Origin of the sequence: Trueperella sp. LYQ143, assembly GCF_046599595.1 — a bacterium.
Lineage (GTDB): Bacteria > Actinomycetota > Actinomycetes > Actinomycetales > Actinomycetaceae > Trueperella.
Window position 1 is genome coordinate 1 of record NZ_JBKIWR010000014.1, and the last position, 57,671, is coordinate 57,671.

The window sequence follows — 57,671 nt, forward strand, 5'->3', positions numbered from 1 at the left end:
TTCTCCCCCCCCCCCCCCCCCCCCCCCCACCACATGTAAAACGTGCCCCGAATAGGATTCGAACCTACGACCTTCTGCTCCGGAGGCAGACGCTCTATCCCCTGAGCTATCGGGGCGGGCGATTCGATAGTCTAACAGCTTATCTTGGCAAACTGCGAATCATGGCGAGTGTTGGGAGAAACAGAGGGCGTCAAGCGCCGTTTCGTTTTGCCGCTAAATCGGCAATTAACGGACCTAAAACCTCAGGTATTTCTCCTGTTGCCCGTGTCAGATTCCTCGCTTTATGGACACGATTGCAAGCTATCGGCATAGCCTAGCTAGACTATGGGCATGACTCCAGAAGAACTTTCCGATTTTATTCTTTCATGTCTGCGTGCTGCCTGCGAGGCAGGGGAAATTGCCTTGGATCCGGCGCAACTCCCGTCGGTGAAAGTGGAACGCCCCCGCAATCGCGAGCATGGCGATTGGGCGACGAATATCGCCATGCAGTTGGGAAAGAAAGCCGGTATGAGCCCCCGTTCCTTCGCTGAGGTTCTTGCCGAGCGCATTGGTCAATCCTCAGCGATTGCTGCCGTTGATATTGCTGGTCCAGGCTTTATGAATATCACGTTAAATGCTGCGGCTGCAGGGGAACTGGCTCGAACGATTTGCAATGCTGGTGCGCAATACGGCCGATCGCACGCATTAGCGGGGTCAACAATTAACTTGGAGTATGTTTCGGCTAACCCGACGGGTCCGATTCATATTGGCGGTGCGCGTTGGGCAGCGGTAGGGGATTCCCTGGCTCGTATTTTGGCGGCAGCGGGCGCCAACGTGGTCCGGGAATATTACTTCAACGATCACGGTTCGCAGATTGACCGCTTTGCCGTTTCACTTCTGGCGCGGGCACGCAATGAAGAGCCTCCGGCTGATTCCTACGGCGGTCAGTACATCGCTGATATTGCTCAGACGGTGATTGACCAAGCGATCGCTGCGGGGGAGGAAGATCCACGGCAACTGCCACGCGAGGAGGCTCGCGAGGTGTTCCGTCGTCGGGGCGTGGAGCTAATGTTTGCCGCCATTAAAGAGGAACTGCAGAAATTCCGAGTGGAATTCGATGTGTTTTTCCATGAGGATACTTTGCATGAATCAGGTGCGGTAGATGCTGCTATCCAGCGTCTAGATAAGGCTGGCGTTATTTTCCGTTCGGAGGGCGCGCTGTGGCTTCGTAGCACTGATTTTGGTGACGATAAGGATCGCGTCATCATCAAGTCCGATGGGAACGCCGCGTACTTCTCTGGAGATATTGCTTACTACCTAGATAAGCGCAGCCGCGGTGCCGATCACGTCGTCATTATTTTAGGGGCCGATCACCACGGCTATATCGGGCGTATGTATGCGATGGCGAATGCCTTTGGGGATACTGCGGGAGTTGGAAAGAATCTGGAGATCATTATTGGCCAGTTGGTCAATTTGGTACGCAACGGTGAGCCGGTGAAGATGTCCAAGCGGGCAGGCACAATCGTTGTGCTTACTGATCTGCTTGAGGCTGCTGGCGTAGACGCGGCGCGGTATTCTCTGGCTCGCACTGCGATGGATACCCCGCTGGAGATTGATTTGGATGTCATCACGTCACGGACGAATGACAATCCCGTCTACTACGTCCAATATGCCCATGCGCGTACCTGTTCTGTTGCTCGCAATGCGCAAGAACACGGTGTGGTGCGAACCGCAGATAATTTTGATCCGAGCCAGTTGGATACGCCAGCAGATGCAGCATTGCTGGGAGTGTTGGCGCAATATCCTGAAGTGGTTGCGACCAGCGCGAAACTGCGTGAGACGCATCGAATCGCTCGTTACCTTGAGCAGATGGCTGCTGCATACCACTCCTGGTATGGGGTTTCTCGGGTCACTCCGCGAGCTGACGAAGAGATCACCAGCCGCCACGTCGCCCGTCTATGGCTAAATGATGCCGTCGGTCAGGTGCTCGCCAACGGGCTTGATTTGCTCGGTGTCACTGCTCCAGAACGGATGTGATATGGCCTCAGTATTACCCGCTTCGTTACCTGCTCCCGAGCCGAACGGGCAAGGCGATGGGATATGGCCGGTTACTGCTCGGCGCAATGCGCGTGGTGAATTGGAAATTGGTGGTGTGCCAGTTTCGGAGCTAGTCGCTACCTATGGGACGCCGACGTTCATACTTGACGAGGCGGATATGCGCCAGCGGGCGCGCGCATGGCAGGAGGCGATGCGAGACGCATTCGCGGATGGTCCACAGCCCCAGGTGTATTACGCCGGTAAAGCGTTTTTGTGTGGGGCGGTTGCGCAGATTGTGGCACAAGAGGGATTAAACATTGATAGTGCCTCCTACGGGGAATTGGTGACGGCCTTGGCATCTGGCGTTCCGGGTGCGCGTATTGGATTGCACGGTAACGCAAAAACGGACGCGGAGATTGAGCTGGCACTTAAGGCAGGCATTGCTCATATCGTTATTGATTCCTTGGGGGAGATTGAACAGGTAGCGCGTATCGCGCAAGCGCGCGGGCAGGTTGCTCCGGTATATATCCGAGTAACGACGGGGATTCATGCGGGTGGGCATACGTTCATTGCTACCGCGCATGAGGATCAGAAATTCGGCCTATCTTTGGCCTCTGGTGCGGCACAGGAAGCCATTGAACGTATCTCGCGTTGTGCACACGTGCGTCTCATTGGCTTACATTCCCATATTGGCTCGCAAATTACCGGAGTCGATGGCTTTATTGAGGCAGCAAAGAAGATCTTAGAGTTGCGTGCCTGGGCGGCAGAACGTGGCTGGCTTATTCCGGAAATTGATCTTGGGGGCGGATATGCGGTTCGCTATTGGGAGCCAGATGAGGCGCCCTGCCCACGCACTGATTTTGCTCGTGCTTTAGCACAGGTCGTTGCGCAACATTGCGCGCATACGGGGCTAACAGCGCCAAAGATCGCAATCGAGCCCGGTCGATCTATCGTCGGTCCGGCGATGGTAACCCTCTATCGAGTATTAGCGGTAAAAGACGTCCAGACGGACGAAGGTGTGCGCCGTTACGTATCAGTTGACGGCGGAATGTCTGATAATATCCGCCCGGCGTTATATGGTGCGAACTATACGGCCACCCTGGCGCAGCGGATTAGCTCTGCGCAGTTAGTGCAGGCACGTGTGGTCGGCAAGCACTGTGAATCGGGTGATATCGTCGTCCATAATGTTGCCTTGCCAGAAGATGTGCGCATCGGTGATGTATTAGCCGTGCCGGTGACGGGCGCTTACGGTCGCTCAATGGCGTCCAATTACAATATGATCGCCCGCCCAGGGGTGGTAAGCGTGTATGACGGGCAGAGTCGAGAGATTGTGCGGCGAGAATCAGTGGCTGATCTGCTGGCCTTAGATTGCGCAGTAGCTGATGCGCCGGCTGGTTTGGAGCTATTAAGCGCCAACGAACTGCTAACTGTGCTGACTGGGTGCGATGGCAGAGATACTGCGGAGAAAGCAAAAGGAGAATCCCAATGAGCGTTGCGATCGCGCTATTAGGATGCGGTACCGTCGGTACGGAAGTAGCACGGCTGTTGACCCAACAGCGCGATATTCTTTCAGCGCGGGCAGGGGCAGAGCTAGATCTGGTTGGCATTGCGGTATCTCGATTAGACGCGCCGCGACATCCGGCTATTGATCGTTCACTGTTAACCACGGATGTAGATTCACTAATATCGCGGGCTGATATCGTCATTGAACTCATCGGCGGTATTGAACCACCGCGCACCTGGGTGACGCAGGCGCTGCGCCAAGGTGCCTCCGTCGTGACGGGAAACAAAGCATTACTGGCGGCGCATGGTCCAGAGATCTATGAATTAGCTAAAGCACATGATGTTGATGTCTACTATGAGGCAGCAGTTGCCGGGGCAGTGCCCGTGGTATATGGTCTGCGGGAATCACTGGCGGGGGATACCGTCACTCGGATTCAAGGGATTCTCAACGGCACCACGAATTATATTCTCGACGAGATGACCCGCAAGGCCCTTCCCTTCGATCAGGCTCTTGCACAGGCACAATCCCTTGGCTACGCGGAGGCTGATCCGAGCGCGGATGTAGACGGCGATGATGCGGCAGCGAAAATCGCTATTTTGGCTTCACTTGCGTTCCATCAGCGGATATTACGCAAAGATGTGACAGTCCAGGGGATCCGCAGTATTACCTCCGACGATATTGCTGCTGCCAAAGAGCTGGGATACGTCATTAAGTTATTGGCCACCGCTGACCGTGATCCCCGTACTCAGGCCATTGACGTGCGGGTATGCCCGACGCTCGTCGCACACGATCATCCGCTAGCTGGAGTACACGGCTCGTACAATACGGTGATTATTGATTCACTTGCGGCTGGTCGCCTCATGTTTTCCGGTTTGGGGGCAGGAGGTGCGCCTACCGCCTCTGCAGTGCTATCTGATGTGGTTGCGGCCGCTGCGAAAAAGGTTCACGGCGGGCGAGCTCCCCAGGAGATTATTTACGGCGAATCTGACCTTATTTCCCCGCAGGAATCCCGCTCTGCATTCTGTGTGCGAATTTGCGTGACGGATACGCCCGGCGCGCTCGCTGAGATCGCTCGCGCCTTCGCAGATGCCGGTGTCTCAATTTCGTCGGTTCGTCACGATCCAGATACGAGGGACGGTATCGTCTATATCACGGTTATGACGCATGTCGCCCGCGTCTGTGATCTCCAGAGTGCCTTAGCCCATCTGGACGTAGACGAGCGGATTCAACGAGTGCTGCAGGTAATGAGAGTAGAGGAAGAATAATGGCGCATCAATGGCGGGGAATTATTGAGGAATACCGACAGAGATTGCCTTTTGCCAATGACGATCCAGTCGTTACCTTGGGCGAGGGCGGCACGCCGCTTGTTGCTGCTCGGGCACTCAGTGATCGAGTTGGCGCTGAGGTCTACGTCAAAGTAGAAGGTGCCAATCCGACGGGATCTTTTAAAGATCGCGGCATGACGAGTGCGATCTCTCGCGTCAAGCAGACGGATACTCAGATTGTGGCGTGTGCGTCTACCGGGAATACCTCTGCTTCGGCGGCCGCCTATGCGGTGGCGGCCGGTTTGCGCTGTGCGGTGGTGTTGCCAGCAGGAAAAATTGCGGCGGGCAAGATCGCCCAGGCAATCGTTCATGGCGCAGATTTGGTTGCGGTGGATGGCAACTTTGATGACTGTTTACGTATCGTTCGCGAATTAACTGAAAAATATCCGGTGGCGCTCGTTAATTCTGTGAATCCATATCGTTTGCAGGGGCAGAAAACCGCAGCCTTTGAAGTCGTTGATGCGTTAGGGGAAGCCCCCGATATTCACGTTTTGCCAGTGGGAAATGCTGGAAATATTTCGGCGTATTGGATGGGGTATAACGAGTACGCCGGTCGCACTACGAGCGCCTCAATGGAAGATAGTGCGCACCGCTGCGCGCCGGTATCCCAGCGTGTTCCCCAAATGTGGGGGATCCAGGCATGGGAGGCTGCGCCTTTGGTTCTCGGGCACGTCGTTGCTGAACCGGAGACGATTGCCACGGCGATTCGCATCGGGAATCCAGCGTCCTGGGATTATGCCGTGCAGGCGCGCGACGATTCACACGGTTGGATCGATCGGGTACATGACGAGGAGATCCTCGAAGCACAACGTCTACTGGCAGGTGAAGTGGGGATTTTTGTTGAACCGGCATCGGCTGCCTCGATTGCTGGATTACTCCACGCAGCCCAAGAGGGCAAAGTTCCTGAGGGAGCACGAATCGTCTGCACAGTTACCGGGAACGGGTTGAAGGATACGGCCACCGCCTTGGGAGAACAGCCGCTTGAAGTTACCCCTATTGCCCCGACGTTAACCGCTGCGGTTGCCGCATTGGGGCTGTCGTGAGATTCGTTCGTGATAACGCACAGGTGCGGGTGCCGGCCTCCTCGGGGAATCTGGGTCCGGGTTTTGACTCGATGGGAATGGCCCATGACGTGTGGGATGAAGTCTCAGTAACGTTGACGACGGGCACCTCTCGCGCTGTTATTCTCGGGGAGGGAAGCCAGAGTCTGCCTCGCGATGAATCCCATCTCATTATTCGGGTGATCCAGGAGACCTGTGCATTGTTGGGTTTGCCGCAGGCAGGCATTGATTTAGTCTGCCGTAACGCAATTCCGCACGGAAAAGGTCTGGGTTCCTCGGCTGCTGCTGTGGTGGCTGGGCTCATGTTGGTCCGGGAACTCGTCGGTAAACCAAAAGAGTTTTCACGAGATGAAGTCTTGCGACTAGCAACCCAATACGAAGGGCATCCAGATAATGCTGCCCCGGCAATTTTCGGCGGAACGACCCTCTCCTGGCAGCATGGTCAGACCTATCGCACGGTCAATATTCCGGTTGACCCGCAGCTTCGTACGACGGTTGTGGTGCCGCAAGAGGTACTGCCAACTGCTCATGCTCGTTCGGTATTACCGGATCAGGTACCGCACAGCGACGCGGCCTTTAATGCTGGGCGCGCAGGATTATTAGTTCATGCTCTGACAAATGCGCCACATTTATTATTTGATGCGACCGAAGATCGGCTCCACCAAGACTATCGAGCTGGAGCGATGGAACATAGCGCTCGCGTCCTACGCGCTCTGCGATCTGCCGGTTGGCCAGTGGTTGTTTCTGGGGCGGGACCAGCGCTTTTAGTATTTGCGTCAGTGGATTCTCAAATGGAAAAGGCCTTGGCAGCTCAGGGGATGTCCGTTATCCGCTCCACCCAGGTACGCGGCGCCCACGCCGTGCACGGCTAGCTACATTCAGTTCTTTTCTGTTTACAGTTTGCCTATTGCGGGGTGAAATGTAGTATGCTGGCACGCGAGAGTGATCGTCAGTATCACTTGTGTTGTAGATTAGCTACACGTGTTTTGCCGAGTTCTGATTATCAGATCCATTGTTTTCCGCTTTGTGCGTGAAGCCGGCCAATTCCCGTTCAATATTTGTTTGAGGAAGGATCCTCGTGAGCGAAAATTCATCGCTACCTACTGGCCCAATTTCAACAATGCGCCTCGCCGATTTGAAGACGATTGCAGCGTCAATGGGCTTATCCCTGCCCGATCAGGCGCGTCGTCCGGCCTATATTACAGCTATTCGTGAGGCCCGCATCGCTGGTGGAATGACTGTGCAGCGCGGTCCGAAGCCTAAGTCGATGCGCACGCCAACGCCAGAAACTCCAGAAGTGAAGAATACTCAGGCTACCAATGAGGAGCGCCCGCGTGCTGGGCGTCGGGGGCGGCCAGCACAGACGACGAATCAGCATGGCAATCCTCGGCAGAAGCTCGAACTGCCGGCTACGACTCGGGCTGCAGGCAAGCCGGCGATGAGCCAAGAAGAAAAAGAAGCTGCTTTAGCCGCTTTAGGAGATGCCGCTGAGCGTCGGGCAGAAGATTCGCGTGCCGATGAGGATTCACGGGATCGCCGTTCGCGCAACCGGCAGCGCAATCGTCGTAACCGCAAAGGAAATGACGGTGATATGCGGCGCAATCAGGTTGGGCAATCCGCCGGCGCTCGCGAGGGTCGAGATAACACCCGCGATGAGGCGCGCTCAGCCCAGTTTGACCGTTCGGAAACAGCGGAGATTCGTGAATCAGGGCCGGAAGATTCCCTGGATACCGGCGATATGCTCATCCCAGTGGCCGGTATTCTCGATACTGACGGCAATAATAACTACCTGCGCACGGGTGGGTACCTGCCAGGCAAGAATGACGCCTACGTTTCCAGCCAAATCATTCGTCGCTACGGTTTACGTCGTGGTGATGCGATCCAGGGCGCGGTGCGCGATGTTTCGGATATGACGAACCGGCGCGGTCGCCAGCATAAGTACAATCCGTTGGTAGAAGTGACGGCAATTAACGGATTGCCGCCGGAAGAGTCAATCCAGCGTCCGGAGTTTAATAAGCTCACCCCGTTGTACCCCAACGAGATGTTGCGCCTGGAGACGACGCAGAAGGCCCTGACGACTCGCATTATTGATCTTGTGGCCCCAATCGGTAAAGGTCAGCGCGGTCTGATTGTTTCGCCGCCTAAGGCCGGTAAGACGATCGTCATGCAGCAGATTGCTATGGCAATCGCGAAGAACAATCCGGACGTGCATCTGATGGTTGTGCTGGTTGATGAGCGCCCAGAAGAAGTCACGGATATGCAACGCCTGGTGAAGGGTGAAGTCATTGCTTCGACCTTTGATCGGCCAGCCTCCGACCACACGATTGTTGCTGAGCTAGCGGTTGAGCGGGCGAAGCGTCTGGTGGAATTGGGCCAGGACGTGGTGATCTTGTTGGATTCACTGACCCGTCTGTCGCGGGCATACAATTTGGCGGCGCCGGCCTCGGGTCGAATCCTCTCTGGTGGTGTGGATGCTGCGGCTCTGTATCCGCCAAAGAAGTTCTTTGGTGCGGCACGCAGCATCGAAAATGGGGGATCGCTGACGATCATCGCCTCTGCGCTAGTGGAGACGGGATCAAAGATGGACGAGGTGATCTTCGAAGAGTTCAAGGGTACTGGCAATATGGAGCTGCGCCTTTCCCGGCAGTTGGCAGATCGCCGTATTTTCCCGGCAGTGGATATCAATGCGTCGGGCACGCGGCGTGAAGAGCTGTTGTTCTCCCCAGAAGAGCTCAAGATTGTGTGGCATCTGCGTCGCGCCCTGGGTGTGCTGGATGTGCAAGAAGCTTCGGATTACGTTTTGGGGCGGATGCGCAAGACGGAATCAAATGGCGAGTTTTTAATGTCTATCGTGCGCTCTGTGCGTAGCGCTGAGTAACGCTAACTGCCGGTGAATATCGGCGGTGTGATGTATTGACCATCCCCGCCGGTATCGCCGGAGTGGGTAAATGTGGTTAAATTGACCGGCGGCTTCTGGTTCACCACAGCATCGTGGACCCAGAGCATCAAACGATCCAAGGAGACATCATGAAGCAGGGAATTCATCCCGATTACCACGACCTCAAGGTCACTTGTACGTGCGGCAACGAGTTTGAAACTCGTTCCACCTATCCTGCAGAATCGCTGCGTGTTGACGTGTGCAACGCATGCCACCCGTTCTACATCGGTAAGCAGCGTATTTTGGATACCGGCGGTCGCGTCGCTCGCTTCGAGGCACGTTACGGTAAGCGCAAGAAGTAACTGAGCTTGAAAACGCCGGTGCAGAGTACTGTACCGGCGTTTCCCATATCACCGTGTTAATCCCCTGATGAATGGAGCATCATGAGCCAATTTCCGGCGGCTGTTGCAGCAGCGGAAGAGTACGCCTCGATTGAGGCACAGATGGCGTCCCCCGAGGTATTGGCAAAGCCAGATAAGTTGCGCTCACTGGGGCGGCGTTATGCCCAGTTGCGACGGGTGGTTTCCCGTTATGAACGTTGGTGTGTTGCCCAGCAGGATCTTGCTGAAGTGGAGGAGATTGTCGCCGGCGGTGGGGAAGATGGCGAGCTATTTGCCGAAGAGCTGCCGCGCTTAAAGCAGGAAGTGCTTGAGGCTGAAGAGGCGCTGCGCGATGCGCTTCTTCCTCGCGATCCAGATGACGTCCGAGATGTCATTTTGGAAGTAAAAGCTGGTGAAGGTGGTGAAGAGTCAGCGCTCTTTGCTTCGGATCTTCTGCGAATGTATCAGCGTTATGCAGAATCTAAGGGATGGACGACCCAGATTCTCTCGCACACGGATACGGAATTGGGTGGCTATAAGGATGTTCAGGTCGCCATTAAAGCCAAATCCGTCCCGGAGGATCCGGCTGAAGGGGTATGGGCGCATCTGAAATATGAAGCAGGCGTTCATCGAGTCCAGCGCGTGCCGGTGACGGAATCTCAAGGGCGAGTGCATACCTCAGCGGCAGGCGTGCTCGTCTTTGCGGAAGTTGATGAGCCAGAAGAGGTTGAAATCAACGATAATGATTTGCGCATTGACGTCTACCGCTCCTCAGGCCCGGGCGGGCAGTCAGTGAATACGACGGATTCTGCCGTGCGTATTACCCACTTGCCGACGGGTATTACTGTCTCGATGCAGGATGAGAAATCCCAGATTAAGAATCGTGAATCGGCCATGCGTATTCTGCGCGCACGGTTGCGTCAGGCACAGTTGGAAGAACAAGCGGCTAAAGAAGCTGATCAGCGTCGTTCGCAAGTGCGTACAGTTGATCGTTCGGAGCGCGTGCGTACCTACAATTTCCCAGAGAACCGTATTGCGGATCATCGCACGGGCTTCAAAGCCCATAATCTCGACGCAGTGCTCAACGGTGATCTGCAGGCAGTGATTGACTCTCTGCGTGAAATGGATGAGGCAGAGCGCTTAAAGGCAGCGACGGAGGAAGCTGAGGCGCGCTGATGTGGGCGCGTCAGATCGCGCAGGCTAGCCAGGTTTTAGCTGATGCTGGCGTGGATAGCCCCGCACACGACGCACGAATTTTAGCCGAACACTGCTGGCAGTTATCACGTCCGGCACAACGCGGTGCGATATTCGATATTCGCACTGTACCTACTGAGGACGAATTGGCCCGTTATGCCGAGTTGGTCCGTCGGCGCGCTGCCCGAGAGCCACTCCAACATATCTGCGGGGTCATGTGGTTTCGCTATGTGGAGCTGGAAGCTCGCCCAGGGGTTTTTATCGTGCGGCCGGAGACGGAAATCGTGGTGGACGCCGCGTTGGCAGCCTTGTCAGATTTAGCGGCAGAGAACATCACCATGACCTCAGATAACCTCAGCCGTTGGGGGCAGCGCGAGGATATGCGCTCTGTGCAAACGCAAACAGCAGATCACCCCGTATATCATCACGGGCAACAGCCAGTTAGCCTATCGGCGGCGGAACGGGCAACTGATAGCACAAAGGTGGTAGCCCAAAAGACGCCCCAAAACGTGTTCCAAAACCCGCCCCCGAATCAGCCACAGAACGCGGATCAACATGCCGATGCTGGTGTTCCGGCTGCGGCTCAGCGCCCGTTATGCGTTGTCGATTTGTGTACGGGTTCGGGGGCTATTGCGCTTTCTTTAGCCACTGAAAGTCCGGTGCCAGTACACGTTCACGGTGTTGAATACGATCAGGTGGCATGGGAGAGCGCACAGCGCAATAATCAGCGCTACGGCGCCCTCGTACAGCTACACCATGCAGATGCGCGCACCTGCTTACCAGAGCTCGCAGGGCAGGTGGATCTGGTGGTTTCTAATCCGCCGTATGTTCCACCGAGCCACGAACTGAGTCCGGAGGTTCGGCAAGATCCGCAGTTGGCCCTGTTCGGTGGGGGTGCAGACGGTTTAGACATTCCACGGCAGATTATGCGTCATGCACACACCTTGTTGCGTTCGGGCGGTATTCTCATCATGGAGCATGCTCATGAACAAGCCAGCGCAATGCGTGATTACGCTGCACATTTGGCGATGACGCAGATCCGAACCGGAAAGGATCTGACGGGGGAGTACCGATACGTGTATGCGCAGAAAGGACGCCAATGAAGATCGCGGTGAATGATCCGCTGGCCTGCGCTCAGGCGCGTCGCGTCATTGAGGCGGGGCAGGTGTTGTGTTTACCGACGGATACCGTCTACGGTATTGGCGCTGATCCGCGTAATCCTCAGGCAATTACGGCGTTATTGGCAGCGAAATCTCGCACTCGGCAGATGCCTCCTCCGGTGCTGGTGGCAAGTATTGACCAAGCGCGTGAGCTCTGTGCGGAGATTAATGTCGCTGCCCAAACCCTGATGGAGCATTACTGGCCGGGGGCGTTGACGATTATCTTGCCGGCCCGCCCCAATTTGGGATGGGATCTAGGTCAGACGAATGGGACGATGGCACTGCGGATGCCCGATAGCCCAGATACGTTGGCTCTATTAGCTGAGATTGGCCCGCTGGCTGTGACAAGCGCGAATCTGCATGGTCGTACTCCGGCGCGTGATGTCGATGAGGCATACGAGCAGCTCGGTGAATCTATCGCCCTATATCTCGCTGGTCCGGTCTGCGCTTCGGTGACGCCATCAACCATTATTGATCTATCTAGTTCGCCGCGTATTGTTCGAGTAGGGGCAATTGCTCCGCAGCTACTGTCTGAGCTATTGGGAGTGGCCTTGTGAGAGTCTATGTACTCGTTATGGTGCTGGCGATGGTGCTGACGTTTTTGTTAGTACCTGTTGTTTTGCGAGCTGCCTTGGCGACGGGGGCGATGACGCAAATTCGGCAGCGTGACGTTCACTCAACGCCGGTGGCTCGGCTGGGTGGTTTAGCGATCTACACCGGATTTCTCGTGGCTCTCCTGATCGCCTGGCAAATCCCGTATTTACACCCGATTTTTTCGAATACTTCAGGTATATGGGCGATCGTCTTGGGCGGCGGGATCATGTGCGCAGTAGGCACGATTGACGATATCTGGGAATTGACGTGGTACACGAAACTCGCTGGGGAGTTGATTGCTGCTGGAGTGATGGCCTGGCAAGGTGTGCAGCTAGTGACTGTGCCACTTTTTGGTTTGACGGTTGGCTCGGCACGCCTGACGTTATTTACCACGGTGATCCTAGTGGTAATGATCGCCAATGCGGTGAATTTTGTTGACGGCCTGGACGGATTGGCTGCTGGCACAATTGCAATCGCCGCCTTTGCTTTCTTCATCTATTCGTATTATCTGACGCGGGAGGTCTCCCCTGGGGATTACACCTCGGTGGCGGTTGTCGTATTGGCGGCGCTCGTCGGATCATGTGTTGGATTTTTGCCGCATAATTTCCATCCGGCAAAAATCTTCATGGGGGATTCTGGCGCTTTGATGCTGGGCACGATCATTGCTGGGGCAGCCATTTTAGTTACTGGTCAGATAGATCCGGCTACGGTGCATACTCGGCAGGCGATTCCCGCTTTCATGCCGTTGATTATTCCGGCACTCGTCTTGGCGATTCCGTTGATTGATCTCATGTGGGCGGTGGTGCGCCGTGTGCGTCAAGGGCGCTCGCCATTTTCAGCAGATGCAGGGCATTTACATCACAGGTTATTGCGTCGTGGGCATTCGCATACAACGGCCGTCCTGATCTTATATATGTGGACGGCGGTTGCGTCATTCGTTGCGGTGGCATACACGATCTATCCGCGTCTTTCTGTGTTGGTCATTGGTCTAGTGGCCACCGCTTTAGGCATCGTCATTACATGGAGACGTTTTGGGTGGTTTTCTGCACGTGATTCGGAATCGCAGTGAGTAGGCGGAATCCAGGGCGGCGTCCGAGTGCTTCCGAGGTGATTTGTCGGGCAACGCTGGCAGCTAGCGGTGTGGCGATGATTCTCGCCGCTATCGGTATATGTGTATGCGGGCAATGGTGGCGGGAGATTCTTATCGCGGCGGGGATTATCGTCGGAATCAATTTGCTTAATGCGGTTTTCATGGCGCTACTTGTTCGTTACTTTACGCGCTTTACCAGCGCTTTTTCGGTCCTGTCATACCTGGTCAAAATTGGTGTCATGGCGCTGGCCATAGTACTAATTCGGCACAATGCTGCATTAAACGTCAGAGTGGTATTCGGCGTTGTGGTGCTGTTCTTTGCGGTGTCTTTGGTGATGTACGGCTGGGTAGTGACGAAGAGCTCGGCGCTATATATCGCGGATTATACGGAGCCTAATTCGTCCTGCTGAAGCCGGAGCATGTGGGGTAGGCGAGGCCGGATAGCCGGCTGTGGCGAATATCTAGTTGGCGTCTTTGGTTCTTCTTTGAAAAGCAGAAAAATCTTCAGGTAAAGTTAATCCTGGTTAAGGCTCTTAACAGTTCGAAGTGGAACTGGGGCACGGCATCGAGATGGGGATATTGCACACTGTGAATCTGTTGCTCAAGCTTGCATCATTGCCCGTCTTTACTGAGGCAGGCGGAGGATCCTTCGAGCCTCCTGCGATTGATCACGAATTCAGCCCACCAGCGCTACTCTTTGCAGGTACTCCGTTTGAGCTGAATCGTATCTTGCTCATTCGCCTCATTTCCGCTTTCGTCATTTTGATCTTGATGATGTGGTATGCCAAGCGGGCCAAACTTGTTCCCGGGCGAGGGCAAGCGATCATCGAATCCATTATGGATATTTCGCGCGTCCAGATTGCTGACGAAGTTATCGGCAAGGAAGCGGCAAAAGCCTACCAGCCGATGCTCATGACTATCTTCATGGGCGTATTCTTCATGAATATTACGGGCATTATCCCAGGCCTGCAGATCGCCGGTACCTCACTGATTGGTATGCCGCTGATCTACGCGATCTTTGCCTATATTGGCTTTATCGTCGCCGGAATCAAAGCCCGAGGTTTGCACTTCTTCATCGAACAGCTAGCGCCCAAGGGAGTTCCGTGGTGGCTGTACATCATCATGGTGCCCATTGAGTTCTTATCGAACTTTATTCTGCGTCCGGTTACCCTGACTTTCCGTCTGTTCATGAACATGATTGCCGGTCATTTGATCCTGGTCTTATGTTTCGTCGGAACGCATTTCTTGTACTTCACGCTCTCGGGCGTTTTAGGCGGTGTATTCGGCACGTTAACTTTCGTGGCCGGTGTCGCCTTCGTGTGCTTCGAGATCATGGTGGGGGCGTTGCAAGCCTACATCTTCGCCATGCTCTCGGCTGCATATATCTCTTTGTCCATCTCAGAACACTGATAACCAACAATACAAAAGGAACCCCACATGATCGGTAACATCGCAACTATTGGTTATGGTCTTGCTACCCTCGGCCCCGGTATTGGTATCGGTTTAATCGGCTCGAAGAACCAGGAAGCCACCGCTCGTCAGCCAGAGATGGCCGGCGCATTGCGTGTGAACATGTTTATCTCTATGGCATTCGCTGAGGCCTTGGCGCTGATCGGCTTCGGTGCCGGCCTGGTATTCGGAGTGTGATGATGCAGTCTGCGACGTTAGCCAGCGGTGGGGGATTCTCAATCATCCCCGCGATACCCGATTTGATTTGGGGGTCGTTGGCCTTCGTCATCGTTGCCATTGCCATCTATAAGTTCGGCTGGCCGTCTTTCTCCGCGATGCTAGATGAGCGTTCGGAGAAGATTGATGAAGGTTTGCGGGCCGCACAGGAGGCGCGCGCTGAAGTTGCTGACCAGCAAGCTCAACTGACCGAAAAGATCCGGCAAGCCCAGCGGGAGGCGGCTGGTATTCGGGAACACGCCCAGGATAACGCCAAGGCGATTGTTCACGACGCCCAGACGAAAGCGCGCGACGAAGCAGAGGGCATTATTGCCAATGCACAGCGTCGCATTGACGCTGATACGGCGGCCGCTATGAGCGCCTTGGAAGGTGACGTCGGCAAACTCGCTACGGAACTTGCCGGGCGGATCGTCGGTGAGGCGATTACCGACGAGGCGATGGCACGCCGAGTCATTGACCGCTTCCTTGACGAGCTTGAAGCAACAGCCCCGACGACTCTTGCACACAAGTCGGAGGACTAAACGATGCGTTCAGGGAGCAAAGCAGCATTAAACCGAGCCTGTGAGCGCTGGGAAGGGTACCTTCTCACGCGCGCCGGTGATGAGATGGCGCTGGCACGCGAAGTGTTCACCGTAATGGATGTGCTGCGTAACTCGGCGGTGCTGAGCAATGCGCTAGAAGACGGGGCACGCAGCCCTGATGATCGCGCTGCCTTGGCCCACGACGTTCTCAGCGGTCGAGTAAATGACGAAGTGACGGAACTGGTCATGGGCTTGGCTCGCGATCAGTGGTCACAGAACGGCGATTTGCGTCTTGCCCTGGAGCATCTTGGCGTTCACGCCATACTCGTCGGTGCTCGACGCGAGGGAATGCTGGGAACGGTTGAGGAAGAACTGTACCAAAGCTCTCGGCTGCTCAAGGATCAGCGGGAATTGCGTTTGGCATTTACCTCGGTAAATCAGCCCCTGGAGTTGCGGCAGAATCTGGCTGCGCAGATTTTTGCGTCGGCCAGCCCATATACCGTTGAACTGATTAAACGGGCTATTGCACACGGGGAAAAGACGATCGCCTCGGCATTGCGGTCCTATTTGCGGGCAACCGCACAGATGGCAGATCATCTTGTTGCGTCTGTGACCAGTGCAATCCCGTTAACCACCGAACAAGAAGCGCGCCTAGGGCGCATCTTGAGCGCAAAATATGGCAAAGACGTGCATATCCACGTCACGATCGATACCTCTGTTATCGGCGGGGTACGAGTACACGTGGACGATGACGTTATTGACGGCACCATCGCTAGCCGCCTCAAGGCTGTACGCGAGGTTTTTACCCATTGATGTACCGCGGCTGGGTGCCGCGTTCGAACGAAGGAAGATGAATGGCTGAACTGATTAAGCCGGAGGAGATTCGGGCCGCGCTGGACAGCTTTGTCAACTCCTACGAACCCGCAAAAGCGGTGAGCGAGGAAGTGGGCCACGTAAACCTTACCGCCGACGGTATTGCCCGTGTGGAGGGATTGCCGGGCGCGATGGCGAACGAACTGTTGAAGTTCGAGGATGGCACGCTGGGTCTAGCGATGAATCTGGAAGAACGCGAGATCGGTGTTGTGGTGCTTGGCGATTTCGCCCATATCCAAGAGGGGATGGAGGTACGTCGCACAGGCGAGGTGCTCTCTGTTCCCGTCGGAGAGGGATACCTGGGGCGGGTCGTTGATCCCCTGGGTCGCCCCCTGGATGGGCTGGGCGAGATCAGTGACCTTGATGGGCGGCGCGCTCTCGAACTGCAAGCCCCTGGCGTCATGATGCGTAAATCAGTGCATGAACCGCTGCAAACGGGCATCAAAGCAATTGACGCCATGATTCCGATTGGGCGTGGCCAACGTCAGCTAATTATTGGTGATCGCAAGACCGGCAAGACTGCTCTGGCGATTGATACCGTCTTGAACCAGAAAGAAAATTGGGAATCCGGCGATCCGAATAAGCAGGTGCGCTGCATTTACGTGGCAATCGGTCAAAAGGGGTCCACGATTGCTTCCGTGCGGGCCACTTTGGAGCGCAACGGTGCGCTAGAGTACACCACGATCGTCGCTGCTCCCGCTTCTGATTCGGCTGGCTTCAAATACCTGGCGCCTTATACCGGATCGGCAATCGGTCAGCACTGGATGTACCAGGGCAAGCACGTCCTGATTATCTTCGATGATTTGTCCAAGCAAGCAGAGGCATATCGTTCGGTGTCCTTGCTGCTGCGTCGCCCACCAGGGCGCGAGGCATACCCCGGTGACGTCTTCTACCTGCACTCTCGGTTATTGGAGCGTTGTGCCAAGCTCTCTGATGAGTACGGCGCGGGTTCGATGACGGGTCTGCCGATTATCGAAACGAAAGCGAATGACGTCTCGGCGTATATTCCCACTAACGTCATCTCCATTACTGACGGTCAGATCTTCTTGCAGTCCGATCTGTTCAACGCCAATCAGCGTCCGGCTGTGGACGTCGGTATCTCCGTCTCGCGAGTTGGTGGCGACGCTCAGATCAAAGCCATGAAGAAGGTCGCCGGTACGCTGAAGATCACCTTAGCTCAATACCGAGCACAGGCAGCCTTCGCGATGTTCGCCTCAGATTTGGATGCCACAACTCGTCGTCAGCTCACTCGTGGTGAGCGCATCATGGAGTTGCTCAAGCAGCCGCAGTACACCCCGTATGCAGTTGCTGAGCAGGTCGCTTCGGTGTGGGCCGGAACGAATGGGTATCTCGATACGATTGAGACGAAGGATGTCGCTCGGTTTGAGGCCGGTTTGCTCGATTATCTGCGCCACAATACGGATGTTCTCGACGTCATTACGAACACGGGCCTGTTGGAGCAGGAAACCGAGGATACATTGCGGGAGGCAACGCAGAAATTCCTGGATTCCTTCACCTCTGCTCATGACTCGGTTGATCTGCCCTCTGACGAGGTAGATCCTGCGCAAAGATCGCAAGAGAAGATCGTCCGGGCTAAGAGGAGCTAACAGTGGCGGGCGAGCAGCGTATCTACAAACAGAAGATCCGAGCGACGCAAACGCTCGAAAAGGTCTTCTCTGCGATGGAGCTCATTGCAGCTTCTCGGGTGGGTAAAGCGCGTGAGAATGCGTTAGGGCAAGATCCATATACTCGTGCCTTGACGGATTCGATCGCCGCTGTTGCCTCCCACGCTGATGAAGAACACCCGCTATTGAACGAACGTACCGATACGAAGCGCGTTATCGTCTTTGTGGTGACCTCTGATCGTGGCATGGCAGGCGCGTATTCAGCGTCTGTGCTGCGGGAAGCCGATCGACTGCGTGCCGAGTTAACCGCTCAAGGCAAAGAGCCAGTTCTTTATGTGTACGGGCGGCGCGGGGTATCGCACTATGGTTTCCGCGGCGTTGAGGTGGCTAATTCCTGGATCGGGGAATCAGATAAGCCTTCGGTGGAGACCTCCCATGAGATCGCTACCGAGTTCCTCAATCGGTTCCTTGCCGCTGATGAAGATGGCGGGATCGGCGAGTTGCATGTGGTTTATACCCGTTTTGAATCCATGATTACGCAGCGCGTTGAAGTGCGGCGCATGCTGCCCGTGCAAATGGTTGATGCGGATGACGCTGATACTGAGCAGCGGGCATTGTTCGAATTTGAGCCTTCGGGTCGCGCCCTGTTCGACGCCTTGCTACCGATGTACATTTCACAGCGTATTCATTCCGTCTTGCTAATGGCGGCGGCATCGGAGTTGGCTTCCCGCCAGCAAGCAATGCATTCCGCTACTGAAAATGCGCAAGAACTCATTCAGGATTACACCCGTTTGGCGAATAACGCCCGCCAGGCGGAGATCACGACAGAAATCACCGAAATCATCTCCGGCGCCGACAGTCTCGGAAAGTAAGCGCCCGCTGGAAAAGGAAGAAAATATGTCAGTCGAAACGACACAGAAACTTGCAACTGGACGCATCGTTCAGGTGGTCGGCGCGGTCGTAGACGTCGAGTTCCCGCCGGACGCGCTTCCGGAGATTAACTATGCGCTGCAAACCGAAGTGACTTTGCCTGCCGAAGACTCCGATGGCGCACCGAACAAGGTGGCAATGACCTTGGAAGTCGCCCAGCACTTGGGTGATAACATCGTGCGCACCATCGCGATGAAACCGACCGACGGTTTGGTTCGCGGGGCAAAAGTTACCAACACTGGGGCTCCGATTTCTGTTCCGGTCGGTGACGTGACGAAGGGCCGCGTGTTCAACGTGGTCGGTGAGTGCCTGAACTTGGCCGACGGTGAGACGCTGGAGGTCAAGGAACGCTGGCCGATTCACCGCAACGCGCCAACCTTCGATCAGCTAGAACCAGAAACCAAGATGTTCGAGACGGGCATTAAGGTTATTGACCTGTTAACACCGTATGTTCAGGGCGGCAAGATCGGCTTGTTCGGTGGCGCTGGTGTGGGTAAGACGGTGCTGATTCAGGAGATGATTCAGCGCGTGGCCCAGGATCACGGTGGTGTGTCAGTCTTTGCTGGAGTGGGGGAACGTACCCGTGAGGGCAACGACCTCATCATGGAGATGAAAGAGGCTGAAGTTCTGGATAAGACGGCGCTCGTCTTTGGCCAGATGGATGAACCGCCGGGGGTGCGTCTGCGTATCGCGCTGTCTGGCCTGACGATGGCGGAATACTTCCGTGATGTGCAAAACCAAGACGTCCTGCTCTTCATTGATAACATTTTCCGTTTTACCCAGGCAGGCTCGGAGGTTTCCACGCTGTTGGGTCGTATGCCCTCTGCAGTGGGATACCAACCGACCTTGGCAGATGAGATGGGCGCGCTCCAAGAGCGTATTACCTCTACTCGCGGTCATTCGATTACCTCGCTGCAGGCGATTTACGTGCCGGCCGATGATTACACCGATCCGGCTCCGGCCACAACCTTCGCGCATTTGGATGCGACGACGGAACTTTCCCGAGAAATTGCTTCGCGAGGCTTGTATCCGGCGGTGGATCCTTTGGCTTCGTCTTCGCGTATCTTGGATGCGCAGTATGTTGGGCAGGCACACTACGACGTGGCAACCCGCGTGAAAGCAATCTTGCAAAAGAACAAAGAACTGCAAGATATCATCTCTATTCTGGGTGTCGATGAGCTTTCTGAAGAAGATAAGATCACCGTGGCGCGTGCTCGCCGGATTGAGCAGTATCTATCGCAGAATACATACACGGCTGTGAAGTTCACGGGCGTGGAGGGCTCAACGGTTCCGATCGCTGAAACTGTGGAAGCCTTCCGTCGTATCGTTGATGGCGAATACGATCATGTGCCGGAACAGGCATTCTTCAATATCGGCGGTATCGAGGATATCGAGCGCGCCTGGCACAAGCTCCAGAAGGAATCATGAAACTCGACGTGGTAGCCCGATCCGGAGTCCTCTTTTCAGGTGAGGTCTCCTCGGTAGTCGTGCCCGCATACAACGGTGAGATGGGAATCTTGCCTGGGCGCGAGCCGATTATGGCGGTTGTGCATAAGGGTACGGTGCGTTTTGTGCGCTCGGATGGTGTTGCGCAGAGCATCAACATTGGTGCCGGGTTCGTGACGGTAGACGAGGATCATATCTCGGTCGTGGTGGAGAACTACGACGATGAGACGGCCACAGAAATCGCAGGGATACAGTCGTGACTGTGTCGGACGGCATCGTAGCGGCCTTATGCGTGTTCTTGGGCTTAGTATGTGTCGTCCTGGCTGGTTATGTGATTCGGTTGCGCTCGCTGTTGCGCCGCCCGGGAGCTATCCAAGTGGCGGTGCGCTGTGCGGGTGAACGGTGGCGCTACGGGATTGGCGTGATGGGCGGGCGGCATCTGGTGATTTTTCCGCGCGCGTTGCGCTGGAGTCCGCTGGCGCGCTGGGATCGGCGCGGTATGTCGGCGGATCGTATCGGCGGCGAAGCAAGTATCCGGTTCCTGAGTGTTCATGTTGATGGTCAGGAATACGAGTTAGCGTGCGAACAGCTGGCGGTGGAGGCGATATTGTCGTGGTTGGAGTCAGCCGCGCCAGAATCGGAGCCCCAATTCGGCTGACCTCGTGTAGTAAGCTAAGCTGGCTGCTGAGAGGAAGGACGTCTTGTGCGTATTGTGGTTGCCACCTGTGCTGTTGACTATTCGGGTCGCTTAGATGCTCATTTAGAACAGGCAGTTCGCGTTCTAATGCTGAAAGCAGATGGCGCAGTTTTAATCCATGCAGATGGAGGCTCTTATAAACCGCTGAATTGGATGTCACCGCCGTGTACCTTGCGCGAGCTTGATCCAGAAGAAGCCGATCGTCAAGCTGGAGTCCAACAGGTGTGGCGGGTTGAGAACGACAAGACGAATGACGTCCTCGTCATCCGGATTTTCGAGATCCATCATGAGTATTCCCAAATTTTGGGCGATGAACCGGGGCTTCGTAAAGATGGAGTGGAGGCTCATCTGCAAAAACTGTTGGCAGAGCAGACCGAACTTCTTGGTCCTGGTGTACAGCTAATTCGTCGTGAGTATCCGACGGCAATCGGGCCAGTGGATCTCATGGTTGTTGATAGCGATGGTGGCCATATTGCAGTAGAGGTTAAACGTCGCGGTGAGATTGACGGGGTAGAGCAATTAACTCGTTATTTAACCCTGTTGGAGCGTGATTCGACGTTGCGGCCTATTCGGGGTATTTTTGCTGCGCAGGAGATCAAAGCTCAAGCACGCGTATTAGCAGAAGATCGCGGTATCGAGTGCGTGGTTTTGGATTACGATGCGATGCGCGGTTTAGATAATCCAGAAGACCGGCTGTTCTAATGGCGAAACGACGACGCAAACCACCTGTTAGTGCCCCGCTGAATATTGAGCGCCTGATGGGTTACACCCGTTATGAGATGGCTGATAACGGCATGGAATTCACGGTTCGCCATATCCGTGCAGCACGTAAAGAGTATGTGTGCCCCGGATGTCAGGGGCGAATTATGGTAGGCGAAGCTCATGTGGTGGCATGGACGGAGGACTCGTGGTTTGGCCCGACGGCGGGGCAAGAGGCACGCCGACATTGGCATACGAGTTGTTGGAAAGCGCGAGGTCATCAAGCTACAGCGTGGTAGTCTGAAAGCATGCTGTCATATATACGTACTGGTCCGACGACGGACCTTCCATTAGTTTTACTGCACGCTCTTCCACTCGATTCAACGATGTGGGATCAGGTTCGGGAATTATTGCCCGATCGGGACATCATCACGGTTGACGCACCAGGTTTTGGGAAATCTCCGCGTGGTGAGGAATTCGCTGAAGGAGATCCGGCAATCTCGACGTATGTGGAGGCGTTAAAGGCTCGTCTGGATGATTTAGGCGTAACCCGTATGGGGTTGGCTGGTTTATCAATGGGCGGTTCTGTGGCCGCGCAGTTCACGGCGGCGTATCCGCAGATGGTTGCGGGATTGGCGCTGATTGACACGAATATCACGGCTGACGATCCTGACCGGCAGGCTTTCCGTCGCAATATGGCCGAGCGCGCCGATGCGGGTGAGGGCTATTCGGCTGTGGAGAACTGGACGACGATTATGGTCGGCAGTGAATGTACCGACGAGGTGCGGGCGAGCCTGGATGCGCGTTTTAAGGTTTTGCGTAATGATGGCTTGGCATGGATTCAGCGTGCCTTAGCGGATCGCCCTGATTCGTCTGCTGCGGTGGGCATGATTGATGGTCCGGTATTTTTCGTGCGTGGTATGGATGATCCTACTGCGTCGTTGGAGTCCTATCAGGAGCTGGGTGCCCGATGCCGTAATCCGTATTATGTTGAGATTCCGGGGGCGGGGCATTTCACTGCTGATGAGAAGCCGGTAGAGTTGGCACGAGCATTGGATGTATTCGCTCATGCGACCGCGCTGTATGCTCGGGGCTGATTTGATCTATTGTCTCAGAGGAGAAAACCCCTAAGCAGCCGCAGATAGCGGCTGCTTGAATGAGGTGAGGCACGATGGCTGCTAGTGCCTGCTCAGGATGTTCGGGAAGCGAGCGGGAATGAGATGGCGGGCTGCCTCTGTGGTGGTTTTCGCGGGATAGGCCCGTGGTTGTGGCATAACAACTGAATAGGTTTGTGGGGGTGGATACAATCAATGATATCCACCCCCACAAACCTATGTACTCTTTGCGAGCCCTACCTTTATGGTTGCTCAGGATTACGGCGAGGAGGTTCCGTTGGCGGTGTGCCAGGCTGAGGAATTATCTTGTTGAGCCAGCGATATGCCCCTCAGTCAGCGATATGCCCCTCCGAGAGGCGTGCCCGCACCCGCTATGAATCCGCTATCATGCAGCGCACTGCGTCATCGTTATTCCTTAGCGTGATGGTGTTCGGCAGAGTCCACGATCTCGGTTAATGCAATCGACGTGGATGTGGAGCTTAGAAGCGTGCGAACGTCAGATAGATATGATTCCAGATTGGTGCGTTGTTCGCGCAAGGATTCTATATGTGCTTCGGCGTTGGAACGCTGTTCGTCGGCGCTATGGCGGGCTTCATCAAGAATGCGTTGAGCTTCATTGTGGGCGTCGTTGAGTAAACGTGTGGCTTCTTCGCGGGCCTGGGCCAAGATGTCTTGGGCGGATTGATGTGCGTCTTGCGTTACGGTTTGGGCATGTTCGGTGGCCTGCGCTGCTCGCAGTTCTGCCTCTTTGGCATGTTCTTCGCTCACTCGGACGAGTTCTTCGCTGCGTTCACGCAGGGCTGCTTCCCGCTCTTGGCATTCGGTGGCGGATTGGGTATGGCGCTGTGCGATCTCGCGTTCTGCTTGGGCGCGCATCTGGGTCACATCTTCTTCGGCGCTGGTACGCAATGCGGTGACTTCCTCGGTGATCTGCGCGCGCATTTGTGCCACATCGTGCTCGGTTTGTGAGCGGAGCGTGGTGGCTTCCTGTTCTGCTTGGCTGCGCACGCGCTGTGCCTCTCGCTCGGCGGAAGCCAACATTTCTTCACAGGTTCGGCGTGTGGATTCTGATAGCTCGCGGGCTTCAGATTGGGATTGAGAACGCACGTGTTCGGCCTCCGATCGGGCACTGCTCATGGTGTTGCGGGATTCCGTTTCGGCATGTTCGCGTAATTCTTCAGCGCGGGTGCGGGCTGTTGAAACAATGTGTTCCGCATCTTTGCGGGCGCGCGTCATGAGATCTAGGGCTTGTTCTTCTGTTGAACGCAGCAATCGTTCGACGCGGCTGCCAAGGCCGGAATAGGATGGGCGTTCGTTTTCTTTCAATGCATTATTGGCTTCAGCGAGTTCGCCAGATAGTTGGAGGACTTGAGCGTCCAGGCGGGCAACCTGGTCTCGCGTTTGAGCGAGATGGGATTCAAGTTGTGCGATATGTTCGTCAACTTGGGCGCGGTCGTATCCGCGCATGACAACGGGGAAACCAGAGTAGTCGCTCAACGTATCTCCTTCAGTAGGGGTGCCGAACAGCATCGGCACGGGAGGTGCTTTCTGGGCACAAACTTATCTACAAGCCTAATGAGGTTCTTCTCAGGTGAGCGGAGGATTGGATGGCGTGCCGTCTTTAGAACCGAATAGCCGACGTATTATGGGCGTATTGAGGAATTTCTGCGAGTGGTTTCTGCTCTAGAGGTATTACTAGGAGCCTCGGTAGGAAGGGGAAAGGGTAGAGTCACTCACACTATGCTATGCGAGGATTCAAAACCAGGTATTGTTACATAATTGTTACAATCCAAAGGCGAGGTTCTGCGGGGATATGCCACATCCGTCGCTCGGTGAGGGATGATTGTTAGATAATAACTAGCATTGGTAGAAACACTGAGGGCAAACAGGACCTCGTGATAGTACTCGGAATAACGAAGGGCGTATGCATGAAACGTATTGGCGGGATTGTCCTAGTCATCGTGGGCCTCATCATTGCAATAACTGGCGTGGTGCGAGCCGCGATGGATAGCGATTCAACCACGGTGAGTGTGAGCGTGCCAGCGGATAAGCACCAGTTCGTCTATACGGCGCCGGGAGTTTTATCATTGGTGGATTCCCAGGTGACGATACGGCTACAAGCTGATAGCGGGCAGATTCAATGGGGGCTTGGCTCTACGCCTAATGTGCAGGCCTTTGTTCTGGACGCCTCGGCGTATGAAGTGACGGGGCTATCGAGCTGGAGTCAAGTGCGTGGTACGCAGATTCCGGGGACGGATAGCGGGCGGGAAGCAGTCAGCGCCGCCGCAGCTAATGACACGTTTTCCTTAGCCAATTCGGATATGTGGACGAAGCATGGGACGGGCGATCGAGATGTAACCGTCACCCTTGAACCAAACCAAGGAGTTGCTCAGTCGTTTATTGCAACTACGACGGCTGGTAGTGCACCCCAGATGGAATTGACGTGGCAGCGGAAGCTGACGGAAAAGACCAGCCCATTTCCCTTTGTTATCGTCGGGGTGCTGCTCGCCTTGATTGGTGCGCTGACGGTGCTTTCTGATTGGCAACAGCGAGCGGTGCAAAAGCGTCGTGAAGAAAATGCGGCGCGCAAAGAAGCGGCTGCTGAGCGGCAATTTGAGGAGACGAGCGTCATTCCTAAAATTAATGACAGCTCCTCGGCAGGTGATACTTCGCCAACGGAGGAAACCTCGCCAACAGGTGAAGAAATACCGGCGAGTGAGGCAACGGATGAGCTTCGTGATGTGGTCAAGGAGATGACGGGTTCTGGCTATGGGGCAGTGCTTATGCCAGCTCGTATCGGGGAATATCGCGATCGTGAGTTAGCTGAAGCTGATCGCATTATTCTGCCAGTAACGCATGATGATTCTGCGCCTGAGGATCTGGAACACGACGCTTCGCTGCGTGAAGATAATGCGGATAGTGGCCATGGCAATACTGATCTGCAGGGGAGCGCAGAAGCAATGGTTCCACTGCCAGAGGAATCGCATGTGGAGCCGGAAGAATTAAGCGCAGATCGCGAAGAATCGCCAGCAGATGAGCTGCGTAATGCCAATATCGCTGACATCATCGCACATAGCGATGATGAGGTAGCGGTCACTGGCGTCGAAGGTGAGGCCCATAATGGCGAGGCGCTTGAGTCAAGCCTAGTAGGTGACGCAGATGAAGGGGGCGCTGAAGGCGTAACGCCCTTGCTGCAAAATGAATCGTCTTCGTCGGATACGCATGATGAATCCGCACACCCCTTAGCACACACTACTGACTCGGATCAAGAAGCTTACTCAGATAGCGTCGATTCAACGCCTGCTCGGGCAGATCATTCAGAGGAATCGGATAATGCAGATCAGCCAGAAGCTGGTGCGCGTTCCTGGCGGGCGCTATGGGATTTTTCTTGGGGTAATTCCCGTACAGCAGGAGAGGAGAACAAGGATGCGTAATCGCGCCATTATCGCTGCTGGATTGTGTTGCTTGCTGGCGGCGTGCTCATCTCCGCAAGCGGTGCCGGAGCCTCGCTATGGCGATCAGCCACAAGAGATCCTTACCCAGGAACAATTCGCCGCAATTGCTGAGCAAGCTGCAGCGGGGATTGCCGCGGCAACAACAAGTAATTCAGCCGATCAACTGGGTGGGCGGATTGCTGGTCCGATGCGAGACGAACGCACCGGGCAACTTCGCCTGAAAGCAATCTTGGGTGACAGCTATCAACTCGATCCGATCGTCATTTCGAAAGAATCCACTCCGGTACTATCGGGAACAGGATTTCCGAGAACTGCGATGACGGTTGAGAAACCGGCTGACGGTCAGAATCTCACGTCGTTGACGGTATGGACCCAGGATTCTCCGCGAACAAACTATGCGCTGTGGGCACAGGTGCAGCTATTCCCGGGGGTGAACGTACCAAAAATCGTTTCGCAGTTGGATAACGAAGTTGGAGATATATCCAACCCGTCGGCATATGCTGCAAACCCGAATGACGTCCTGGCTACCTATGCGTTATATAACGCCTCACGCACCCAGCAGGCGATCAAATTCCAAGACGGCGATCCACTATTTACCCAAATTGCCGCCCAGCAAGATAGCTTTGGGCAGGCATTAGGGCGTAGCGGCTCGGCAACTACTCAATTCGCTCCGGGGGATAAGGGAATTCGAGCCGTCCATACGGATGACGGTGGCCTGATCATTGTTGGTGAGTTGAACTACGTCGTGGAAATCACCAGGACGCAACGCAACGCGAAAGTGCGCATTGCCGATCAGATCGGGGCCCTGTACACCGGCAATAAAGATAACGCCGTGTTGGAGATTGCTGATAAAGCAGTGGCACATTATTCAACAACGGTTGCGTTCTATATTCCTCCGGCAGGGGCAGCCTCTGCGGTTGTGCAGGTTATCGGATCCGCTAAGCCCACCCTGGTGGCCGTGGAAAACGTCGGAGCGAATCCCGCTCACTAATCTAGCTGACGCTGCTTGTGGTTTACTCCTTAGCTGCCTGCCAGCAGCAGGTATGGTTGAGAGGGTGCTGCAGGTATGGTGGCGTGCAGATAGCTCAGGTATGACTGCAGCGTCGGCGATAGCCTGCAATACGGTGTTGCCGGTGTGAGACAAGGAGAAACAGATGGATTTAACGGGAAGCCAGTTTCGTGGGGCTGTCGATTTTTCGACGCTATCTACTCAATCTGAGACGCAACCGAACTCTGCTGGGCAGCCCGAAAACACTGTTGCTGGGCCGTATATTACGGACGTTACGGAAACCAGTTTGCAAGGCATCCTCACGATGTCTATGCAGGTTCCAGTCCTTTTGGTGTTCACCTCGGCGCATTCTGAGAACTCGCAACAGCTTCAAGGGCAGTTGGAGCTTATTGCGCAGCGATATGCGGGGCAGTTTCAACTTGGTCGCGTAAACGTCGATACCGAAACTGAGGTGGTTGGCGCCTTTGGAATCACAGCAGTTCCGGCTGTGTGCGCACTGCTGCAGGGGCAGCCTATCCCGTTGTTCCAGGGGATGCCTGATGCAGAGCAGCTTGAACAAACTGTGGAAAACGTTTTGACGGCTGCTGCCCAGTACGGGATCACTGGAGTATTAGATGGCGACGAATCGGCGCACCCCCCACAGGTCGAGGTCCCGCCTTTGCATAAAGAAGGATTAGCGGCGTTAGAGCGCGGGGATATTGACGCAGCGCATCAAGCATATTCTCAAGCTCTGCGCGAAGATCCCGCCGATCAGGAAGCACAGTCGGTCCTCTATCAGGTGGAGTTACTCCAGCGTTTGCGGGATATGAATCCGGATAATGAGCCGAATCGAATCACTGAGATTCTCGAAAGCGCCGCCAACGCGCCAATGACGGATTTGGATATTCAGTTGTGTGCGGCAGATATTGAGCTATCCCATCAACGCCCAGACGCAGCCTGCGCTCGATTGATTGACGTTGTTCGCCATACTGACGGAGAAGATCGTGATGCGGCACGGCAACGGTTAATTGCCTATTTCGATATTCTCGGTCCATGCGATCTGGTGATGGCAGCCCGTAAATCACTGGCGAATGCGCTGTTTTAATGACGGGTAAAGTAGCGTAGATAAAGCTAAAAGTGGGGCGGTCCGACAATACATTGTCGGACCGCCCCATTCTCAGCTAGAAGTAGCTGAAGAAAATCGCTCAGATTTCCGCGCTAGCTACTGAGGGTAAACCACACAGTGCAGTTACAGGGCACGGTATATGACTCGCCAGGTGCGGTAGGTTCGTCAAGAGCGCGGGACGAAATGATGATCTCTGCACCTGTCGGCAGCGGCGTCGGGGTATCGAATACCGTCAGGATATGTACGTCATCTCGCGTATCGTGCCGAGAAATATAGTGCAGCCACGGGGAATCTTCCTCAACTTCGCATAATTGCGCTTGCGCCATACGGAGTTCTGCGCGGGCTGCAAAGAGCCGGCGGAAAAGTGCCAGCGTCGAATCCGACCGCGAGAGCTGAACATCAACGGCAAGATCGCGCCATTCTTCTGGCTGCGGAAGCCAGGTTTCGCCGCTGGGAGAGAACCCGAATCCGGGCAGTTGGGAATTCCACGGCATTGGGATACGGCAGCCATCTCGACCGGCCTCAACTCCACGGGTGCGGAAATAGGCCGGATCTTGCCGAATATCGTCGCTCAATCCGGTGTGTTCTGGTAGTGCGAGTTCTTCGCCTTGATAGATATAGCATGAGCCAGGCAGTCCAGCTTGCAAAAGGTGGGCGGCTAGTCCGCGCTGCATTCCCAATTGTGCATCGGGCTGGGGGTCCGTCGGGCGAATCCCATTTGGGCCTTTGCCAGTTTCTACTAATCCCATGCGGGATACCACCCGTACTACGTCGTGGTTTGACAAAACCCATGTCGTTGGAGCGCCGACGTTATCCATCGCTCGCAAGGATTCTCGAATGGATGTGCGGTAGGCGTTGACGGTGAAAGGCGAGCACAGGAAGTCAAAATTGAAGGCCTGACTCATTTCGTCAGCGCGAACGAATTTCGCCATATCATCGAGGTTATCAACCCAGGCTTCAGCCACGAGTGCGCGATCTGGGCCGTATTCATCTAGTACGGCGCGCCATTCCCGGTAGATCTCGTGGACTTCTGGGCGATTCCATTGGGGAGGAGGTGGCACGTCGCCAGGAACCTTGGAACCGCCGGAAACCATATCCCAGTGGAACTGCCAATCGGGGAGCTCAGGATCTTTGCATAGCCCGTGGGCGACGTCAACGCGGAAGCCATCTACCCCAAGATCGAGCCAGTAGCGCAGAATATTGCAGAATTCGGCACGTACTTCTGGGCTGTCCCAGTTGAGATCGGGCTGGCTGGAATCAAAGAGGTGGAGATACCACTGGGTGTCGTTTTCCCACGGCGATCCGGGAGCGTCAGCGCGATCGCAGACGCGCGTCCAGGCGCGGGAGCCGAAGATGGACCCCCAATCGTTCGGGGGTTGATGATTATCGGGCTTTCCATCGCGGAACCAGTAGTACTGGCGTTGCGGGCTATTAGGATCTGCAAGTGCCGCTTGGAACCAGACGTGCTGATCTGAGGTGTGGTTGGGAACCATATCGACGATGATCCGCAAGCCATGTTCGTGGACGGCGTTGATGAGGGCGATCGCGTCGTCGTTGGTGCCGAACATGGGATCGACGCGGTAGTAGTCAGCGACGTCGTAGCCGGCGTCTTTTTGTGGTGATAGGTAGAACGGGGAGAGCCACACTGCATCGATTCCGAGGTCGGCAAGGTATCCGAGGTGGTCAATGATTCCAGGTAGATCTCCGATCTGCCCGTGACGTGACGCAAATGAGCGCGGATAGATCTGGTAGATGACAGCATGATTCCACCACTGTTGAGTGGGGGTTTGCTCATGCAATATGCGTGCCATACGTCCTCCAATGGCGCGATAGTTGAGGAAGGGATGGGGATAGATGAGTGAAGTTAGCTGTTATTTTCGCGGTGGCGCGGTGGATTCTCGAACGATTAGCTCGGGTTCGAAACGCATCTTGGTGATGTTGGTTGGTTGCCCGTCAATCATGGTGAGCACGGTTGATACGGCTGCTTCAGCCATTGTTTTTACTGGTTGACGCAGTGTGGTTAGTGGCGGATCAGTGAAAGAGATGACGAAGGAATCGTCGAAACCGATCACTGATATGTGCTCGGGGACGGATAATCCGGCGTTGCGGCAGTGGCGTAAGACGCCCAGTGCCATAATGTCGGAGCCGCAAATGATGGCGGTGCAGCCGGTGCGAATGAGTTGTGCAGCGGCGGATTGGCCTCCTGCGTCAGTGTAGAGCGTGTGTACAATCCGTGGTTTCTCGTGGGGCAGAAGGGTGCGCATAGCTGCGATGTATGCCTCAGTCTTATTGCGTGAGGGGAAGAACCGCACCGGCCCAGTTGCCAGCCCGATATGGCGGTGTCCTTGAGCGACGAGATGGCTGACGGCTTTGCGAACTGCCACGATGTCGTCAGTGGAAAAGTCGGGACGATCAATGCCGGGGTGGGATCCGTTGATGGTGACGAAGGGGACGTCACGGGCGATGAGCCGCTGGTAACGATCAATGCTGGCGGTGGAATCTGCGTGTAGACCAGAGACGAAGATGAAACCGGATACTTGTTGCTCAAGCATGGCATCTACATAGGAATCTTCGGTTGCTCCACCGGCCATTTGTGTGCCGAGTAGGGGAGTGTAGCCATGTAATGCCATCGCGGAGGCGATGTGCTGGGCGAATGCGGGGAAGATTGGGTTTGATAGCTCGGGGATAATCATGCCGATTAGGCCGCCGCCTCGCTCTCGGAGTTTTTCTGGGCGTTCATAGCCAAGAAGGTCCAGAGCGGCGATAACTGCTTGGCGGGTTTCGGGCGCAACGGAGTTCTTCCCGTTAAGGACTCGGGATACGGTTGCGGTGGAGACCCCGGCTTGGGTGGCGAGATCGGATAGTCGAATGCGCTTACCCATGACAGACTCCTTACAAATGTTCCATCACTTTTACATAAGCATACACCGAGCGACTGGAAATGTTGTCAAAATCGCACAAAGATTGCCGGATACTTTGAGGGAGATTGGCTAAATTTCGGGCATTACTCAAGATACGTTGGGTGAATAGTTTTCAATTTCGATGTAATACCTTGCATAAATGTTGACACGACCTATAATCGGAGATACGTGCGAGAGTGTGCAATGGGGCATAAAAGTTAACGTGCCTATGAATACGCTTCGCACCATGTTAAACGACATGAGGAGAGATTAATGCGACGGAGCATTGCACTAATTGCAGCCGCTGGTCTGTCTTTGGCATTGACGGCCTGCGGCGGATCAGAAGAAAAGAAAGGCGACGAGGGCAAGGGGTCTGGATCAGAGGCTCCTGCGGGCGGCGCAAGCCTCGTTATTTGGACTGACGCTAACCGTGAAGCGGCCTTCAAGAAAGCAGCCGATAAGTACACGGAAGCAACAGGTAATACCGTCCAGATTGTTGTTAAGGACAACGATCAGGCGCGGTCAGAGTTCACTGCGCAGGCTGCGACCGGCGAGGGCCCGGATATTCTATTCGGCGCCAATGACTGGCTGGGCGAGTTCGTTAGCAACGGTCTAGTTGCGCCAGTTGAGCTTGGCGATAAGGCCAGCGAATTCAACCCGCTAGCGGTTAGCGCATTCACCTATCAGGGTGCGACGTATGGCGTGCCGTATGCGGTGGAGAACCTGGCTATCATCCGCAATACGGATCTGGTGGATTCCACCCCGGCCACCTTCGATGAAATGATTGCCAAGGGCAAGGCTGCTGGCGTGCAGTACCCCTTCATCATGCAGCTTTCTGAAAACGGCGATCCGTACACCATGTACCCCTTCGAGGCATCCTTCACTGGCCCGATCTTCGAGCTCGATGCCAACAAGAGCTACACCAACAAGCTGAACCTCGGTGGCGATCAGGGCAAGGCATTCGCACAGTGGCTGTACAACAAGGGGCCAAAGGGCGAGAACATCCTGCAGCCCACCATCACCTACGATATTGCTGTTGATGCATTCAAGACGGGCAAGTCGCCGTACATCGTTGGCGGCCCGTGGATGTTGCCAGATTTCAAGGATATGCACATCGCGGTTGACCCAATCCCGTCGGCTGGCCCGGGTAAGTCCACGCCGCTGTTGGGTGTTCAAGGTGGATACATCTCTGCTCACTCCAAGAACGCTGTGTTGGCGACCGACTTCCTGGTCAACTACGTCGGCTCGGAAGAAATCCAGACGGCATTGTACGAAATCGGTCAGCGTCTGCCGGCTCTGAAGGCTTCCGCTGATAAGGCTGCTTCGGATCCGTTGATGGCTGGTTTCGCCAAGGCTGGTGCAGAAGCACTTCCGATGCCTTCGCTTCCTGAGATGGCTGCTGTGTGGAGCTTCTGGGGACGCACGGAAGGTCAGATCGTCGCTGGAGCAGATCCGGCCTCCACGTGGGACAAGATGATCTCCGATATTGAAACTGAGATGAAGAAGAAGTGATTCATCGATAGCTAAGTTCACCGGCCGGCCTTATGCCGGCCGGTGAACCATTAACCTGAGATTTCGTCTCCATCCCATAGGAGGGCCCCATGTCGATGACAACTCAGTCAGAGGCGAGCAAGGCCAGGGCGCGCCGCCGAGCAGAGAATCGGAAAAAAGATTCCCATGCAACCGCGTGGAAGCCTGGATTTCTTGTCAAGCTCGTCCTCATGGCCTTAGTCAATGCACTTGGCGTTTATATTGTTTTCACCGCTTTCACCAATGGCTCGACAGTGCTTGGCGTTTTGATGACGCTACTGTTGCTCGCGGTGGATTGGGTGTATTTCTCCAAGCGCACTCTTGCGCTTAAATACCTGGCCCCAGGCTTGGTTTTTTTGATCGTATTCCAAGCGTTCACCATTGTTTACACGGGGTATATTGCGTTTACCAATTACGGTCATCAACACACGCTCGATAAAGAAAAAGCCATCAGCTCAATCCTGATGCAGTCCAACTCCAAGCGAGTGGAAGGATCTCCCCAATATCCGATGGCTCTAGTCGTCAAGGGTGACGAGTTAGGTTTCGCCGTTCTGGATGACGGCGTCCTCAAGGTTGGTACTGCCGAAAAGCCACTAGAGAAAGTCAAGGGTGAGGTTGACGGCAAAAAGATTATTTCCGTAGACGGCTGGGAGAAGCTTCCCGCAGATCAGCTCGCTGCTCGCCAAAACGAAATTACTACCATGCGCGTCCCGCTATCCGACGAAGCAGAAAGTGGAACGCTCGGTACGCAAACTGGAACAGTTGCTTTCCAATTCACCGCGACGATGCATTATGACGAGGCGCAAGATGCCTTCGTCAGTACGGAGAACGGGAAAGTGTACAAGGCTGATGACAGCGCGGGATTCTTCCGAAGCGATGACGGAGAAACCCTGGGGGTTGGCTGGCGCGTCAACGTTGGATTCGCGAACTTCGTTGCTGGATTCTCTGACGGACGCTATGCCCAACCATTCCTTAAGGTCCTGATCTGGAACGTTCTCTTCGCCTTCTTCTCGGTTATGACGACGTTCCTCCTGGGCATGATCCTCGCTATTGTGATGAATGACCAGCGGATCAAGGGGCGCAAGATCTACCGCACGATCATGCTCTTGCCCTACGCCTTCCCGTCCTTCATGACGGCATTCCTCTTTGCTGGTTTGCTTAACTCTGAGTACGGTTTCTTTAACCAGCTATTAGGAACTGCGATTCCGTGGCTAACAGATCCAACAATGGCGAAAGTTTCGGTCATTTTGGTGAACCTGTGGATGGGCTTCCCCTACATGTTCTTGATCGTCACGGGTGCTCTGCAAGCGATCCCAGGAGATCTTATTGAGGCAGCGAAGATTGATGGGGCGTCAACCCTGCAGGTGTGGCGCAACGTCACGCTTCCGCAGCTTATGGTGGCGTTGACCCCGCTGTTGATCGCCTCGTTTGCCTTTAACTTCAATAACTTCAATTTGATCTACATGTTGACTCGCGGTGGTCCGTCAATGGCGGATGCCTCCGTGCCGGTAGGCCACACCGATATCTTAATTTCGATGGTTTACAAGATCGCGGGTCTAACTGGTGACGCACTGCCGAACTATGGTCTGGCTGCAGCTATGTCGCTCGTGATCTTCGTGATTGTCGGTGGCGTCTCGCTGTACTCGTTTAAGAAGTCGAACTCGATGGAAGGATTAAGCTAATGACACCCACTCATGTGGCCGAAACGCCCATCGACACGACGCCTGAGGTCGGTAAGGTCGCTCCAGTGGAGAACAAAATGCCGTTCTCACGCTGGTTTAGAGAGCTTGGATTCCGGCATGTGATCGGCGTACTGGCTGTTATATATGCGGCTTTCCCGATCGTCTACATTATTTCGGCAGCACTGAATCCGAATATTACAACGACTTTGCTCGGTGCTAATAAGCTGTTCTCCTCCGTTTCGGGAGAGAACTTCGCGGAACTGTCGGACACAATGTTCTGGATCTGGCTCAAAAATACCCTCATTGTTGGTATCGCAACGGCTGCTGGAACAGTACTGATGGGTGCTGCAGCGGCATACGCGTTCTCGCGCTACCGTTTCCAGGGGCGCAAGGTGACGCTGATGTCGCTTATGGTGATCCAGATGTTCCCGCAGTTGCTGACTTTCGTCGCGGTATTCTTGCTGCTCACCACTTTGGGCGATATTGTTCCGTCGCTGGGCATTGATTCAAAGATTGCCTTGATCTGCGTTTACTGGGGGGGCGCACTGGGCGCAAATACCTTCCTCATGTACGGTTTCTTCAACTCTATTCCAATGGAGCTGGATGAAGCGGCAAAGATTGACGGGGCAACTCATTCGCAGGTGTACTGGACGATTATTATGCCGCTGGTTCTTCCGATTCTGGCAGTGGTTGGATTGTTGTCCTTCATCTCAGCCTTCAATGATTTCGTCCTTTCCCGAACGATTCTTACCTCGCAGGAAAATTGGACTCTTGCCGTGGGTATGAATATCTGGGTGGGATCAAACGACAAGCATTGGGATTGGTTCGCTGCAGGTTCGATCATTGCGGCCTTGCCAATTCTGTTGCTGTTCTTGCTCCTGCAAAAGTACATCGTTTCTGGTTTGACCGGAGGCGCTGTCAAGGGGTGATTCTGTTGCCCTGCCAGGGTGACGAAAACGCTATTGCTATCTGTTTAGGTGTGGTTCGGCTGACCGCCAGGTCAGCCGAACCACATTGTATATAGCGGCATGAGGCAGCCAGTAACAATTCGATTATGTGCAGCAGACGCTCGCCATCGCGACCTGCCTTTTCGTGCTTGAGGTGGCTGCTGCGAGCCGATACGCGAGCATATTCCTACCTGTCAGGGGGCGTTAGGAGATCGCGTGATCTCCTAACGCCCCCTGACACATCTCATCCGAGAACCCTGGTGCGATGTAGCTGATCTACCATCGAAGAAGCCGTTAGCCGCATTAGCCGCAAGATATGAATACCGTACCGACTACAGGTCGGAGGAGTGGCTCACCGACAACGGCAAGCCAACAAACCCATTGCTACCCACAACTAACGCACTGCTACGGCAAGCTACTGACGCTCAGGGCTGAGGTACACGACTCCATAGGGAGGAAGCTGTACCAGCGCAGAATGTGAACGCCCAGCCCACTCCACCTCTTCAGCATCTACCAGGCCCAAATTACCTACGCCAGAACCGCCATATTCAACGGCATCCGTATTCAGTAACTCTTCCCAGCGCCCGCCATGTGGTAGCGCAATACGGTAATCATTGTGGGGGATACCGGAGAAGTTACAGATTGCCACCACTTGATCCGTCTCGTCAGCCGAAGTACGCACATAGGCTAAGACGTTATGGTCAGCGTCATTGACTTCGAGCCATTCGAAACCGTGATTCGTGAAATCGTCAGACCATAGCGCAGGGTGCTCACGGTAAATCTCATTGAGGCGCTTGACGCAGGACATCACGCCGTCGTGGCTCGGATTATCGGTCAACCACCAATCGAGGCTCCGACCAGAATTCCACTCATCTATCTGCGCAAATTCTTGCCCCATGAACAGCAACTGTTTGCCAGGGTGGGACCACTGATAAGCCAATAGCAAGCGAACGCCCGCTAGCTTTTGCCAATGATCGCCAGGCATTTTGGCGTACAGCGAGCCTTTGCCATGCACAACCTCGTCATGCGATAGTGGCAACAGGAACTGTTCAGAGAACGCATAGACTAACGAGAAAGTCAGCTCGCCGTGATGCCATTTACGGTTAACAGGTTTCTCGTGCATATAGTGCAAGGTGTCGTTCATCCAGCCCATATTCCACTTCAGGCCATAACCTAAACCGCCATTTTCCGTCATGCCCGTCACGCCACCCCAGGAGGTAGATTCCTCCGCGATCATCATAATTCCAGAGAAGAGCCGGTACGCGGTGGCATTGGTTTCTTGAATGAAAGATATTGCTTCGAGATTCTCCCGCCCGCCATAGATATTGGGCTGCCACTGCCCCTCATTGCGGGAATAATCCAGGTACAACATCGACGCCACTGCATCGACGCGGATACCATCAATATGGAACTCGCTCAGCCAATACAGGGCATTAGCGACGAGGAAATTGCGCACTTCGCGACGACCAAAGTTAAAGACGTAGGTTCCCCAATCGGGTTGCTCGCCGCGCAGCGGATTGGGATCTTCATATAGTGGCGTGCCATCGAATCTGGCTAGCGCCCACTCATCTTTCGGGAAATGCGCGGGAACCCAATCCATAATGACGCCAATACCGGCCTTATGCAGTTCGTTAATGAGATAACGCAGATCGTCCGGCGTGCCGTAGCGAGCCGTCGGCGAATAGTACGAGGTGATCTGATACCCCCACGATGGGCCAAAAGGATGTTCCGCCAAGGGCATGAACTCAACGTGGGTGAACCCTAAATACTTGATATGCCCGATCAGTTGCTCAGCGGCCGCTCGGTAATCCAGACCGTTACGCCATGAACCGAGATGAACTTCGTAGACGGATACCGGCCCAGAGTGAGGATCGCGAGTGCTGCGCTCTTTCATCCATTCGGCGTCATCCCACTCGAAAGTCGATTCGGTGATAATAGAGGCCGTTGACGGCGGAACTTCGGTCCGGCGCGCCATCGGATCAGCCTTCTGATGCCAGGAGCCATCTGCATACTGGATCTCAAACTTGTAGCGCTGCCCGTCTTTTGCCCCGGGAATAAACAGCTCCCAGATTCCGGAGGTGCCCATTGTGCGCATTGCTGAAGCGATACCGCTCCACGAGTTGAAATCGCCGATAACTCGAACCGCGCGCGCATTGGGCGCCCACACCGCAAAACTTGTGCCAGTTACTGTGCCAAACGGGGAATCGTAGTTGCGCACATGAGCGCCGAGCATATTCCACAGCTCTTCATGGCGGCCTTCGGAGAACAGATAGCGATCGACGTCGCCGACGGTCGGCAAGAAACGGTAGCCATCATCGGAAACAATCTCAAATTCGTTGAATACGGCACGCACTTGATAGGACGGAATATCCGCACCAGGGATGACAGCAACCCAAATACCATTCCATTCGTGGCTGGCGGGATATTCGGCATCGGGAGTCACAATCGTCACGGAGTCAGCGAGCTGACGGGAGACGCGCACGGTGACATTCGTACCGTCGCTATGTGGGCCGAGCACATCGTGGGGGGAATGATGCGCGCCGTTGGAAACGGCGTCAAGTACATCATGATTAACAGAGATCGGTACGAGTCCTGCGTTCATCTGACGAGTCCTTATCGTTGACAGCACGGATGCTTGTTAGGTTTATTCTACGCGGATTACTGTTTTTCTTGCCCGATAATTTTGAGGATGCCGCGCACTGGAATATCAATCCAATCGGGGCGGCTGGCGTATTCGTAACTGACCTCGTAGAGCGCTTTATCCAGCACAAGTGCTCTCAGTAGCGGGCGGTAGGTAGATGGAATATCGCCGTATCCGTCAAGGAATGACTGCTGAGCCTGAGCACACCACTGCTCGCTGGCTTCGCCTGAAGCCCCCGCTCGTTGCCGAGTCCCACTGGCATAGTCAAAGGAACGCAGCATACCGGCGACATCGCGCAACGCCAAATCCGGCGCGACCCGCTCAGCTAACGGGCGCAACGGTTCGCCCTCAAAGTCTAAGGCGTACCACTGCTGGCGTTGAGCTGAGTAGATAACCTGGCCGAGATGGTAGTCTCCGTGAATACGCTGTACGGCTGGCCACGGGCTATCCATAGCGGCGTCGAAGATTGCGGTGATAGCCGCGCGATATTGTGCCAGTTCTGGCGCGTCCGTCAGGGCTTGTGTGGCGCGCGTATCCCAGGTAGTGCGGATCGCATCGCGATCTGTTGGGCCGATAGGGCGCGTGGGGAATTCGCGGGCGAGCGCTTCATGCATTGCTCGCGTCATGAGGCCTAAGGTGCGGATATTTTCTCGGGTGTTTTCGTCCATGCCAGTATCGGGGTGATTCGTGAATATCTGCCAGGCGTCTACCGCACCGTCAAGGAACTCTTGAGCGAATAGTGCGTGAGTGCTTTTGTTATCCCAGTGCGCTACTGCTGCTCCAAACTGCCGGACGACGCATCCGCATTGGCTGCGATCCAGCGCGCTTTGTAGCTCGACGTCGGGATTCATGCCGGAGGAGAGCACCCGAAAAACTTTCATAATAATTCCAGCGCAGGCGGATTTCGGTGCGCTCTCAGGTGAGGCAAAACGGAAAATGATCGAGGTATTGGACTGTTCCGAACGCAGTCTTGTGCTGCTGACGATTGGCGTCTGATCGTTATGGAAGACGGTTGACTGGAGCGTCATTGCCGGTAGGTATCCCTCGGTTGTGCCAATAGCACCATCGCTGGCAGTGCAGTGCTCCGGCGGAGCAGCCAGCGTGCCTGTTGGCGCGAACGGGATATGAGTAGCGGGTGCCTCGCTCGTTGCCTGGTATTCGGTGCGTAGTACAGATCCCAGGAGGGCGTATTGGCCATGTGGATCGTCAGTTGCGTCAAAAACGCCAATATCTCCGCGCATAATGCCAATTGGTTCGGCCGTTAATGAGGTTAATGAGCCGGAGCGATCAGTTAATCTCCGAAACGTGAGGGGGACGTTAAATAGCGCATGAGGAGCGCGGATAAGAAACATAGCGCTGGTGCACTGATCGCTTTCCTGACCAAGTCGAAGGGCGTGGGTCAGTGTGATGTCATCGTCGGGCTGGCCAGTGTACCAACGCATCCGAGTCATCCAAGGGCGCACGATAGCGGTCAGTTCAGTTAGTGAGAACTGAGGAAAAATGCTGTCAGAATTCGTCGTCATAACCGGATATTCACCTCATGAATAGATGGTTGCTGGAAAATCGGCATGGGCGGAAAATGCACGGGGAAAGGGTGATCTGCCCAAGGTGAGATACCGCATCGGGCAGAAGGGGAAACGCAATGCGTGAGAGTGCGTAGCGCAAAGCCAGGAAACCTCATCGGATCACCCGATTGCACGGGTGGGGAAGCGATAGCGGCGATACCAGCGATAGCGCAGCCCATGCGATGACTCGTACCGACCGTATCGCGCGGTATAACGGCAAACCTATTGATGGTACTGCCCCCATAGTGAAGGATAGTACCGCACACCGTAGCGAGGGCAGCGTGCACAGTTTCAGGGCAAAGCCAGGCAGCGCGTGCCGGCGTTAACGCCAGGTAACTTCCCGAATTAGAGCGACTGCCCGACAAGCTCCGCATTTACGCACAATCTTCTGACTGTGGCGAAGTGACAGGATCCTCCTCGCCACTGATTTCTCGTCCGGCTGCCGGGCCAGGCTCTGAGGTATCGGGCGCACTCAACTCTAACCAGAAGAAATCGCGAGAGCCGAGCGTCATGGAATACTGCCCGTCGGTGGGGATGGCTGGAAAACCTGCGCCACCAAACACGTCAGTGACATTCCATTCGGCATAGTCGGGAAGAGAAATAACTCCAGCTCGCGCCGTATTGGCCATATTCATCACGCACAGCATGACGCACTCAGTACTTGTTCGGGTAAAGGCGAGAATCGCTTCATTGTTGCAGGATCGCAGCGTGAAATCGCCGTGGCCAAAGACCGGGTAGCGGCGTCGAACCGCGAGAATCCCGCGCATCCAATGCAACAGCGAAGCGGGCTGAGCTAGCTGAGATTCAACATTGACGCCCTGATAGTGGTAAACCAAGGATTGAACCACCGGCAGGTAAAGCTTGCCAGGGTCAGCTAGCGAGAAACCGGCATTGCGATCTGGCGTCCACTGCATAGGGGTGCGCACGGAATCGCGGTCATTGAGCCAGATATTATCGCCCATCCCGATCTCGTCTCCGTAATACAAACACGGTGATCCAGGCAGACTAAGCAGGAGCGCATTAGCCAGCTCAATCTCCGCCCGAGAATTACCAAGAAGCGGGGCTAGCCGCCGCCGAATTCCCACATTAGCTCTCATTCGGGGATCCTCGGCATACCAGCCATACATATTGGCGCGTTCTTCAGTGGAGACCATTTCTAAGGTCAGCTCGTCGTGGTTGCGCAGGAACGTGCCCCACTGCCCACCCGCGGGGATTTGGGGGGTGCGAGTGAGAATATCGCGGATAGCGTCAGCCCGTTGATCGCGCAGTGCATAAAAGATGCGCGGCATGACGGGGAAATGGAAACACATGTGACATTCGGGCTTTTCTTCACTGCCAAAATATGCGACGACGTCCTCTGGCCATTGGTTCGCCTCAGCGAGGGTGATAGTTCCTGGGAACTCAGCGTCCAACATGGCTCGCAGCTCAGCAATGAATTCGTGGGTTGCGGGGAGGTTTTCGCAGTTCGTCCCCTCATCTTCAAACAGGTAGGGGATCGCGTCGAGCCGGAATCCGTCAATCCCGCGTCGTGCCCAAAACCGTATAACGTCTTTAACCGCTTCGCGTACTTGAGGATTGTTGTAGTTCAGATCGGGCTGATGGGAGAAGAAACGATGCCAAAAATATTGCCGGCGTACCGGATCGAAAGTCCAATTAGAGGCTTCCGTGTCGATAAAAATGATGCGCGCCGCAGCGTAATCCTCATCGGTATCTCGCCACACATAAAAATCTCCGAATGGTCCATCAGGGTGTGCTCGTGAGGATTGAAACCACGGGTGCTGATCGGAGGTATGGTTGATGACGAGATCAATGATGATACGAATGCCGCGAGCATGGGCTTCGTTGATGAGTTCTGAGAAATCTTCCAGCGTGCCATATTCCGGGCTGACGGCCGTGTAGTTAGAAATATCGTATCCGCCGTCGCGCATGGGAGAGGGGTAGAACGGAGGAATCCACAGGCAATCCACGCCGAGCCACTGCAAATAATCCAGGTGTTCGATCAGCCCGCGCAAATCGCCAACTCCGGAACCAGTCGAATCCCCGAAAGCGCGCAACAGCACCTCATAAAATACGGCCGTTCGGAACCACTGTGGATCATCGGATAAGCCGACGGAGGAAGCGGCGCGATCGGCTGAGGAAGTATCGGTGGATCGCGGAGAAAACCCCACGGGACGCGAAGAAGGCTCGGCAGACCGTGGCGAATTCGCCGCAGGTTCTAGAGAGCTTCCCGCGAGCTGCGCAGAGCTCCCCGATTGGCCTGCCTGCGGGGGCGTTGGTGAGGAAAAATCTGGAAAATCGGGCACTTAACGAGCCTTTACCTGTAAGATGTGGGCGACCTGACCATGCGGGTCAAGGCTGACGTATGGGCGGTCATTCCAGTAGAACGTGCTTCCGGAAAGCTCGTCGTAAACCTCAATTGTAGCCGAACCATCCCAGGTTGGCTGCGTACCAAAGATACGTAAATCCAGCTCCAAAGTGGCACTGTGCTGTTCGTATGGGTTGAGATTAATGACGATAAGCATCTGATCGACGCTGGAATCGGCTGACTCTTCCGGATGGGAAACCTTAGCGAAGGCGAGGATATTCTCGTTGTTCGTCGGAATGATGTGGACGTTGCGCAGGCGGCGCAGGGCAATATGGCGTGAGCGAATATCGTTGAGTTTGCCGAGCAAAGCAGAGATTCCGTAGCCATCTCCGGCCGCGTAGTCGCGGTTCTTGTACTGGTACTTTTCGTTGTCGATCTGCTCTTCTGCACCAGGGCGGGCGACATTTTCTACCAGTTCATACCCGTTATAGATTCCCCAGGTGGGTGAGCCAGTGGCGGCAAGAATAGCGCGAATTGCGAAAGCAGGAATACCGCCATGCTGCAGATATGGGGTGAGAATATCGTGGGTCGTCGGCCAGAACGCGGGGCGAATCCGTGAGGCGGAATCCCAGGCGAGTTCGTGGAGATATTCTTCTAGTTCGCTCTTGGTGTTGCGCCAGGCGAAGTAATTGTATGACTGGTGGAATCCCACGGCGCCGAGCGTTTGAAGCATCGGCGGTTTCGTGAATGCTTCTGCCAGGAAAATAACCTGTGGGTGTTCCCGACGGAAATGTGCCAGCAGCCGCTGCCAGAAAGACACCGGCTTGGTATGGGGATTATCCACTCGGAAGATCGTCACACCGTGAGCGACCCACAGCTCCAAAATCCGTACAATCTCCTGGTAGATCCCCTCCGGATCGTTGTCGAAGTTCAAGGGGTAAATATCTTGATACTTCTTGGGCGGATTCTCCGCGTAGGCGATAGTGCCGTCAGCTCGGGTGGTGAACCACTGCGGATGTTCGGTGAGCCAGGGATGGTCGGGGGAGCATTGCAAGGCAATATCAATGGCGACCTCCATGCCCAGTTCGCGAGCGCGGGCGACGAAAGCGTCGAAATCCTCGAAAGTGCCTAAATCGGGGTGGATGGCGTCGTGACCACCAGCAGCCGATCCGATAGCGTAAGGCGATCCAGGATCCTCGGGGAGGGAATCGAGGGTGTTATTGCGTCCTTTTTTATTCGTTGATCCGATGGGATGGATCGGGGTGAGATAGATGACGTCAAAGCCCATCGCGGCAATGCGGTCGAGATCTTTGGCGGCAGTACGCAAGGTGCCGGAAACCCATTTCTTGGTTTCTGGATCGAGATAGGAGCCAACTGATCGGGGGAATATCTCGTACCATGAGCCAACTAATGCCCGTTCCCGATCAACATTGATCCGATAGCGAGCTGATTCCGTCACGGCATCGCGCAGCGGATAGGTGCGCAAAGCCTGATGAACTGCTTCAGAATTCGCGGCTGCAAAGCGGATATTCGCGCCGATCCGACGCTTTGAAAGCATAGCAATTGTTTCGCTGAGGATAGCTCGCTCTTCGCTACCTTCTGGCATCTGCTCCAGGGCACGACCTAAAACACGCTCGCCTTCTAAAAAGACGAGATCGGTATCAATGCCAGCTTCTAATTTGATGCGGGCGTCGTGGAACCAGGTAGCAATCGGATCAGACCAGGCACGCACAAAGAACTCCCATTGACCGGGATAGTTGGGGGTGAGCCAGCCGCGATAGATATTCAGGCCGGGATGTGTGTCTGCCATAGGCGCTTCAGCAACTTCTGTGCCATCGGGATCAACGAGGACGGCAGCAGCCCCAAACTGATCGTGCCCTTCGCGGAATACGGTCGCAGTAACTGGGAATGACTCATGTTCGGTAGCTTTGGCTGGCCATGCTCCGCTTTGGATGACGGGTTGGACGTCAACGATGGGGATACGCCCAATGGGTGCATACGGAGCCGGGCGTGGATCGGGGGTACGTTCGATATATTCCGAGGTGCGTGCGATGGCTGCTGGAGCAGAAGCGGCTTCTTCTGAGCTGCCGAGTGCAGTTTGCGCGGTGAGCTCTTCTGCGCGTGCCGGATCAGAAATTGGTGAGGTATCCAAATCGGTGATCTGCTCAGCTTTATCTGAGGGAGTAGTTGCACTGCTTGAGGTGGTGCGGGATACCTCAGTGGCAGCATCGGTGCCCTGTTCAGCGCTTTGCGAAAGGCGTGCGGCTGCAGCCGTGGCACGACCTTGAGAAGCGGATTTCGCAGTCGTTTTGGTTGCGGGCTTCTTCGTTTTCGTCGTGGTTGCTTCAGCAGAAGCAGACGAGGCTGCGCGCGTGCGGCTGGCAGTTTTCTTCGGAGCGCTTGCAGTTGACGTAGATGTTTTGCGTGCGCGCTTTTTCGGGGCGGTTGCCGGTTGTTCCGTCGGGGAAGAATCCACAGACGGTGATACGGACCCAGATGCCGCAGGGCTTATGGACTGTGCTGCCGCAGCAGAGCGGGACGATGCGGACGATGAAGAAGAAGCCTTGGTACTCACAGTAATTATCCTAGTGGATCGGGCAGGATGTGTCTGGAGGGAGCGCACAATGGGATGTCAGAACGGAAAGCCAAAGCGATGTTGCGAGAAAGCGCTGCAGACATAGAGAAAGTAACTGGCAGGATACACATACATTGAGGTGGGGCACCTGGGAGAGCCCCACCTCAATGTCTATGCAGATTTATGCGTCTTGCTCGCTGTTTACTTGCTAGTTAGTGGCTAGCCTTCGATTGGGTGCGGTTCAATCTTCCACACCTCGTTGGCATAGTCGCGAATAGTGCGGTCGGAGGAGAACCGTCCAGATAAGACGATGTTCTTCCAACACATCGCAGCCCAGTGGCGGCGATCAGCAAAATAATCGCGGGCCATCCGGTCACGGCATTCGCGGTATGAAGCAAAATCCCCGAGCACATAGTATTGATCGGCGCCACCCCAATTGTGCGGATCCATTAAGGAGGCGTGGAGATCATGGAATGATCCAGTTCCGTTGTCATCTAATGTGCCGTCAACTAATGCGTCAAGCACGCGCTGTAAACCAGGAGTTTGATCTGCAGTTCGCCGCGGATCGTAGGTGCGGCGCAATTCGGGGAGCTCATCTTCGGTAGCGCCGAAAATGTAGGCATTATCCATGCCGACGCTATCGACGATCTCGACGTTTGCTCCGTCCATCGTGCCCAATGTGAGCGCTCCGTTCATCATGAACTTCATATTTGATGTGCCGGAGGCCTCTTTACCAGCGGTGGAGATCTGCTCGGAGATATCGGCCGCTGGAATGATGTGCTCAGCCGGAGAAACATTGTAATTCTCCACGAATACGACGCTCAGTCGCCCAGCCACATCTGGGTCATTATTCACCAGATCACCGATGGTGTTGATGAGTTTGATGATCGCCTTTGCTCGGGTATATCCCGGAGCGGCTTTCGCGCCAAAAATAAATACTCGCGGCGGAACATCCAGATGTGGATCGTCTTTAATGCGGAAATACAAATCCAGGATATAGAAAGCGTTGAGTAATTGACGCTTGTATTCGTGCAGACGCTTAATCTGAACATCAAAAATTGCCTCTGGATTGATCTCGATGCCTTGACGATCCCTAATCCATGCCGCAAAATCAGCCTTATTTGCCGCTTTAATGCTGTTCAATTCATCGAGGACAACAGGATCATTGCCGAAATGCTCCAGTGCGGCAAGCTCATCCAGGTTGCGCACCCACGAATCAGATCCGATGAGTTTCGTCAGCAGCGCTGATAGGCGCGGATTACACTGATCCAACCAACGCCGCGGGGTTACGCCATTGGTCTTGTTGTTGAATTTCTCCGGCCAAATATCATGCCAATCATGCAATGTCTCTGCTTTGATGATCTCCGTATGGAGGGCGGCAACACCGTTAATAGAGAAGGAGGCGTAGCAGGCGATCCACGCCATGTGAACCCGATTCCCGCTGATCGGTGCCATATAGTCGATCTTGCCCTGATCGAATCCAGCCTCGGCGAGTTCTTCACGGAAACGACGGTCAATCTCTCGCACGATCTCAAGAATCCGCGGGAACAACCGCTCGAAGATCGAGATCTCCCAGGTCTCCAGCGCCTCAGCTAATACGGTGTGGTTCGTGTACGCAAAGGTACGCGAAACAATCGACCATGCTTCATCCCAGCTCATCTCGTGCTCGTCAAGCAAAATACGCATCAACTCAGGGATAGCCAAGACGGGGTGGGTATCGTTGAGCTGGATCGAGTTGAACTCGGCAAAGCGCGTCAGATCACCCCGCTGAGCTAGCTCATTCGCAACGATCTGCTGCAAGGAGGCCGAGCAGAAGAAGTACTGCTGACGCACCCGCAAGATCTTGCCCTCAAAAGATGAGTCATTGGGGTACAAGACACGGGAAATATCGTGGACGCGCTCGCGCTCAACGATTGCGCCAGTGAAATTTTGGGAGTTGAAAGCGGAGTAGTCGAACTCTTCCATTGGTTCGGCTTTCCACAGCCGCAAAGTCCCAACATTATGGGTGCCATAGCCGGTGATCGGCATGTCATAGGGAATGGCACGGACGGTGAGGTCGTTGTATCGAATGAGCACTTCTTGCTCTTCCCGACGAATAATGAAGGGGTAGACGTCCTCCATCCACGGATCGGGCTTTTCCCCTTGGAATCCGTTGTCAAAGAACTGCTTAAACAGTCCGTAGCGATACAAAATGCCGTAGCCGCGCACCGGATAATTCTGAGTGGCACACGAATCCAAGAAGCAGGCAGCCAAGCGCCCCAAACCGCCGTTACCGAGGGCGGCGTCTGGTTCTGCTTCGAGAACGTCTGAGAGATTCTGCCCAAACGCTGCCAGTTCTGCACGGCTTTCGTCGATCAGACCAAGATTCGTCAGGTTATTGAGCAGCGCCCGCCCCATCAGGAACTCAGCCGAGAAGTAATGCTGCATTCGGGTGGCGTTATAGGTTTCTTCCGTCTTTTGCCACGCATCGGCCAGTTGACCGACGACGGCAGCAGAGGTCGCTTGCCAGTATTCGGTAATAGTGGCGTTCAGCGCGTTGCGTCCAGAAACAGAACGCACATACGGCGCGATCGAATAGGTGTTGACGGTGTTAGTCATGAATTCCCTTTACCTACATTCTCTGGGCAGTGATACTGACAGGCACCCGTAGCGACTACCTGCCAGTGGGCACAACCCGATGTGTACAGTGCATAGGATAGTCCAGGGGAAAAAATTGAGTTAACCGAGATCGCTCTCCTGCAAGGATTTCCGATTCGCGATTAGTATTTCATCCCTAAGACTTCGTGTACTGCGTCAAGCGTGAGCTGTGCTTGTTCGCGTGCTCGCGTGATTCCGCGTTGCAAGATCTGCTGTAGATACGCCGGATCTGCAATAAGTTCAGCGCGGCGTGCGCGTAGCGGGGCGAGATGTTCGTTGATTGCTTCAGTGACGACGTTCTTCAACATGCCGCCACCACCGTCGCCAATCTCTGCTGCGATAGTGTTTGGATCCCCTCCGCTTGCCAAGGCAGCTAACAACAGCAGATTCGACACTTCCGGGCGGTTGACCGGATCGTATGTAATATGCCGATCAGAATCCGTTACAGCTTTCTTGATCCGCTTGGCTGTCTCGTCGGCGCTCATTCCTAATTCAATGGTGTTGCCCTTAGATTTGGACATCTTCGTGCCATCCAAACCGAGCACGTTCTCTGCTTCGGAGAGCAGACCTTGCGGGCGAGGGAAGATGCGCGGGGTATCGGGCCGACCATAGCGGGCTTCAAAACGATCAGCGATGACGCGCGCCTGTTCCAGGTGGGGGAGCTGATCTTTGCCGACGGGAACTAAGTTCGCTTGGCAGAACAGAATATCGGCAGCCTGATGGACGGGATAAGTCAACAGTAAACCAGACATCGGGCGACCATTGGTCGCATCTAATTCTGCTTTAACCGTTGGATTTCTCCGCAGTTCAGCGTCAGAAACCAGGGATAAGAACGGTAACATCAGCTCATTGAGCTCGGGCACATGCGAGTGGGCAAAAATCGTCGTTGCCTCAGGATCCATACCGATAGCGAGATAATCGGTAAGGAAAGAATAAACGCGTTCGCGCAGTGGTCCGGTTTCGTCACGATCCGTGATGACTTGATAGTCAGCAATGAGCAGCCAGGTATCCACTCCACGGCGTTGAATATCCACCCAATTGCGTAAAGTCGCAAAATAGTGACCGATATGCAGATGGCCGGTAGGGCGGGCGCCGGTTAAGACGCGAAATTGGCTCGGATCGTCGTCGATAGCAGCATTGAGTTTCGCGCTTATAGCACGAGCCCGCTCCAAAGAGGCATCGGAGGTGGAATCTGCTAATGCTGCTGCGCTGGCATGTGTATCGCTCATAGCTCTATGGTACGAGCTGAATGAGAGAGGGAAAAATCTGCTAGCTGGGGTTAGCGAAGAATAATGTCACAGATAGCGCGGGCACTCGGGTCATCGCACCCGGAGCATACGTGTAGATTGTTGAGCGCGGATGCTCCCAGGTAGAACACCAGTCCAGGCGCAGTGGAGTTCCACGCCCATTAGGAAGGCGAACCGTATGCGGGTGGATATTGCCATTGAAAATGATTAACGCATCGGCATCCTGCCCGCCGCCAGATCGCAGGACTTGGACGAGCCGAGTATTCGGATCAAACCAGAGATAATCGGGCATCAGTTCGCCGGTATCATCGAGCCAGGCAATATCCATGATGGTGTCTTGACCACGGGCGGATCCGGTGTAGAACGAAGTGGGGCGCAGGACGCGGTGATCGCGGCGCAATCGCAACAAATACGAAACCGTGTCGTGCATATTGCGTTGATCGTCAGTGAGGTCCCAATCAATCCACGAGATTTCCGTGTTCTGAGAGTAGGCATTGTTGTTGCCGAACTGGGTCTTCATTATCTCGTCGCCGGCAGCAATAAAGGGTGTTCCGGCGGAGAGAATCAGGGAAGCGAAAAGATTGCGCATGGTGGTGCGGCGTGCGGCGAGGATATGTGGATCTGTCGTCGGACCTTCGGTGCCATGGTTCCACGAGCAGTTGTTATCTGTGCCGTCGCGGTTATCTTCGCGGTTTGCCTCGTTGTGTTTGTGGTTAAACGAGGTCAGGTCGTACATGGTGAAACCGTCGTGGGCGGTAATGAAGTTAATGGAGGCGTGAATACCGCGCCCGCCAGGGATACGCCCATGAGAGAACATATCTGCTGATCCGGCTACCCGCGTGGCGACGTCGCGCTGATCGCCACCGATCCCGCCGTGATGAATCGATGCGGGTTCCGTCAACCAGAAAGAGCGCATAGTATCGCGGAAACGATCATTCCAATCGGCTGTTGGAGCGGGGAATTGCCCGGTGCGCCAGCCGCCATGACCAATATCCCACGGTTCGTTAATGAGCTTGACGGTGGAGAGGATCGGATCGGTTGCCATCGCAACATACAAGGGATGTTGATGGTTGAAGGAATCGCCTTCGCGCGCCAGGGTGACGGCAAGATCGAAACGGAAACCGTCCACCCCGATATGTTCCGCCCAATAACGCAAGGAATCTAAGGTCATTTGCATGACGGGTAAACGTCGGAAATCCAGGGAATTCCCACAGCCGGTGGTATCGACGAGAGAGCCGGGACGCGAGGAATTGTGCCGGTAGTACATTGAATTATCTAGACCGCGCCAGCAGACGGTAGGCCCGTCAGAGCCGGCCTCGCAGGTGTGGTTATAGACCACATCCAAAATCACCTCAATGCCCGCGTCATGAAGTAGACTCACCATCCCTTTCACTTCATCAAGGACGGCTTGCGGGCCAGCGGCGCGGTTGGCAGCCATCGCATAGGACGGTTCTGGGGCAAAGTAGCTCAATGTGGAGTACCCCCAGTAGTTTTCCATGCCTTTACGGGTGAGGAACGGCTCGGTCATTTTGGCGTGGATGGGGAGTAATTCGATAGCGGTGATCCCTAGACCGGTGAGGTAGTTAATCGTTACCGGATGAGCTAAGCCAGCGTATGTTCCCCGCAGATCCTCTGGGATACCGGGCAGTGTTTTCGTTAACCCGACGACGTGGGCCTCATAGATGACGGTGTGATTCCACGGTATGCGAGGGCGGTTATCGACCGCTGGAGCGTCATCCACGATGACACCTAATGCGGTGACGTCTCGCGAGTCGCGCTGATCGGGGAGGAACGCCGGATCGGGGTGCAGTTCATCGTCAACACAGTGCGAATACAGTGCCGGATGTAAAGTGGGCTGCTGAATAATCGCACGCGCGTAGGGATCAAGAAGGAGCTTGGCAGGATTATGCCGCAATCCTGCGTCTGGATCCCACGGGCCATGAACCCGAAAACCATAGGCCTGCCCAGCGCGAATTCCGGGAACATGCCCGGCCCACACGCCATTTGCGCCGTGACGTAACCGGAATCGACGTTCGCTGCTGCGCCCGCCGTAAGTATCAATAAAGCAGACGTCAACGGCGGTAGCATGGCTGGCAAACACTGCGACATCAACGCCAGATCCGCGAATATGTGCCCCTAACGCGGGGGTATTTGCTAGCGGGAGGCATGGTTCGGCTTCCCGTGCGGTGTATCGGGCCACAGGCCGTGTGGAAAACGTAGATGTCACGCCCTCTATTGTGGCAGGTTATCACTCAAAAATGCGGTTATTCTCGCCACGTGTAACGAAGGGGAATGAGGATAGTGGGTATTGTGTAGAGGCAGGAGGGGAATACCGGATGTATGCACAGTTGCTTTTGGCGCGGTCAACCGTGCAGCGTCATGCCTGTGGGCGCGCGGATATGGCGGAGTTATTGGCAGATCCGAAGCTGCAACTGGCGTTATTATCTGGGCAAACATTGGCGGCGCGCGCTGGGAAACTGGCCTGGTTTTCTCGGAGTGAATTAACTGAGCTATTGGGGCGGCAGATCACTGCCCACGAGCTGCTCTATTTAGGGATGGACGAGGCAGGCCGACGCTTTGCCGCAGTGGATATTGCCGAGAGCGAATGTGCTGTTGCGGGTTTTCGTCATCATGAGGTGAATGCCTCGCAGATTCGCTACGAAAAGTTAACAGAATTGGGCCTGACGATGGACGCCGCAGATAGCGGGTGTGCCACAACGGCGTTAGCCTTGGCACAATGGCATCGTTCCAGTCGCTATTGCCCACTTTGCGGTCAGCCCAGCTCGGCGATAATGGGCGGTTGGGAACAGCGCTGCGCTAACGGTCATACCTTATTCCCGCGCACTGATCCGGCTGTCATCATGGCAATTCGTGATTCCCATGATCGGCTACTGATTGGCCGCAACCGCTCATGGCCAGAAGGGAAATTCTCCACCTTAGCGGGGTTTGTCGAGGCTGGGGAAACCTTAGAGGCGGCTGTTCGTCGTGAGGTCTTTGAAGAGGTCGGCATCGAGGTCGGCGACGTTGAATACTTTGGTTCGCAACCTTGGCCATTTCCACGTTCACTTATGTTAGGGTTTCGCGGTTGGACGCGAGATCTGCACCCGCAGGTTTATCCTGACGGGGAGGAGATCCTGGAGGCGCGTTTCGTCACTCGCGAAGAACTGCGGGCCATGATTGTGGCCAATCCGCGCCACGCCCCAGGGAAATCCTCGGTTGCCAGGGCTTTGATTGAGGATTGGCTGGGTGAGCAGATCGTCAGCGGATTATCGGAGGAACGCCAGGAGGGCAACAGCGGTGAACCGATCCATACGTGACGACTTGGATGAAAACCAGCGAGAGGTTGTCGAACACATCGCCGGGCCGATGGCAGTGCTGGCAGGGGCCGGAACGGGAAAGACGCGCGCGATTACTCACCGTATTGCCCATGCCGTCCTCACCGGGCAACAACATCCGCATAATATTATGGCTCTGACCTTCACCCACCGAGCTGCCGGAGAGATGCGCTCGCGGTTGCGGGATTTAGGGGTTGGCCAGGTGGCGGCACGGACCTTCCATTCTGCTGCTCTGCGGCAGTTGCAATATTTCTGGCCGAATGCCGTCGGTGGCTATGTGCCGGAGATACGCGAGTCAAAGTTCCCAATGGTTTCCCAGGCAGCCGCCGATCTGGCTATGGATACTGACGCCGTTTTGATCCGAGATTTAGCAGCCGAGATTGAGTGGGCAAAGGTATCGCTTATTGCTCCAGAAGAATATGCTGCGCGTGCTCGCGAGGAAAACCGCCCAGAAGTTGGTGGATACTCTTATACCCAAATTGCTGATCTCATGGAACGCTATGAGGACGTCAAAAGCGAACGTGCGGTTATAGATTTTGATGACGTATTACTCGTCATGATTGGAATTATGCGGGATCGACCAGATATTGCGGCGCAGATTCGCGCGCAGTACCGGCATTTTGTGGTGGATGAATATCAAGATGTTTCGCCGGTCCAGCATCGGTTGTTGAAGTTGTGGCTGGGGGCTTCTCAGGATATTTGTGTGGTTGGGGACGTCTGCCAAACCATTTATTCTTTTGCAGGGGCGAAAGCTGATTATTTGGAGGGGTTCACCCGTGAATTTCCGCGGGCACGGACGGTGAAGCTGTCACGAGACTATCGCTCAACGCCACAGATTGTTCAGTTAGCTAATAGCGTCATTGCGGAAAATAATTCGGCTGCGGCAGTGCGGTTAACATCGCAATTGCCAGCCGGTGTGCCGGTGAGTTATCACTGTTATCCCGACGATGCGGCGGAGGCGCGTGAGATTGCGCAGCGCATACGGGCGGCGCATGAAGCAGGTACTCCGCTATCCGATGTGGCTATTTTGTATCGCACAAATGCTCAATCCCAGGAGTATGCTCATGCTCTGGCGCAGGCGGGAATCTCCTACACCGTTAAGGATACGACGCGGTTTTTTGATCGATCTGAAGTGAAAGCGGCGATGGTGGCTTTGCGAGCCACCGCCCGTGGGGAATATAGCGGGACGCTACCTGAATGTGTTTCCGGGATTTTGTATTCATTGGGATGGCGCCCGCAACCACCTCAGGAATATGGTGCGGCTCGGGAACGTTGGGACGCGCTAGAAGCGCTCAGCAGATTGGCGGAGTCACTGTGGGCACAGCGTCGGGCAAGTGTTGCCCAATTCGTTGCCGAACTGGAAGAACGCGCTCAGATGGGCAATCATCCGCAAACTGACGCGGTGACTTTGGCGTCCTTACATGCGGCGAAAGGCCTGGAGTGGGCGGTGGTGTATCTCGGAGGGATGAGTGACGGGCTCATGCCGATTTCGTTGGCCGATACGGCACAGGCGATAGCCGAAGAACGGCGTCTGTTATACGTCGGGATTACTCGTGCGCGCCAGGAACTCCATATCTCTTATGCGCGGAGCAATCCGGGGCGTGCTGATCGGAGCGTATCGCCATTTCTGGCTGAGCATTGGCCGCACCCGCAGGCCCGTTCTACCCAGGCGCGTCAACGAGCGCAAACTGAGGCAGCGCTGTGGGCGGCAAGTCATCCGAATGATGTAGAACTGTTTACTCAGCTATACCAGTGGCGTCAGGTACGGGCAGTAGAATTGGCTAAGCCAGAACATACAGTGCTGACGGAAGTCACCTTGCGAGATTTGGCGGCACGAAAGCCAGCAAATCTTGTTGAGTTAGGGCAGATTAAGGGGATTGGCTCGTTGAAGTTAGCCCAATTCGGTGTGGAGATATTGGCCGTTATTGCCGATTATCAGGGGTCGTAACCTCAGCGGGGCCAAGTATGTTGTGGCATCCGCAGCGCGGATGTGTAGTGACGATATGAGCTTCCGGAGGGTCAGGTGGCGGTGGGACTCGCCAACTGTATTCCACGCGATGCCCGTCAAGGGCGCTGAGAATATCGCGTACTGCCAGGGCAGTGGCAAGCATTGCGGCGGCGGGATCGGGTAGCAGTGGAGCGGCAGCGCAGGCTTGTTGGCATAGTATTCCCCAACGTTCATCAGATTCGTAGCGGTGGAGGGCAAGGCAGGTGCCACAGGCAGTTTCGTGGGCAATGCTCAGCGGGCCGGCATATACGTCAATCTCGTCAACCCAGGCATGGTAGACCATTTTTCCGGCGGCGAGATAGCGCCCAGCCCGTACCGGATCGGTGGTATAGCTGCCGGTGAGCACAACTAGCTGCGGTTCGTGTGTGGTAGCTAAACAAATATGAGGATTCTCTTGACGTAGGAGCGTGCGTAGAGTGGTTGACCGTGCCGTGCCGAGCCCGATATGGCGCATGAGGGGATGATCGCGGGTGCTGACGGCATTGTGATCGCTCGTCGTTACGATTCCAATACCATTGCGAACAAGCCCGAGGGCGATACCTGCTCCAAGATAGTCCAGGTGCGGAATATGCACATGGGAGTGTTCGCGGTGTTGGGGATAGACGCCGAAGATTCGACGCCAGGCGTGAGGATCACAACTGTAACGTTCGGTGGTATCAAGAACTCCAGCGCGTGTGAGCGCTTCGAGGAGCTGAGTGAGGCGCTCGCGAGGGATATGCCTGGCGTCGGCACGGGCGCGCAGTTCCACGTCGGTTTGTGGTCGGCTTAGGGAATCGACGAGGTCAAGTTCGGCAGGGGATAAGCCGGTAAGATCTACCGCGATGCGCGGGTCAATGCCGATTTGTGCGCGGTGGGTGCCGGTCCAGAACACTCCGGTTGTTAGGTGCATGAAATCCTCATTTGCTCGTTCGTGTTTGGCTTTTGAGGGTAGCGAGATGTGCTACGCGCTAAAGGCGTTATGCACGGGTGTGAATCGAGGGGTACACGTATGTCGAAATATGCTAGGGGATCTGCTGTGGGAATGTGCGTTCGCGGGTGCGAGTGCCCAGTGCTAATGGGTGATTTCGGTTTAATAAGGCGCTCAGAGGGGGGGGAGGAAAAGGGAAGGAAAAAGAAAAGGAATAAAGAGAGAAGATTCGGCTACGATGGCGAGTTCTCACGCCGGTTTCCCGCGCCACAAACGAGCAGGTCTGCCAAACGGGTCGTTTGCGCAATACGCCTCACGAGTCGCTGTGATGACCCATGAGGTGTATGCGACGAAAAAAAACACCGGCACAGCGGCAGGCACAGCCCTGCACTTACGCGCGGGGTTTAGCTCTGTTCAGGTGGTAGGTCGCGATCATCCCCGTCTGCATGAGGCTCATCAAATTTTGGCTCATGGGGAACGTCGTTCGTCTGCTCGCTATTCTCAGCAAAAAGCTGGGCAAGGAAAGAATCCAACTCAGCGGAAATATCACTTTGCGAGGAATCGGCATCGCTGGCAAAAAACTCGGCAGGATTTTCTAAAGCGTTGGCAGTGGGCAACAGATCTGGGTGCGACCAGAGCCGGTCACGTTCCTCAGCACCCTGTTCGCGGGTGGCTTGCTGCCAGAACGTCGCGGCTTCGCGCAGCCGTTGCGGGTTTAGCTCAATACCAAGTTGTGCTTCCCATACGTGCTTGGCTGGATTATTCGTGGCATAGCGTCGGCTAAACATCTCTCGCAGAGCGACAGCGTTCGGTAAATGCGGAGCAACTGCCTGTGCGGAGATCTCTTCAACCCAGCCGACGACCAGAGCGAGGAGCAGTTCGAGACGTTCGACGGTATCAACCTGATCGGGATTGAGTTCCAGGGTAAAGATATTGGACATGTCGAAGTCTGGCATTGCCAATGGCTGGGACATATCTATCTCGCCCATATCGCGTATGTGCTCGCTAATCGCTTCGAAATTCACTTCGAAACCGGAGGCAATTTCTGCGATCGTATCCAAGATACGGGGACGCAGCCACGGAACCCCGGCAAACAGGCGGGTGGCAGCACATTCACGAACTGCCACATACAACATGGCTTCGTCAGCACCGACGGAAAGATTCTCGGAGAATTCCGCGATATTTGCGGGCACTAAGACGGGATCGCTGCTCGACATCAACGGGACCCCAGTATCCGTTGAGCCAAAGGAAGAAGCCGCCAGTTCGGCGATCGACTCGCCGTATTGCACGCCCAATACTTGGAAAATTGTGGCGGCGATAAAGGATCCTGGATTGCCTAGGGCATTGCGCAGTGCTTCCGGTAATGCTTCGGCTTGTTTGTTCATCATCTCAGCGAAGGCGCGCCCGACGTTGCGCCCGACGGGGTCAAGGAGCTGTTGGATCGTCTCGAAAGAGTGGTTAATCATTTCCGGGCGCGAGTACGCCGCGCCAGTTCCTGATGGGGGATCAAAAATAGTGGAGACATCTAACCACAGGGAGGCTGTGCGCAGTGCCGTCTGGGCTTTTTCTGCGGAGGCTGCGTCAAGCTGATCGACGCGACCAGAACGAGCTAACATGCTGTGAGCCACATTGCGGCAGGCCGCCCAATCTATCTGGTTTTCCTCCGTAGAATTCATCATCCGTTGCAGTTGCTGGGCAAAGGCGGAGAGGTGGGCAGGAGAAAACATCTGCCCAAAATCTGGCGGTAACGGGAAAGCGGAGCCACCGAATTGTTCAATGATCTCGGCTGAGTCTTCCCCGAAGATCTCGCGCAGCATATTCTTCCAGATCTCATTCGGATCCTGGGAATGAGAATCGTGTGAATCGTTATGATCGTTGGGAGTGTTCGTCATGGTGTCCTCTCCTGGGTACGTAAGTAGCGTAATGTTCCGTCTCGGCAAACTCAATGTCTGCCGGTGCGCCGGGCGCGTAAAAATTCGTGCTTTGCGAGATGCCACCTGGCGTAGTGGCTGGATGCGGTATATAACGAGGAGAGGAAACTGCGGGATACGGCAGGCAAGCGCCGCATGTGCAACGAGATACTTTTCAAGCCTCGATACGTCTGATGCTCGCAGGTATTCCGCCGATACAACCGTATTTATGTGATACGGCATAGAAGAGAATGCGATACGCACAGAGAACAGAGAGGGGCGCAATGCGCAGCTTTAGCGGAGAAGGGCCACGATCGCATGAACGCTTGGTTCGCGGTAAGCCGCCGCGCCTGTTGATTGCCGGTGGGTTGTTTGCGGTGACGTTACTGTGTGCTGCCGCCATGCCCACGTCGTTTCTGATTGAGAGTCCTGGTCCAGTATTGGACGTCTCTGGTCAGGTGGAGAATAAGCCGGTAGTTCAGGTCTCGCAGGTTTCCACATATCCGTCGGATACGAACTTTTATATGACTACTGTGTCTTCCGTCGGGAATCCTGATGTGGGCGCTCCCGGTTTGGCGGTGCTTGGCGCATTGCTTAGCCGCGATGAAGAGGTGATGCCGGTGCGTATGGTCTATTCTGCCGAAGTGAATAATGCGGCGGTGCAGACGTATAACACGGCGCTTATGGATTCCTCGCAGGATATTGCCGGGGCAGTGGCTTTCCAAAAGGCCGGTATGGATGTGTCGATGACGCTCACTGTGGCGGGGGTGCCGCAGGATTCTCCGGCTGCGGGGAAGCTACAAGAAGGCGATGTTGTGCAAGCCATTTCAGCTCCTGATGTGCCGAGCTCCTCGGCAGCAAGTGCCGCCCAATCTCATACGGCAGGGGCATCGGATTCTGGCTCGACCGCTGGAGCTCATGAGCAAGGGGAGAGCGCGCAGAGTGCAACGAGTTCGGATAAGAGCACGGCGGTGGCGGGGAACGCCCAGGGGCAGACGGCGAAAAGTGATGCGCACTCCCAGTTAGGGCAGGCAGCCATGCCGCGTCCGACGCGCGGTGCGGATGGTTTCTATCCAGCAAAGACGTTTATGGACTTATCTGCTGTGCTCGACACGGTTA

The 57,671-nt window shown here is 55.1% G+C and carries 46 protein-coding genes and 1 tRNA gene (1 of these 47 running past the window's edge); 33 read left to right on the top strand and 14 right to left on the bottom strand.

Annotated elements, in window-relative coordinates; all coding sequences use genetic code 11:
* Window positions 1–43 precede the first annotated feature (43 nt).
* A tRNA-Arg gene (locus ACLHIL_RS06200) sits at window positions 44–116 on the bottom strand.
* Between the two features lie 214 nt (window positions 117–330).
* Here ACLHIL_RS06200 and argS point away from each other — a divergent pair.
* The 6 genes from argS to rho all read left to right on the top strand — a co-directional run bounded on the left by argS (window position 331) and on the right by rho (window position 8,784).
* The gene (gene argS / locus ACLHIL_RS06205) at window positions 331–2,016 is read left to right on the top strand and encodes an arginine--tRNA ligase (RefSeq protein ID WP_411297092.1); all 1,686 of its coding nucleotides are present in this window, start codon (window positions 331–333) and stop codon (window positions 2,014–2,016) included.
* Window position 2,017: 1 nt separating this feature from the next.
* Window positions 2,018–3,505, top strand: coding sequence for a diaminopimelate decarboxylase (lysA, locus tag ACLHIL_RS06210; protein ID WP_411297093.1), 1,488 nt, complete (start codon window positions 2,018–2,020; stop codon window positions 3,503–3,505).
* The gene (locus ACLHIL_RS06215; protein ID WP_411297094.1) at window positions 3,502–4,785 is read left to right on the top strand and encodes a homoserine dehydrogenase; all 1,284 of its coding nucleotides are present in this window, start codon (window positions 3,502–3,504) and stop codon (window positions 4,783–4,785) included. The genes lysA and ACLHIL_RS06215 overlap by 4 nt, the downstream gene beginning before the upstream one ends.
* Window positions 4,785–5,888, top strand: a complete 1,104-nt coding sequence (gene thrC / locus ACLHIL_RS06220; protein ID WP_411297095.1) for a threonine synthase — start codon at window positions 4,785–4,787, stop codon at window positions 5,886–5,888. The genes ACLHIL_RS06215 and thrC overlap by 1 nt, the downstream gene beginning before the upstream one ends.
* A complete protein-coding gene (gene thrB / locus ACLHIL_RS06225; RefSeq protein ID WP_411297096.1) occupies window positions 5,885–6,778 on the top strand; it encodes a homoserine kinase in 894 nt (297 codons plus the stop codon). Before thrC ends, thrB begins: the two co-directional genes overlap by 4 nt.
* A gap of 206 nt (window positions 6,779–6,984) precedes the next feature.
* The gene (rho, locus tag ACLHIL_RS06230; protein ID WP_411297097.1) at window positions 6,985–8,784 is read left to right on the top strand and encodes a transcription termination factor Rho; all 1,800 of its coding nucleotides are present in this window, start codon (window positions 6,985–6,987) and stop codon (window positions 8,782–8,784) included.
* A 2-nt stretch (window positions 8,785–8,786) separates the two neighbouring features.
* Here rho and ACLHIL_RS06235 read toward each other — a convergent pair whose 3' ends face one another.
* Window positions 8,787–8,912, bottom strand: coding sequence for a hypothetical protein (locus ACLHIL_RS06235; RefSeq protein WP_411297098.1), 126 nt, complete (start codon window positions 8,910–8,912; stop codon window positions 8,787–8,789).
* A gap of 21 nt (window positions 8,913–8,933) precedes the next feature.
* Between ACLHIL_RS06235 and rpmE the strand changes: the two genes are divergently transcribed.
* From rpmE to ACLHIL_RS06325, 18 genes are all read left to right on the top strand, one after another.
* Window positions 8,934–9,146 (top strand): 50S ribosomal protein L31, encoded by a 213-nt coding sequence (rpmE, locus tag ACLHIL_RS06240; RefSeq protein ID WP_411297099.1) that lies wholly within the window; start codon window positions 8,934–8,936, stop codon window positions 9,144–9,146.
* Window positions 9,147–9,224: 78 nt separating this feature from the next.
* Window positions 9,225–10,340 (top strand): peptide chain release factor 1, encoded by a 1,116-nt coding sequence (gene prfA, locus ACLHIL_RS06245; RefSeq protein ID WP_411297164.1) that lies wholly within the window; start codon window positions 9,225–9,227, stop codon window positions 10,338–10,340.
* A complete protein-coding gene (locus ACLHIL_RS06250) occupies window positions 10,340–11,461 on the top strand; it encodes a N5-glutamine methyltransferase family protein (RefSeq protein ID WP_411297100.1) in 1,122 nt (373 codons plus the stop codon). The genes prfA and ACLHIL_RS06250 overlap by 1 nt, the downstream gene beginning before the upstream one ends.
* A complete protein-coding gene (locus tag ACLHIL_RS06255) occupies window positions 11,458–12,075 on the top strand; it encodes an L-threonylcarbamoyladenylate synthase (protein ID WP_411297101.1) in 618 nt (205 codons plus the stop codon). Before ACLHIL_RS06250 ends, ACLHIL_RS06255 begins: the two co-directional genes overlap by 4 nt.
* Window positions 12,072–13,181 carry an MraY family glycosyltransferase gene (locus tag ACLHIL_RS06260; protein ID WP_411297102.1) on the top strand — a complete coding sequence of 370 codons (1,110 nt, stop codon included), beginning with the start codon at window positions 12,072–12,074 and terminating at the stop codon, window positions 13,179–13,181. Before ACLHIL_RS06255 ends, ACLHIL_RS06260 begins: the two co-directional genes overlap by 4 nt.
* Window positions 13,178–13,612 carry a hypothetical protein gene (locus ACLHIL_RS06265; protein WP_411297103.1) on the top strand — a complete coding sequence of 145 codons (435 nt, stop codon included), beginning with the start codon at window positions 13,178–13,180 and terminating at the stop codon, window positions 13,610–13,612. The genes ACLHIL_RS06260 and ACLHIL_RS06265 overlap by 4 nt, the downstream gene beginning before the upstream one ends.
* A gap of 136 nt (window positions 13,613–13,748) precedes the next feature.
* Window positions 13,749–14,612, top strand: a complete 864-nt coding sequence (atpB, locus tag ACLHIL_RS06270) for a F0F1 ATP synthase subunit A (RefSeq protein ID WP_411297104.1) — start codon at window positions 13,749–13,751, stop codon at window positions 14,610–14,612.
* A gap of 27 nt (window positions 14,613–14,639) precedes the next feature.
* Window positions 14,640–14,849: an ATP synthase F0 subunit C gene (gene atpE, locus ACLHIL_RS06275; RefSeq protein WP_411297105.1), complete on the top strand. Its 210-nt coding sequence runs from the start codon at window positions 14,640–14,642 to the stop codon at window positions 14,847–14,849.
* On the top strand, window positions 14,849–15,409 hold the full coding sequence (gene atpF, locus ACLHIL_RS06280; RefSeq protein ID WP_411297106.1) for a F0F1 ATP synthase subunit B: 561 nt from the start codon (window positions 14,849–14,851) through the stop codon (window positions 15,407–15,409). The genes atpE and atpF overlap by 1 nt, the downstream gene beginning before the upstream one ends.
* 3 nt (window positions 15,410–15,412) lie before the next feature.
* Entirely contained in the window at window positions 15,413–16,222 is an 810-nt protein-coding gene (locus ACLHIL_RS06285) for a F0F1 ATP synthase subunit delta (RefSeq protein ID WP_411297107.1), read from the top strand.
* A 41-nt stretch (window positions 16,223–16,263) separates the two neighbouring features.
* Window positions 16,264–17,889, top strand: a complete 1,626-nt coding sequence (gene atpA / locus ACLHIL_RS06290) for a F0F1 ATP synthase subunit alpha (protein WP_411297108.1) — start codon at window positions 16,264–16,266, stop codon at window positions 17,887–17,889.
* A gap of 2 nt (window positions 17,890–17,891) precedes the next feature.
* Window positions 17,892–18,779, top strand: a complete 888-nt coding sequence (locus ACLHIL_RS06295) for a F0F1 ATP synthase subunit gamma (protein ID WP_411297109.1) — start codon at window positions 17,892–17,894, stop codon at window positions 18,777–18,779.
* 25 nt (window positions 18,780–18,804) lie between these two features.
* Window positions 18,805–20,265, top strand: coding sequence for a F0F1 ATP synthase subunit beta (gene atpD / locus ACLHIL_RS06300; RefSeq protein ID WP_411297110.1), 1,461 nt, complete (start codon window positions 18,805–18,807; stop codon window positions 20,263–20,265).
* Entirely contained in the window at window positions 20,262–20,543 is a 282-nt protein-coding gene (locus ACLHIL_RS06305) for a F0F1 ATP synthase subunit epsilon (protein WP_411297111.1), read from the top strand. The genes atpD and ACLHIL_RS06305 overlap by 4 nt, the downstream gene beginning before the upstream one ends.
* A complete protein-coding gene (locus tag ACLHIL_RS06310) occupies window positions 20,540–20,941 on the top strand; it encodes a DUF2550 family protein (RefSeq protein WP_411297112.1) in 402 nt (133 codons plus the stop codon). The genes ACLHIL_RS06305 and ACLHIL_RS06310 overlap by 4 nt, the downstream gene beginning before the upstream one ends.
* A 45-nt stretch (window positions 20,942–20,986) precedes the next feature.
* Window positions 20,987–21,682 (top strand): endonuclease NucS, encoded by a 696-nt coding sequence (gene nucS / locus ACLHIL_RS06315; protein ID WP_411297113.1) that lies wholly within the window; start codon window positions 20,987–20,989, stop codon window positions 21,680–21,682.
* Window positions 21,682–21,978, top strand: a complete 297-nt coding sequence (locus tag ACLHIL_RS06320; protein ID WP_411297114.1) for an ATP/GTP-binding protein — start codon at window positions 21,682–21,684, stop codon at window positions 21,976–21,978. The genes nucS and ACLHIL_RS06320 overlap by 1 nt, the downstream gene beginning before the upstream one ends.
* Window positions 21,979–21,987: 9 nt before the next feature.
* Window positions 21,988–22,776 (top strand): alpha/beta fold hydrolase, encoded by a 789-nt coding sequence (locus tag ACLHIL_RS06325; RefSeq protein WP_411297115.1) that lies wholly within the window; start codon window positions 21,988–21,990, stop codon window positions 22,774–22,776.
* 426 nt (window positions 22,777–23,202) lie between these two features.
* Here the strand turns inward: ACLHIL_RS06325 and ACLHIL_RS06330 are convergent, their stop codons facing one another.
* Window positions 23,203–24,291 carry a DivIVA domain-containing protein gene (locus ACLHIL_RS06330; protein ID WP_411297116.1) on the bottom strand — a complete coding sequence of 363 codons (1,089 nt, stop codon included), beginning with the start codon at window positions 24,289–24,291 and terminating at the stop codon, window positions 23,203–23,205.
* Window positions 24,292–24,722: 431 nt separating this feature from the next.
* Here ACLHIL_RS06330 and ACLHIL_RS06335 point away from each other — a divergent pair, with 431 nt between their 5' ends.
* From ACLHIL_RS06335 to ACLHIL_RS06345, 3 genes are all read left to right on the top strand, one after another.
* Entirely contained in the window at window positions 24,723–26,228 is a 1,506-nt protein-coding gene (locus tag ACLHIL_RS06335; protein ID WP_411297117.1) for a hypothetical protein, read from the top strand.
* Window positions 26,221–27,240, top strand: a complete 1,020-nt coding sequence (locus tag ACLHIL_RS06340) for a hypothetical protein (RefSeq protein ID WP_411297118.1) — start codon at window positions 26,221–26,223, stop codon at window positions 27,238–27,240. The genes ACLHIL_RS06335 and ACLHIL_RS06340 overlap by 8 nt, the downstream gene beginning before the upstream one ends.
* Window positions 27,241–27,403: 163 nt before the next feature.
* Window positions 27,404–28,342 carry a co-chaperone YbbN gene (locus tag ACLHIL_RS06345; protein WP_411297119.1) on the top strand — a complete coding sequence of 313 codons (939 nt, stop codon included), beginning with the start codon at window positions 27,404–27,406 and terminating at the stop codon, window positions 28,340–28,342.
* A 113-nt stretch (window positions 28,343–28,455) separates the two neighbouring features.
* On the opposite strand, the gene ACLHIL_RS06350 is transcribed toward ACLHIL_RS06345, so the two are convergent.
* Both ACLHIL_RS06350 and ACLHIL_RS06355 read right to left on the bottom strand, forming a co-directional pair.
* Entirely contained in the window at window positions 28,456–30,174 is a 1,719-nt protein-coding gene (locus ACLHIL_RS06350; RefSeq protein WP_411297120.1) for a glycoside hydrolase family 13 protein, read from the bottom strand.
* A 60-nt stretch (window positions 30,175–30,234) separates the two neighbouring features.
* A complete protein-coding gene (locus ACLHIL_RS06355) occupies window positions 30,235–31,245 on the bottom strand; it encodes a LacI family DNA-binding transcriptional regulator (protein ID WP_411297121.1) in 1,011 nt (336 codons plus the stop codon).
* Between the two features lie 291 nt (window positions 31,246–31,536).
* Between ACLHIL_RS06355 and ACLHIL_RS06360 the strand changes: the two genes are divergently transcribed.
* The 3 genes from ACLHIL_RS06360 to ACLHIL_RS06370 all read left to right on the top strand — a co-directional run bounded on the left by ACLHIL_RS06360 (window position 31,537) and on the right by ACLHIL_RS06370 (window position 35,404).
* The gene (locus tag ACLHIL_RS06360; protein WP_411297122.1) at window positions 31,537–32,775 is read left to right on the top strand and encodes an extracellular solute-binding protein; all 1,239 of its coding nucleotides are present in this window, start codon (window positions 31,537–31,539) and stop codon (window positions 32,773–32,775) included.
* Between the two features lie 89 nt (window positions 32,776–32,864).
* Window positions 32,865–34,475 (top strand): ABC transporter permease subunit, encoded by a 1,611-nt coding sequence (locus ACLHIL_RS06365; RefSeq protein ID WP_411297123.1) that lies wholly within the window; start codon window positions 32,865–32,867, stop codon window positions 34,473–34,475.
* A gap of 77 nt (window positions 34,476–34,552) precedes the next feature.
* On the top strand, window positions 34,553–35,404 hold the full coding sequence (locus ACLHIL_RS06370; protein ID WP_411297165.1) for a sugar ABC transporter permease: 852 nt from the start codon (window positions 34,553–34,555) through the stop codon (window positions 35,402–35,404).
* Window positions 35,405–35,837: 433 nt separating this feature from the next.
* Here ACLHIL_RS06370 and glgB read toward each other — a convergent pair whose 3' ends face one another.
* The 7 genes from glgB to glgX form a co-directional block, all read right to left on the bottom strand.
* The gene (gene glgB / locus ACLHIL_RS06375; RefSeq protein ID WP_411297124.1) at window positions 35,838–38,024 is read right to left on the bottom strand and encodes a 1,4-alpha-glucan branching protein GlgB; all 2,187 of its coding nucleotides are present in this window, start codon (window positions 38,022–38,024) and stop codon (window positions 35,838–35,840) included.
* A gap of 56 nt (window positions 38,025–38,080) precedes the next feature.
* Complete coding sequence (locus ACLHIL_RS06380; protein WP_411297125.1) at window positions 38,081–39,586, bottom strand: phosphotransferase; 1,506 nt, start codon at window positions 39,584–39,586, stop codon at window positions 38,081–38,083.
* 416 nt (window positions 39,587–40,002) lie between these two features.
* Window positions 40,003–41,931: a maltose alpha-D-glucosyltransferase gene (treS, locus tag ACLHIL_RS06385; protein ID WP_411297126.1), complete on the bottom strand. Its 1,929-nt coding sequence runs from the start codon at window positions 41,929–41,931 to the stop codon at window positions 40,003–40,005.
* Window positions 41,932–43,965, bottom strand: coding sequence for an alpha-1,4-glucan--maltose-1-phosphate maltosyltransferase (locus tag ACLHIL_RS06390; RefSeq protein ID WP_411297166.1), 2,034 nt, complete (start codon window positions 43,963–43,965; stop codon window positions 41,932–41,934).
* 762 nt (window positions 43,966–44,727) lie between these two features.
* Window positions 44,728–47,106, bottom strand: a complete 2,379-nt coding sequence (locus ACLHIL_RS06395) for a glycogen/starch/alpha-glucan phosphorylase (RefSeq protein WP_411297127.1) — start codon at window positions 47,104–47,106, stop codon at window positions 44,728–44,730.
* Window positions 47,107–47,267: 161 nt separating this feature from the next.
* On the bottom strand, window positions 47,268–48,374 hold the full coding sequence (gene trpS / locus ACLHIL_RS06400) for a tryptophan--tRNA ligase (RefSeq protein WP_411297128.1): 1,107 nt from the start codon (window positions 48,372–48,374) through the stop codon (window positions 47,268–47,270).
* Window positions 48,375–48,414: 40 nt separating this feature from the next.
* Complete coding sequence (glgX, locus tag ACLHIL_RS06405; RefSeq protein WP_411297129.1) at window positions 48,415–50,619, bottom strand: glycogen debranching protein GlgX; 2,205 nt, start codon at window positions 50,617–50,619, stop codon at window positions 48,415–48,417.
* Between glgX and nudC the strand changes: the two genes are divergently transcribed.
* Both nudC and ACLHIL_RS06415 read left to right on the top strand, forming a co-directional pair.
* Window positions 50,600–51,709: an NAD(+) diphosphatase gene (gene nudC / locus ACLHIL_RS06410; RefSeq protein ID WP_411297130.1), complete on the top strand. Its 1,110-nt coding sequence runs from the start codon at window positions 50,600–50,602 to the stop codon at window positions 51,707–51,709. The two genes, glgX and nudC, sit on opposite strands and share 20 nt — an antisense overlap.
* Window positions 51,690–53,675, top strand: a complete 1,986-nt coding sequence (locus ACLHIL_RS06415; protein WP_411297131.1) for an ATP-dependent helicase — start codon at window positions 51,690–51,692, stop codon at window positions 53,673–53,675. Before nudC ends, ACLHIL_RS06415 begins: the two co-directional genes overlap by 20 nt.
* Here the strand turns inward: ACLHIL_RS06415 and ACLHIL_RS06420 are convergent.
* Window positions 53,650–54,624 (bottom strand): hypothetical protein, encoded by a 975-nt coding sequence (locus ACLHIL_RS06420; protein WP_411297132.1) that lies wholly within the window; start codon window positions 54,622–54,624, stop codon window positions 53,650–53,652. The genes ACLHIL_RS06415 and ACLHIL_RS06420 overlap by 26 nt on opposite strands.
* A 422-nt stretch (window positions 54,625–55,046) precedes the next feature.
* Complete coding sequence (locus tag ACLHIL_RS06425; protein ID WP_411297133.1) at window positions 55,047–56,534, bottom strand: zinc-dependent metalloprotease; 1,488 nt, start codon at window positions 56,532–56,534, stop codon at window positions 55,047–55,049.
* A gap of 302 nt (window positions 56,535–56,836) precedes the next feature.
* Between ACLHIL_RS06425 and ACLHIL_RS06430 the strand changes: the two genes are divergently transcribed.
* Window positions 56,837–57,671: the 5' portion of a PDZ domain-containing protein gene (locus ACLHIL_RS06430; protein ID WP_411297134.1), read on the top strand. 536 nt of this gene lie beyond the right edge of the window; 835 of the gene's 1,371 nt are visible here — the first part of the coding sequence; it begins with the start codon at window positions 56,837–56,839; its stop codon lies beyond the right edge, outside the window.

What these genes read in the sequence shown, in the direction of transcription:
- ACLHIL_RS06325 (WP_411297115.1), top strand. Translation starts at nt 21,988, where the DNA reads ATGCTGTCATATATACGTACTGGTCCGACGACGGACCTTCCATTAGTT.
- ACLHIL_RS06215 (WP_411297094.1), top strand. Translation starts at nt 3,502, where the DNA reads ATGAGCGTTGCGATCGCGCTATTAGGATGCGGTACCGTCGGTACGGAA.
- atpE (WP_411297105.1), top strand. Translation starts at nt 14,640, where the DNA reads ATGATCGGTAACATCGCAACTATTGGTTATGGTCTTGCTACCCTCGGC.
- ACLHIL_RS06395 (WP_411297127.1), bottom strand. Translation starts at nt 47,106, where the DNA reads ATGACTAACACCGTCAACACCTATTCGATCGCGCCGTATGTGCGTTCT.
- trpS (WP_411297128.1), bottom strand. Translation starts at nt 48,374, where the DNA reads ATGAGCGATACACATGCCAGCGCAGCAGCATTAGCAGATTCCACCTCC.
- ACLHIL_RS06425 (WP_411297133.1), bottom strand. Translation starts at nt 56,534, where the DNA reads ATGACGAACACTCCCAACGATCATAACGATTCACACGATTCTCATTCC.
- ACLHIL_RS06355 (WP_411297121.1), bottom strand. Translation starts at nt 31,245, where the DNA reads ATGGGTAAGCGCATTCGACTATCCGATCTCGCCACCCAAGCCGGGGTC.
- ACLHIL_RS06340 (WP_411297118.1), top strand. Translation starts at nt 26,221, where the DNA reads ATGCGTAATCGCGCCATTATCGCTGCTGGATTGTGTTGCTTGCTGGCG.
- thrC (WP_411297095.1), top strand. Translation starts at nt 4,785, where the DNA reads ATGGCGCATCAATGGCGGGGAATTATTGAGGAATACCGACAGAGATTG.
- glgB (WP_411297124.1), bottom strand. Translation starts at nt 38,024, where the DNA reads ATGAACGCAGGACTCGTACCGATCTCTGTTAATCATGATGTACTTGAC.
- ACLHIL_RS06255 (WP_411297101.1), top strand. Translation starts at nt 11,458, where the DNA reads ATGAAGATCGCGGTGAATGATCCGCTGGCCTGCGCTCAGGCGCGTCGC.
- atpA (WP_411297108.1), top strand. Translation starts at nt 16,264, where the DNA reads ATGGCTGAACTGATTAAGCCGGAGGAGATTCGGGCCGCGCTGGACAGC.
- ACLHIL_RS06335 (WP_411297117.1), top strand. Translation starts at nt 24,723, where the DNA reads ATGAAACGTATTGGCGGGATTGTCCTAGTCATCGTGGGCCTCATCATT.
- ACLHIL_RS06420 (WP_411297132.1), bottom strand. Translation starts at nt 54,624, where the DNA reads ATGCACCTAACAACCGGAGTGTTCTGGACCGGCACCCACCGCGCACAA.
- argS (WP_411297092.1), top strand. Translation starts at nt 331, where the DNA reads ATGACTCCAGAAGAACTTTCCGATTTTATTCTTTCATGTCTGCGTGCT.
- ACLHIL_RS06365 (WP_411297123.1), top strand. Translation starts at nt 32,865, where the DNA reads ATGTCGATGACAACTCAGTCAGAGGCGAGCAAGGCCAGGGCGCGCCGC.
- ACLHIL_RS06360 (WP_411297122.1), top strand. Translation starts at nt 31,537, where the DNA reads ATGCGACGGAGCATTGCACTAATTGCAGCCGCTGGTCTGTCTTTGGCA.
- ACLHIL_RS06380 (WP_411297125.1), bottom strand. Translation starts at nt 39,586, where the DNA reads ATGACGACGAATTCTGACAGCATTTTTCCTCAGTTCTCACTAACTGAA.
- rpmE (WP_411297099.1), top strand. Translation starts at nt 8,934, where the DNA reads ATGAAGCAGGGAATTCATCCCGATTACCACGACCTCAAGGTCACTTGT.
- ACLHIL_RS06370 (WP_411297165.1), top strand. Translation starts at nt 34,553, where the DNA reads ATGCCGTTCTCACGCTGGTTTAGAGAGCTTGGATTCCGGCATGTGATC.
- atpD (WP_411297110.1), top strand. Translation starts at nt 18,805, where the DNA reads ATGTCAGTCGAAACGACACAGAAACTTGCAACTGGACGCATCGTTCAG.
- ACLHIL_RS06250 (WP_411297100.1), top strand. Translation starts at nt 10,340, where the DNA reads ATGTGGGCGCGTCAGATCGCGCAGGCTAGCCAGGTTTTAGCTGATGCT.
- atpF (WP_411297106.1), top strand. Translation starts at nt 14,849, where the DNA reads ATGATGCAGTCTGCGACGTTAGCCAGCGGTGGGGGATTCTCAATCATC.
- ACLHIL_RS06285 (WP_411297107.1), top strand. Translation starts at nt 15,413, where the DNA reads ATGCGTTCAGGGAGCAAAGCAGCATTAAACCGAGCCTGTGAGCGCTGG.
- lysA (WP_411297093.1), top strand. Translation starts at nt 2,018, where the DNA reads ATGGCCTCAGTATTACCCGCTTCGTTACCTGCTCCCGAGCCGAACGGG.
- ACLHIL_RS06350 (WP_411297120.1), bottom strand. Translation starts at nt 30,174, where the DNA reads ATGGCACGCATATTGCATGAGCAAACCCCCACTCAACAGTGGTGGAAT.
- ACLHIL_RS06345 (WP_411297119.1), top strand. Translation starts at nt 27,404, where the DNA reads ATGGATTTAACGGGAAGCCAGTTTCGTGGGGCTGTCGATTTTTCGACG.
- ACLHIL_RS06320 (WP_411297114.1), top strand. Translation starts at nt 21,682, where the DNA reads ATGGCGAAACGACGACGCAAACCACCTGTTAGTGCCCCGCTGAATATT.
- ACLHIL_RS06235 (WP_411297098.1), bottom strand. Translation starts at nt 8,912, where the DNA reads ATGCTCTGGGTCCACGATGCTGTGGTGAACCAGAAGCCGCCGGTCAAT.
- ACLHIL_RS06305 (WP_411297111.1), top strand. Translation starts at nt 20,262, where the DNA reads ATGAAACTCGACGTGGTAGCCCGATCCGGAGTCCTCTTTTCAGGTGAG.